The organism is Pseudomonas sp. NFACC04-2, assembly GCF_900119265.1.
GTDB classification, from domain to species: Bacteria; Pseudomonadota; Gammaproteobacteria; order Pseudomonadales; family Pseudomonadaceae; genus Aquipseudomonas; species Aquipseudomonas fluorescens_AA.
The window spans coordinates 1-57,093 of sequence record NZ_FPJC01000009.1; the positions used below are offsets into that span (position 1 = coordinate 1).

General features: G+C 60.6%; 52 protein-coding genes. 23 read left to right on the forward strand and 29 right to left on the reverse strand.

Annotated elements, in window-relative coordinates; all coding sequences use genetic code 11:
- Positions 1-201 (reverse strand): hypothetical protein (locus BT125_RS29560; RefSeq protein WP_371857807.1); only part of this gene is annotated, 201 nt, incomplete at its 3' end.
- 501 nt (positions 202-702) lie between these two features.
- On the opposite strand from BT125_RS29560, the gene BT125_RS13920 reads away from it, so the two are divergent.
- A complete protein-coding gene (locus BT125_RS13920) occupies positions 703-981 on the forward strand; it encodes a BrnT family toxin (RefSeq protein WP_072408027.1) in 279 nt (92 codons plus the stop codon).
- Between the two features lie 4 nt (positions 982-985).
- A complete protein-coding gene (locus BT125_RS13925) occupies positions 986-1,348 on the forward strand; it encodes a DUF6364 family protein (RefSeq protein WP_060743052.1) in 363 nt (120 codons plus the stop codon).
- Positions 1,349-1,363: 15 nt separating this feature from the next.
- Here BT125_RS13925 and BT125_RS13930 read toward each other — a convergent pair whose 3' ends face one another.
- A complete protein-coding gene (locus BT125_RS13930; protein ID WP_072407777.1) occupies positions 1,364-2,236 on the reverse strand; it encodes a TIGR03915 family putative DNA repair protein in 873 nt (290 codons plus the stop codon).
- Positions 2,227-3,447: a putative DNA modification/repair radical SAM protein gene (locus BT125_RS13935; RefSeq protein WP_072407779.1), complete on the reverse strand. Its 1,221-nt coding sequence runs from the start codon at positions 3,445-3,447 to the stop codon at positions 2,227-2,229. Before BT125_RS13935 ends, BT125_RS13930 begins: the two co-directional genes overlap by 10 nt.
- A 166-nt stretch (positions 3,448-3,613) precedes the next feature.
- On the opposite strand from BT125_RS13935, the gene BT125_RS28785 reads away from it, so the two are divergent.
- From BT125_RS28785 to BT125_RS13945, 3 genes are all read left to right on the forward strand, one after another.
- Positions 3,614-3,790: a YhfG family protein gene (locus BT125_RS28785; RefSeq protein WP_092166504.1), complete on the forward strand. Its 177-nt coding sequence runs from the start codon at positions 3,614-3,616 to the stop codon at positions 3,788-3,790.
- Positions 3,783-4,382 carry a Fic/DOC family protein gene (locus BT125_RS13940; RefSeq protein WP_072407781.1) on the forward strand — a complete coding sequence of 200 codons (600 nt, stop codon included), beginning with the start codon at positions 3,783-3,785 and terminating at the stop codon, positions 4,380-4,382. Before BT125_RS28785 ends, BT125_RS13940 begins: the two co-directional genes overlap by 8 nt.
- A 62-nt stretch (positions 4,383-4,444) precedes the next feature.
- Complete coding sequence (locus BT125_RS13945) at positions 4,445-5,134, forward strand: metallophosphoesterase (RefSeq protein ID WP_371857808.1); 690 nt, start codon at positions 4,445-4,447, stop codon at positions 5,132-5,134.
- Between the two features lie 76 nt (positions 5,135-5,210).
- On the opposite strand, the gene BT125_RS13950 is transcribed toward BT125_RS13945, so the two are convergent.
- A complete protein-coding gene (locus tag BT125_RS13950; RefSeq protein ID WP_170866834.1) occupies positions 5,211-5,582 on the reverse strand; it encodes a cytochrome c in 372 nt (123 codons plus the stop codon).
- A gap of 100 nt (positions 5,583-5,682) precedes the next feature.
- Positions 5,683-6,861 (reverse strand): hypothetical protein, encoded by a 1,179-nt coding sequence (locus tag BT125_RS13955; RefSeq protein ID WP_072407783.1) that lies wholly within the window; start codon positions 6,859-6,861, stop codon positions 5,683-5,685.
- 226 nt (positions 6,862-7,087) lie between these two features.
- Between BT125_RS13955 and dusA the strand changes: the two genes are divergently transcribed.
- Both dusA and tal read left to right on the forward strand, forming a co-directional pair.
- The gene (gene dusA, locus BT125_RS13960; protein WP_072407785.1) at positions 7,088-8,083 is read left to right on the forward strand and encodes a tRNA dihydrouridine(20/20a) synthase DusA; all 996 of its coding nucleotides are present in this window, start codon (positions 7,088-7,090) and stop codon (positions 8,081-8,083) included.
- 177 nt (positions 8,084-8,260) lie between these two features.
- Complete coding sequence (gene tal, locus BT125_RS13965) at positions 8,261-9,187, forward strand: transaldolase (protein WP_072407787.1); 927 nt, start codon at positions 8,261-8,263, stop codon at positions 9,185-9,187.
- A gap of 200 nt (positions 9,188-9,387) precedes the next feature.
- Here tal and rssC read toward each other — a convergent pair whose 3' ends face one another.
- The 3 genes from rssC to BT125_RS13980 form a co-directional block, all read right to left on the reverse strand.
- Positions 9,388-9,870 carry an anti-sigma factor antagonist RssC gene (gene rssC / locus BT125_RS13970; protein WP_025212773.1) on the reverse strand — a complete coding sequence of 161 codons (483 nt, stop codon included), beginning with the start codon at positions 9,868-9,870 and terminating at the stop codon, positions 9,388-9,390.
- Complete coding sequence (rssB, locus tag BT125_RS13975) at positions 9,870-11,051, reverse strand: two-component system response regulator RssB (RefSeq protein ID WP_072407789.1); 1,182 nt, start codon at positions 11,049-11,051, stop codon at positions 9,870-9,872. Before rssB ends, rssC begins: the two co-directional genes overlap by 1 nt.
- A gap of 345 nt (positions 11,052-11,396) precedes the next feature.
- Positions 11,397-12,086 carry an MlaA family lipoprotein gene (locus BT125_RS13980; protein ID WP_072407791.1) on the reverse strand — a complete coding sequence of 230 codons (690 nt, stop codon included), beginning with the start codon at positions 12,084-12,086 and terminating at the stop codon, positions 11,397-11,399.
- 201 nt (positions 12,087-12,287) lie between these two features.
- On the opposite strand from BT125_RS13980, the gene BT125_RS13985 reads away from it, so the two are divergent.
- Positions 12,288-12,908, forward strand: coding sequence for an HAD superfamily inactivated hydrolase PcrP (locus BT125_RS13985; protein WP_072407793.1), 621 nt, complete (start codon positions 12,288-12,290; stop codon positions 12,906-12,908).
- Between the two features lie 107 nt (positions 12,909-13,015).
- On the forward strand, positions 13,016-13,282 hold the full coding sequence (locus tag BT125_RS13990; RefSeq protein ID WP_072407795.1) for a DUF4404 family protein: 267 nt from the start codon (positions 13,016-13,018) through the stop codon (positions 13,280-13,282).
- Between the two features lie 184 nt (positions 13,283-13,466).
- On the opposite strand, the gene queF is transcribed toward BT125_RS13990, so the two are convergent.
- A complete protein-coding gene (gene queF / locus BT125_RS13995) occupies positions 13,467-14,297 on the reverse strand; it encodes an NADPH-dependent 7-cyano-7-deazaguanine reductase QueF (RefSeq protein ID WP_072407797.1) in 831 nt (276 codons plus the stop codon).
- Between the two features lie 61 nt (positions 14,298-14,358).
- On the reverse strand, positions 14,359-14,880 hold the full coding sequence (locus BT125_RS14000; RefSeq protein ID WP_072407799.1) for a copper-resistant cuproprotein CopI: 522 nt from the start codon (positions 14,878-14,880) through the stop codon (positions 14,359-14,361).
- A gap of 152 nt (positions 14,881-15,032) precedes the next feature.
- Between BT125_RS14000 and BT125_RS14005 the strand changes: the two genes are divergently transcribed.
- Positions 15,033-15,713 (forward strand): heavy metal response regulator transcription factor, encoded by a 681-nt coding sequence (locus tag BT125_RS14005; RefSeq protein ID WP_072407801.1) that lies wholly within the window; start codon positions 15,033-15,035, stop codon positions 15,711-15,713.
- The gene (locus BT125_RS14010) at positions 15,710-17,068 is read left to right on the forward strand and encodes a heavy metal sensor histidine kinase (RefSeq protein ID WP_072407803.1); all 1,359 of its coding nucleotides are present in this window, start codon (positions 15,710-15,712) and stop codon (positions 17,066-17,068) included. The genes BT125_RS14005 and BT125_RS14010 overlap by 4 nt, the downstream gene beginning before the upstream one ends.
- 63 nt (positions 17,069-17,131) lie before the next feature.
- On the opposite strand, the gene BT125_RS14015 is transcribed toward BT125_RS14010, so the two are convergent.
- From BT125_RS14015 to BT125_RS14025, 3 genes are all read right to left on the reverse strand, one after another.
- On the reverse strand, positions 17,132-18,376 hold the full coding sequence (locus tag BT125_RS14015; protein ID WP_072407805.1) for a lipoprotein-releasing ABC transporter permease subunit: 1,245 nt from the start codon (positions 18,374-18,376) through the stop codon (positions 17,132-17,134).
- A gap of 63 nt (positions 18,377-18,439) precedes the next feature.
- A complete protein-coding gene (gene lolD, locus BT125_RS14020; protein ID WP_162843734.1) occupies positions 18,440-19,123 on the reverse strand; it encodes a lipoprotein-releasing ABC transporter ATP-binding protein LolD in 684 nt (227 codons plus the stop codon).
- A 7-nt stretch (positions 19,124-19,130) separates the two neighbouring features.
- On the reverse strand, positions 19,131-20,381 hold the full coding sequence (locus BT125_RS14025; protein ID WP_072407807.1) for a lipoprotein-releasing ABC transporter permease subunit: 1,251 nt from the start codon (positions 20,379-20,381) through the stop codon (positions 19,131-19,133).
- Between the two features lie 94 nt (positions 20,382-20,475).
- Between BT125_RS14025 and BT125_RS14030 the strand changes: the two genes are divergently transcribed.
- Both BT125_RS14030 and BT125_RS14035 read left to right on the forward strand, forming a co-directional pair.
- Positions 20,476-21,072, forward strand: coding sequence for a PilZ domain-containing protein (locus tag BT125_RS14030; protein ID WP_060738399.1), 597 nt, complete (start codon positions 20,476-20,478; stop codon positions 21,070-21,072).
- Positions 21,069-21,791 (forward strand): glycerophosphodiester phosphodiesterase, encoded by a 723-nt coding sequence (locus tag BT125_RS14035; RefSeq protein WP_072407809.1) that lies wholly within the window; start codon positions 21,069-21,071, stop codon positions 21,789-21,791. The genes BT125_RS14030 and BT125_RS14035 overlap by 4 nt, the downstream gene beginning before the upstream one ends.
- Before the next feature lie 42 nt (positions 21,792-21,833).
- Here BT125_RS14035 and sthA read toward each other — a convergent pair whose 3' ends face one another.
- Complete coding sequence (gene sthA, locus BT125_RS14040; protein ID WP_003183399.1) at positions 21,834-23,228, reverse strand: Si-specific NAD(P)(+) transhydrogenase; 1,395 nt, start codon at positions 23,226-23,228, stop codon at positions 21,834-21,836.
- A 473-nt stretch (positions 23,229-23,701) separates the two neighbouring features.
- Complete coding sequence (locus tag BT125_RS14045) at positions 23,702-24,751, reverse strand: FAD:protein FMN transferase (protein ID WP_371857810.1); 1,050 nt, start codon at positions 24,749-24,751, stop codon at positions 23,702-23,704.
- Positions 24,752-24,918: 167 nt separating this feature from the next.
- Here BT125_RS14045 and BT125_RS14050 point away from each other — a divergent pair, with 167 nt between their 5' ends.
- On the forward strand, positions 24,919-26,217 hold the full coding sequence (locus tag BT125_RS14050; protein WP_072407812.1) for an MFS transporter: 1,299 nt from the start codon (positions 24,919-24,921) through the stop codon (positions 26,215-26,217).
- Between the two features lie 171 nt (positions 26,218-26,388).
- Here the strand turns inward: BT125_RS14050 and BT125_RS14055 are convergent, their stop codons facing one another.
- A complete protein-coding gene (locus tag BT125_RS14055; RefSeq protein ID WP_072347504.1) occupies positions 26,389-27,852 on the reverse strand; it encodes a glyceraldehyde-3-phosphate dehydrogenase in 1,464 nt (487 codons plus the stop codon).
- Between the two features lie 168 nt (positions 27,853-28,020).
- Here BT125_RS14055 and mfd point away from each other — a divergent pair, with 168 nt between their 5' ends.
- Genes mfd through BT125_RS14070 form a run of 3 tightly spaced genes read left to right on the forward strand, consistent with a single transcriptional unit; the run spans position 28,021 to position 34,752 of the window.
- Positions 28,021-31,470 (forward strand): transcription-repair coupling factor, encoded by a 3,450-nt coding sequence (mfd, locus tag BT125_RS14060; protein WP_072407814.1) that lies wholly within the window; start codon positions 28,021-28,023, stop codon positions 31,468-31,470.
- Between the two features lie 10 nt (positions 31,471-31,480).
- On the forward strand, positions 31,481-32,047 hold the full coding sequence (locus BT125_RS14065) for a CsiV family protein (protein ID WP_060738405.1): 567 nt from the start codon (positions 31,481-31,483) through the stop codon (positions 32,045-32,047).
- A gap of 11 nt (positions 32,048-32,058) precedes the next feature.
- Positions 32,059-34,752 (forward strand): DEAD/DEAH box helicase, encoded by a 2,694-nt coding sequence (locus tag BT125_RS14070; RefSeq protein WP_072407816.1) that lies wholly within the window; start codon positions 32,059-32,061, stop codon positions 34,750-34,752.
- A gap of 152 nt (positions 34,753-34,904) precedes the next feature.
- Here the strand turns inward: BT125_RS14070 and nagZ are convergent, their stop codons facing one another.
- Both nagZ and BT125_RS14080 read right to left on the reverse strand, forming a co-directional pair.
- Entirely contained in the window at positions 34,905-35,903 is a 999-nt protein-coding gene (gene nagZ, locus BT125_RS14075) for a beta-N-acetylhexosaminidase (protein WP_170866835.1), read from the reverse strand.
- A 181-nt stretch (positions 35,904-36,084) separates the two neighbouring features.
- Positions 36,085-36,792 carry a TetR/AcrR family transcriptional regulator gene (locus BT125_RS14080; RefSeq protein ID WP_072407820.1) on the reverse strand — a complete coding sequence of 236 codons (708 nt, stop codon included), beginning with the start codon at positions 36,790-36,792 and terminating at the stop codon, positions 36,085-36,087.
- Between the two features lie 241 nt (positions 36,793-37,033).
- On the opposite strand from BT125_RS14080, the gene lexA reads away from it, so the two are divergent.
- Positions 37,034-37,642, forward strand: a complete 609-nt coding sequence (gene lexA / locus BT125_RS14085; protein ID WP_003199651.1) for a transcriptional repressor LexA — start codon at positions 37,034-37,036, stop codon at positions 37,640-37,642.
- Positions 37,643-37,652: 10 nt separating this feature from the next.
- On the forward strand, positions 37,653-38,126 hold the full coding sequence (gene sulA, locus BT125_RS14090; protein ID WP_060738408.1) for an SOS-induced cell division inhibitor SulA: 474 nt from the start codon (positions 37,653-37,655) through the stop codon (positions 38,124-38,126).
- Between the two features lie 71 nt (positions 38,127-38,197).
- On the opposite strand, the gene BT125_RS14095 is transcribed toward sulA, so the two are convergent.
- From BT125_RS14095 to BT125_RS14125, 7 genes are all read right to left on the reverse strand, one after another.
- Positions 38,198-38,431, reverse strand: a complete 234-nt coding sequence (locus tag BT125_RS14095; protein ID WP_003183419.1) for a hypothetical protein — start codon at positions 38,429-38,431, stop codon at positions 38,198-38,200.
- A 106-nt stretch (positions 38,432-38,537) separates the two neighbouring features.
- Positions 38,538-39,062, reverse strand: a complete 525-nt coding sequence (locus BT125_RS14100) for a DUF6586 family protein (protein WP_072347518.1) — start codon at positions 39,060-39,062, stop codon at positions 38,538-38,540.
- Between the two features lie 229 nt (positions 39,063-39,291).
- Positions 39,292-41,904: a type I DNA topoisomerase gene (topA, locus tag BT125_RS14105; protein ID WP_072407822.1), complete on the reverse strand. Its 2,613-nt coding sequence runs from the start codon at positions 41,902-41,904 to the stop codon at positions 39,292-39,294.
- Between the two features lie 115 nt (positions 41,905-42,019).
- On the reverse strand, positions 42,020-42,256 hold the full coding sequence (locus BT125_RS14110; RefSeq protein ID WP_025212748.1) for a DUF1653 domain-containing protein: 237 nt from the start codon (positions 42,254-42,256) through the stop codon (positions 42,020-42,022).
- Positions 42,257-42,364: 108 nt separating this feature from the next.
- Positions 42,365-43,540, reverse strand: a complete 1,176-nt coding sequence (fadA, locus tag BT125_RS14115; protein ID WP_024618393.1) for an acetyl-CoA C-acyltransferase FadA — start codon at positions 43,538-43,540, stop codon at positions 42,365-42,367.
- Between the two features lie 30 nt (positions 43,541-43,570).
- Positions 43,571-45,718, reverse strand: a complete 2,148-nt coding sequence (gene fadB, locus BT125_RS14120; RefSeq protein ID WP_072407823.1) for a fatty acid oxidation complex subunit alpha FadB — start codon at positions 45,716-45,718, stop codon at positions 43,571-43,573.
- 586 nt (positions 45,719-46,304) lie between these two features.
- Entirely contained in the window at positions 46,305-46,742 is a 438-nt protein-coding gene (locus BT125_RS14125; RefSeq protein WP_072407825.1) for a hypothetical protein, read from the reverse strand.
- A gap of 101 nt (positions 46,743-46,843) precedes the next feature.
- Between BT125_RS14125 and BT125_RS14130 the strand changes: the two genes are divergently transcribed.
- Entirely contained in the window at positions 46,844-47,284 is a 441-nt protein-coding gene (locus BT125_RS14130) for a universal stress protein (protein ID WP_072407827.1), read from the forward strand.
- Positions 47,285-47,447: 163 nt separating this feature from the next.
- On the opposite strand, the gene BT125_RS14135 is transcribed toward BT125_RS14130, so the two are convergent.
- A complete protein-coding gene (locus tag BT125_RS14135; RefSeq protein WP_072407828.1) occupies positions 47,448-49,364 on the reverse strand; it encodes an ATP-binding cassette domain-containing protein in 1,917 nt (638 codons plus the stop codon).
- 214 nt (positions 49,365-49,578) lie between these two features.
- On the opposite strand from BT125_RS14135, the gene BT125_RS14140 reads away from it, so the two are divergent.
- Entirely contained in the window at positions 49,579-51,507 is a 1,929-nt protein-coding gene (locus BT125_RS14140) for a transglycosylase SLT domain-containing protein (protein WP_072407830.1), read from the forward strand.
- Between the two features lie 154 nt (positions 51,508-51,661).
- Here the strand turns inward: BT125_RS14140 and BT125_RS14145 are convergent, their stop codons facing one another.
- Positions 51,662-53,434, reverse strand: a complete 1,773-nt coding sequence (locus tag BT125_RS14145; protein WP_072407832.1) for an ABC transporter transmembrane domain-containing protein — start codon at positions 53,432-53,434, stop codon at positions 51,662-51,664.
- A 258-nt stretch (positions 53,435-53,692) separates the two neighbouring features.
- Between BT125_RS14145 and BT125_RS14150 the strand changes: the two genes are divergently transcribed.
- Positions 53,693-53,872 carry a PA1571 family protein gene (locus BT125_RS14150; protein WP_003199629.1) on the forward strand — a complete coding sequence of 60 codons (180 nt, stop codon included), beginning with the start codon at positions 53,693-53,695 and terminating at the stop codon, positions 53,870-53,872.
- A gap of 78 nt (positions 53,873-53,950) precedes the next feature.
- Here BT125_RS14150 and pdxB read toward each other — a convergent pair whose 3' ends face one another.
- A complete protein-coding gene (gene pdxB, locus BT125_RS14155) occupies positions 53,951-55,093 on the reverse strand; it encodes a 4-phosphoerythronate dehydrogenase PdxB (RefSeq protein WP_072407834.1) in 1,143 nt (380 codons plus the stop codon).
- A 286-nt stretch (positions 55,094-55,379) separates the two neighbouring features.
- Between pdxB and BT125_RS14160 the strand changes: the two genes are divergently transcribed.
- Positions 55,380-56,783, forward strand: coding sequence for an MATE family efflux transporter (locus BT125_RS14160; protein WP_072407836.1), 1,404 nt, complete (start codon positions 55,380-55,382; stop codon positions 56,781-56,783).
- Here BT125_RS14160 and tusA read toward each other — a convergent pair.
- Entirely contained in the window at positions 56,780-57,031 is a 252-nt protein-coding gene (tusA, locus tag BT125_RS14165) for a sulfurtransferase TusA (RefSeq protein ID WP_003183455.1), read from the reverse strand. The genes BT125_RS14160 and tusA overlap by 4 nt on opposite strands.
- Between the last annotated feature and the right edge of the window lie 62 nt (positions 57,032-57,093).

A 57,093-nucleotide genomic window follows, 5' to 3' on the forward strand; every position in this document is an offset into this window, starting at 1 on the left:
TGAACAACTCGGAAAAAACTGTGGGAGCGAGCTTGCTCGCGATGACGGCATCACATCCAGCATCGGCATCAACTGCCCCACTGCTATCGCGAGCAAGCTCGAGATTCGGATATTTGGCAGGAGATATTCTTGGGTGACGCTAGACGAAAGCCACCTTGGATTGGCTGTGGTTTTCGGAGGGTTGGGGGTGAGTTTTTTCATTGGCTTGTACCTAGGTTATGTAAAGGAACTGCCTTCACCACTTCCACCTGGTGGGTGGCAGCTGTACGCGGGTGTGGAAGACCGAGAACCTAGGACCCGGCGCACCCGAAGGCGCCCCGCGTACAGCCGCCGTAATTTAACAGCAGACCTAGGAAAAGCGTCTGCTTTTTAATTTAGCGGTGCAACGCGCTAGGTTTTCACAAGGGCTTCCACACCCTCTCGCTGAATTTGCAGCGACGGAGAAAACTTAGCGCACGGGATGATTGGGTGGATAGTCAGCGGGGAGCGACGCAGCTTGAGGGAAATTTCCGATGGAGGTGTCCGGAGCTGGACTCAGCAGTTCAGGCGGTGGGATGCAAAGAATGATTTCGATACGAATGAGCGCTCAACGCCATAAGCAAGGGCTGAGGTTTCATCGTATGGTTGAGCGCACCCGTCCTGGCTGCAAGTCAAACGAAAGGGCTGACACAGGGTCTTTTTTATACATATAAAATATGCATAATTACAACATTCAGAACTCAGTATGATCCAGCAAAAAACGTCGCTAACAAGAAGAAACACAAGGTGAGCCTGGCCGATGCCGAAGCTGTGTTTTATGACGAAATGGCTCTTGAGCGTGAGGATAATGATCATGATGAAAAGCGGTGGATTATCATGGGGCAAGACGCCTGCGGTCGTGTACTCGTCGTTGCATACACCTACCGTGAGCCAGATTTCGTTCGTCTTATCAGCGCACGACTAGCCTCCAAAAAAGAACTACGTCAGTACCTGGGAGGTTGAACCCATGAAAGAAGAATACGATTTCAGCACAGCCAAGCGTGGGGCGGTTGCAAGCAGCAAAGGCAAAACCCGCATAACCATCATGCTTGATGAGGACGTGATCGAGGCCGCTCGCGAACGCGCCGAAAGTGCTGGTACTGGATATCAGACACTCATCAACAATCTACTGCGTCAGGCTTTGATATCTGAAACTGCCCACAATCTGTCACCGGCAGCCCAAAAGCGAACCCGAACAGTTAAACCCTATGCAAACGGTATTACCCGGTCCGACGTGAAGGATCTGGAAAAGCGCCTAGCCGCCATGACTGAGGAGCTGCACAAGATGGTGGACGCATCCAGGCCCGGTAAAGCCAAAGCATCGGTATGAACCGAGAAGATCGATTTACTCAGGAGCAAGGCACTGTCTTACCTCAGTGCCTTCACCCACAATGATCCGCTTGCCCATTTTCTCCCCCACCTCCAACGCCTGCCCATCCCGCTGCTTCCCCCGTCGCGCCAAACCCACCAAGCGCGGAATCAACTCTCCTTCCGGCAAGTGCTGCCAGAATCGCCCCGGCATGTGCTGACGCAACGCCTGGGGATTGAGCCGCGCCGGGTTGAAGATGTGCCTGTAATAAGTTCGCCACAGCTCAGCGCCGGGATCTTCAGCGTGACGCGCCCAATGCTGCCACTGCTCGGGGCAACGTCGCTGGTAATCCAACGACTGCCCATCGAAACGGATACCGTCGCGAGGCGTCGCGATCAGCCAGCGTTGTTGCCCCAACCGCTCGGCAAAATGGCCACTGGCACTTTCGAGGATGTCATGGGCCGGCTGGTGAAAGGCGACCAGATCCAGCTGCAGTTGCTCGGCCAACGGCTGCGGTAGAGGGATAAAGCGTACGAAGGCATGCAGGTGATGAGCCTCACGCTGGACCTGCTTGATCCGCCGCTGCAGCTCACTGCCCAGGCGGTCGCCCGCGAGCATGGCCGTGCGATCGCCGTGGGCAACCCGCCAAAGCACCTCATACAGCAGATTCCAGCGCTGTTCGCCCTGGTAGCGACCAGCCTGTTCGAGTTGGGTCAGCAAGGCTGCGGGAACCCGCGTACGGAACGGGCCCGGCCCTTGGGGCAGCGGCGCCGGCACGGCCAACAAGTCGGCCATTGGGCCCTGGGCCCACGTGACATCGCTCGGGTCGATGCCGTGGCCGAGAAGCGTTCGAGCCTGGTCCCGCCACGTAGCGAAATCATCCTCGCAATCCAGGGCAATCACGACCAAAGCCCCATCTGCACAGGCCGCTGGGGGTCACGCAACCGCGCCCGCAGCAGACCGCTGCGCACCTGGGCGTCGGCAGGCCGGTAATCGCTGGTGACAATGAACGGTCGCGCCTTCTCCAGCACGCACCGCAACTGCACCAGGTCGTCATAACGCACCCGCCGCTCCCGGCGCAGTGCAACCAGGCGTTGCACACTACGCAGGCCAATCCCCGGAATACGCGCCAACAATGCGGGTTCGGCGCGATTGATATCCAGCGGGAACACCTCGCGATTGGCCAGTGCCCATGCCAGCTTGGGGTCGATGTCCAAGTCCAAGTTGTGGGTTTCGCTCAAAAGCTCGCCTGCCTTGTAGCCATAACCGCGCATGAGAAAGTCGGCCTGATAAAGCCGGTGCTCGCGCAGCAACGGCGGTGCCGCCAGGGGCACGCTGGCGGGGCTGTCGGGAATCGGGCTGAACGCTGAATAGTAAACCCGTCGCAAACCGTACCCCTGGTAGAGCGACTCGGCGTTGCTCAGGATGGCGTGATCATCGGTGGCATCCGCCCCCACAATCACCTGCGTGCTCTGCCCCGCCGGGGCGAAGCGAGGCGCCCGCGGCTCGCCGGCCACCGCCTGCTGCCCCTGATGGATGGTACCCATGGCTTGGCGGATGGTCGTCAATTGCTTTTCCGGTGCCAGGCGCTTGAGGCTGATATCCGAGGAAAGTTCTATATTCACGCTCAAGCGATCAGCCAACCGCCCCGCTTCCTCGATCAACAGCGGATCGGCATTGGGAATGGTCTTGAGGTGGATATAGCCACGAAACTGGTGCTCCTCCCGCAACAACCGCGCCACTCGTATCAACTGCTCCATGGTGTAATCGGCCGAGCGAATGATGCCCGAACTCAAAAACAACCCACTGATGCAGTTGCGGCGATAAAAATCCAAGGTCAACCGCACCACCTCCTCCGGCGTAAAACGCGCCCTCGGCACGTTGCTGGAACGACGGTTGACGCAATACTGGCAGTCGTACAGGCAAAAATTGGTCAGCAACACCTTCAGCAACGAAACGCAGCGCCCATCCGGCGTATAGCTATGGCAAATGCCCATGCCATCGGTGGCCCCCAACCCCTCACGACCACGGGAGCTACGCTTGGGGGCACCGCTGCTGGCGCAGGAAGCGTCGTACTTGGCAGCATCGGCGAGAATGCCGAGCTTGGCGATAAGCTGCATGAAGTGAACTCACATACTGGATATAAACACAGTATTTTGAGAAGCGTTGCGATGCAAGCGCCATTGGTCAATTCGACACCTGCCATGAGTCGCCCAGGCCGTGACGTAGGCCATGCCAGTGGGATGGGCTATAATTGGCCAACCAACGCGATTGAGGTCCAGCCCCATGGGCAATGTCAGCCTTGAAACCAAAAAGGCCTATGCCGCCAGGACGCGCAGATCCAACTACGCGGCCAGCCTGCGTCTGGAGGGCTTCAAAACGACCTTCGCGGACGGCGAACGCAAAATGCCAACGCGTGAAGAGGTCTTGAAGGCCTTCACCCGACCTGAACCTGATGCCTGACAAATATGGAGTCGGTGAAGACGCTTACTGCTACCCTGGCTCCGCGGTCCTTCGCAACAAACTCGATATCCGTAACGAACCGACCCTAAGCGAAGCCGAACAGCAACTCTCCGCCATCGCAGCGGACAACGTCGAATTCAGCCCTCCTCCTTACGGCCTGGTCTATCTTCAAGGCATTCATCAGGTGCTCTTTTGCGACTTGTATGAATGGGCCGGACAATTGCGAACCGTTGGAATGGCCAAGCAGGACATCCGTTTCTGCCAACCGCAATTCATGGAAGCGCAAGCCGGGAAGATCTTCAAAGGCATGGCGGCGCAGAACTGGTTCGAGGGCCTGTGCCGGACAGACTTGATCAGTGCCGTTGCGGAAACTTACTCAGATATCAACGTGATCCATCCCTTTCGCGAAGGAAATGGCCGCGCCCAACGGATTCTCTTCGAGCATCTCATCATGAATGCCGGTTTTGAGATCAGTTGGTGGGGTATTGAGAAAGAAGAGTGGATCGACGCCAACATCGCGGCCTACCACTGCACCCTCGGCCCCATGCAGCAGGTGTTTGAAAAATGTATTGGCAACCCGCTTAGTCCGTAAGATAGCGGCAGCTGATACTCGCCATCCGTGTCTTCACCACTTTCGATCCCTAGAACACCTGCATGAATACACTGAACACATTCCCCTCCAACCCAGAAGGCCGTGACTTTGTCGTGGGTGACGTTCATGGCCATTTCAAACTTCTGAGCGCACTTTTGCAGCGTTCGAAGTTCGAGGGTGAACGGGATCGCCTTTTCTCCGTCGGCGACCTGATTGATCGCGGCCCTGACTCCGTGGAAGTGCTCGATTGGCTCTCGCAACCCTGGTTTCATGCCGTGCGAGGCAATCACGAACAGATGCTCATCGATGGCGTCTCCGGGGACGGCGACATACCCCGGCACATCCGAAACGGCGGGGCCTGGCTCTATGAACTGGCACCAAAGCTTCAACAAGAACTCGCCAAGGCCCTCCAGGCGCTGCCGTGGATCATTGAAGTCGACTTACCGGGCGGCGAAACCGTCGGCATCGTGCACGCCGAAGCTCCATTGACCCAAAAAGGTGACGACTGGCAGCAAGCCAAACAAGCCTTGTCAGGGCAACTGGGAGAAATTTGCCGCCTGCGCGCGCTGAGCATGGCCCTGTATGCCAGGGGAAAAATCGAGGAGCAAAACCACGAGCCAATCAGGGGCATCCACCGGCTCTATGTCGGTCATTCGACGGTGCCTAGCGTCACGCGCCTGGGCAAACGTTGTCTATATCGACACCGGCTGTTCCTTTGGGGATGGCGCCTTGAGCCTGGTGGAGCTCAATAGCGAAACCATCACCCACCTGACCATGAGCCAATGACTACAGGTTTATCCGATCAGGTCGATGGACTCGCCCCCTCTCCTACCTTGAAATCGCACCCACCATGTATTGGTTCAGATCGCGCAGATCCTGAACTTTCCAGGCAAACGGTGGCAGCTTCACTCCGTTCTCTTTTAACGTTCTTGGAATCAAGTCGCCATTTGGACGAAGTATGATCGACGAGACGATAACGCCTGGATAATCCTTCAGTCTTTTCTGAAAAGAAGACGTCGTCAGGTCAGGCGAGGGCGGATTGCTTTTCCTGGCCAAGGGGCCTGTGCCCTTGAGATCCGCTCCGTGGCACATGGCACATCGTTGTGAATAGAGCGTCTTCCCGTTGGCCATGTCCGCGAAGGAAAGTAATGGGTGAATGAGCGATAAAATCCCCAGGGATGCGATGAAGCCTACTTTCATTCTCAACTGTCCTTGTCGTTTCAAATCAGAACTGAATCCCTTACTCTTTACCTGCACCGATGGAGTCCACCCCCGCCAAGGGGACAGGGGACCTGATCATTCATGACCGAGTAAATTCAATATAACCAATAATCGTGTCTTCAATAATACTGAGATTTATCTTGGGGGCCTGCGGATTGCTTCCACTCTTAGATGCCACAAACAAACATTTGAGAAATTTCAGTTTCTCACCGGCCGGCAAAATAGCGAATATCCTCTCCACATCCGCTCCCCACATCTTTGTTCTATTTGATTTGAAATAGACAACATAGGGCGAGAAGGTATACCAGTTCAACGTCGTATTGAACACCGCCCCAGCCGTTTTATCCATAGCTCCAAAAACTATGTACTGGATCGCGCAGAAGGTACAACAAAACTTATCAACGTAGACATTCATGAACGTCCGCTTTCCTGCTTGAAGCTGAGTCTCAAGATGTCGAATTTCAGCGTGCACAAGTGAATTTCTTCCTGAATACTGCTTTTTATCAAGCTTAAACTTTTCAGCCAAGGCTCCGAAGCCATCGAGAAAGTTAACCGCAAAACTGCCCTCTTCAGTCTTGGCCAGACAATTGGTATACAGTAATGTCCGGTCACCGCTCTTTGTCGAATAGCCCGTTTCTGAAGAAACTTTCCTGACTTCAAGGTCACCGGCGCGCAACTTTGCATTAGAAACAGCGGGCGCTATCGCATTGAAAATAAATCGATAGGCGTGCAATGCCAGCTGATTGACCACATCATCCATCGCAATTGTCGATTCAATTTTCCTATGTCCCCCTTCAAAAGGATCGTAGCCAAATCCGTCACGAAACCCCTTGCAAGTCATGGCAAGCTTGGCTTGGGCTTGCAGCGGCAATGCCGGGCCTTTTAGCAACACTACCCCAAGGGCGGGATGAACATGATCGGTGCCGATCAAGTCTAAAACCACGTGGGGCTCGAAGATCCCATCTTTATGCAGTTTGTAGAGGTCGACCGCGTACTGTGCCAGCTCCGATCCCGCTTCAAAGTCCCCCAATATGTCTCCATCAGCACGCTCAGGGTACGTCCAATAGGTCTGCATCGCCCACTGTTCAAGGAAGCTAAAACTTTCAATGGGTTGATTTGACCGCATATTGAAAACTGACTGGATAATCGCATCCTGCAGGTCTCTAAAGTTGTCAGAACCTTCAAAGATTTCAGGATTGGGACAAGCATGGAAGGCACAAACAATCCATTTCCTTTTGGCTTCAGTAAGCATAGCCATCACCCCTCCCTTGGGTCTTGCCGAGTACAGCCTGCTAGTGAGCGTAGTCCACAGCAGCTAACGTAACCAGACGTACCTAAGCCCTCAAAATTCTGGACTACAGAACCGCGAGCTAGCCCAAGGGTTTAGCCAAACGCTCCTGGGGTAAACACTTATGCTGCCCCCAAACCTCCCCCAGCCCATTCCTGATAAACTGCGTCCCTCAGCCTCCCCATCCAGATCTCCCATGTCTCTCTACCCAGCTCCCCCGCAATCCTTGTCCCGCCGCTTCAGTGTGGCCCCGATGATGGATTGGACCGACGCCCACTGTCGCTTCTTCCTACGCATCCTCTCCAAACACGCCCTGCTCTACACCGAAATGGTCACCACCGGCGCGCTGCTCAACGGTGACCACGAACGCTTCCTGCGCCATCACCCATCCGAACACCCCCTGGCCCTGCAATTGGGTGGCAGCGTCCCTGGCGACCTGGCCGCCTGCGCCCGTATGGCCCAGGAGCACGGCTACGACGAGGTGAACCTCAACGTCGGCTGCCCCAGCGACCGGGTGCAGAACAATATGATCGGCGCGTGCCTGATGGGGCATCCGGGGTTGGTGGCCGATTGTGTGAAAGCCATGCGTGATGCAGTGTCGATTCCGGTGACGGTCAAGCATCGCATCGGGATCAATGGGCGGGACAGTTATGAGCAGTTGTGTGAGTTTGTCGGCACGGTGCGCGAGGCCGGTTGCACGAGTTTTACCGTGCATGCGCGGATTGCGATTCTGGAGGGGCTGTCGCCGAAGGAGAACCGCGACATCCCGCCGCTGCGTTATGACGTGGCCGCGCGGTTGAAGGCGGATTTTCCGGAGTTGGAGATTGTGCTCAACGGTGGGATCAAGACGCTGGACGCCTGCCACGAGCATCTGCAGACGTTCGACGGAGTGATGCTGGGGCGCGAGGCCTATCACAACCCGTATCTGCTGGCCGAAGTGGATCAGCAGTTGTTTGGCAGCACCGCGCCGATCATCACCCGGGCCGAGGCGCTGGCGCAGTTGCGGCCTTACATCGCCGATCACCTGGCCGCTGGCGGGGCGATGCATCACATCACCCGGCACGTGTTGGGGCTGGGCACCGGGTTCCCGGGGGCGCGGCGGTTTCGGCAGTTGTTGTCGGTGGACATCCACAAAACCAAGGATCCGCTGGCGTTGCTGGATCAGGCGGGGCAACTGCTGGAAGGGCGTTAACCGTCACTTGCTTTGAACCTGCACGCTGTTTTGGCATCGTATCTACCGATACCGCCCCGGCCTTTCAAACAGCCGTTTTCAGGTTGTTGCTGCTGGGGCCGTCGATACCTCTTCACGCCCTTGAGTGGCTGCCGGCCCTCGGGTAATGTCAACGGACCCATAGGACAGAGCACGCTCATGACTTCCAAGCTGGAACAACTCAAACAATTCACCACCGTCGTGGCCGATACCGGCGACTTCGAGGCCATCGCCCGCGTCAAACCCGTGGACGCCACCACCAACCCTTCCCTGCTGCTCAAGGCGTCGGCCATTCAGGGCTACGCCGAGCAACTGAACGCCTGCGTGGCGGACTGCAAGGGCGATGTGGGCCTGGCCAGCGACCGTTTCGCCGTAGCGGTCGGGCAAGAAATCCTCAAAGTGATCCCGGGGCGTATTTCCACTGAAGTGGACGCGCGCCTGTCGTTCGACACCGAAGCCATGTTGAAACGTGCGCATCGTCTGATCGACCTGTACGAAAAGGCCGGCATTGGCCGGGATCGGGTGTTGATCAAGATTGCCTCCACCTGGGAAGGCATTCGTGCCGCCGAACAGCTGGAGCGTGAAGGTATCCAGTGCAACCTGACGCTGCTGTTCTCCTTCGCCCAGGCCGCGGCCTGTGCCGATGCCGGGGTGTTCCTGATTTCGCCGTTCGTGGGCCGTATCTACGACTGGTACAAGAAAGCCAATGGCAACGACTACACCGGCGCGGATGATCCGGGCGTGCAGTCGGTGACGCGCATCTACAACTACTACAAGGCCAATGACTACAAGACCGTGGTCATGGGGGCGAGCTTCCGCAACCTCAACCAGATCGAGCAACTGGCCGGGTGCGACCGCTTGACCGTGAGCCCGGACCTGCTGGAAAAACTCGCCGCCGACGAAGGCAAGCTGGAGCGCAAGCTGGCGCCGGGGCAAGCCGGGGAGGCACGCTTGATCCTCAACGAAGCGCAGTTCCGCTGGTTGTCCAACGAGGACGCCATGGCGACCGAGAAACTGGCCGAAGGTATCCGTCAGTTCGCCCGGGACCAGGAGAAGCTGGAGGCGTTGCTGCAAGCCAAGCTTTGAGCTGATTCAGCCGGCATGCAAAAAGGGCGAACCTGGTTGGGTTCACCCTTTTTTATGCGGCTTGGCTTGAGGGATGTGGCGGGGCGACAAACGCCATCGCGAGCAAGCTCGCTCCTACGGGGAATCTCAGAACGCCACAAAACCTGCGGGAGCGAGCTTGCTCGCGATGAGGCCGGTGCAGCCTACGCAAAGCCCAAGGCTCAAGGCCGCTCCAACGCATTCACCAGATCATGGAAGGCTTCACGATTGGAATCGTTGAGCCCCATGAGGATCTTGTGGGCTTCAAGCACCTTGATCCGCACTTCCTCTTCGGACTGATCCTGGTCAGGCAGGTCGTCCAGGCATTCCGGACACGGCACAGGGTCGCCCACGATGTTGAACACCTGGTCGAAGCCCATCGATTGCAGCAGACGGGTGATGTCGTTGTGGGTGGTGACGACGGTCGGCAGCAGGCCGACCTTTTGCCGCGACAGGATCGACAGCTTGGCCAACAGGCCCAATGTGGTGCTGTCGATGCTGCGGGTTTCGGTCAGGTCGATCACGATGGCGCTGAAGTTCAGCGCGGTGAAGATCCGCTCAATAGTCGCATCCAGCGCCGAACACAGGGTCAGGCGCACTTCACCGACAAACTTCAGGACGAAGGTGCCGTCCTGCTCGGCGAACTGGATTCTACCGGTACTCATCAAAGGTTCCTGCTCAACACTAACAGGGCGATATCATCCGGCATCTCCCCGAGCGTGGCTAATCCAAACACTTGACGCAAGCCTTCCAGGCTACCGCCCGCTGCGCTTACCCGTTCAGGCAAGGCCGCTTCTTTCTCTTTGAGTGTAGGTTCTGTCAAAAGGTCCAAAATGCCATCAGACATCAGCGTCAGGCTGAATGTCGGTGGCAATTCCAGTACGTGGTCTTCGTAGGTGGCCTCGTTGAACAGACCCACCGGCAAACCACGCCCTTCCAGGTAACGAACACTGTCTGGCGTATACAACACAGGCAACGGCAGGTGACCGCCGATGCTATAGGTCAACAAACCCGTCTCCTCGTCGATGACTCCACCGACCATTGTGACGTGTTTGCCCAGCTTACAACTGATCAGGCCTCGGTTGATATGCCCAAGGACCTCCGACGGCTTGAACTCTGGCAGCGTGCCGTTGCGCTTGGATTCGAACAGCAGCCGCGTGGTCATGAACTTCAACAGCACCGTCACGAACGCCGAGGACGCACCATGGCCGGAAACGTCCGCCAGGTAGAACGCCACTCGCCGCTCATCGACGCGGAAATAGTCCACGAAATCGCCCGACAGGTACAACGACGGGATGATCTGGTGGGCAAAACGGAAATCGTCGACGGTCCAGGGGCTGACCGGCAGCATGTTCATCTGCACCTGGCGCCCGGCGTTCTGGTCTTCCTGCAACAGGTTCAGGCTGGCTTCCAGCTCGCGATTGGCGGTTTCCAGCTTCTCGCGGTAGCGCTGGTTTTCCACCAACAGGCGCGAACGGTCCAAGGCCCGGCGTACCGAGTGCTCGAGCACAGCAAGGTCTTCAAGGGGCTTGATCAGGTAATCCGCCGCGCCCAGGCGCAATGCCTCGACCGCATCGTTCATCACGCCCGCGCCCGACACCACGATCACCGGGGTCTGCGAGGAAACCTCGGTCACCTGGCGAATGAGTTCGAGTCCGCCCATCTGCGGCATGCGCAGGTCGCAGATGACCAGGTCGGGCTTGTCTTGCTCGAATACCTGAAGACCCTGTTGGCCATTGCTGGCCTGCAGGACGCTGAAACCACTGTCTTCCAAGTAGGCAGCGAGACTGGCTCGCACCACTTCGTCATCATCGATTATCAGCAGCGTGGCACTGGTTTTTGGCATGTGGGCAAACGGCGCCAGAATTAGGTTGGCGTAGCGGGCTGGGCGGTCTGGCCTGGCACGCACTACTGGATTCGCTTTCTAGCCTCTCTGTCGTACCGGTTTCAGGCCTTCGCCCTACACGCCCTTACATCAGAGGTGCCCTTCTAAGGCGCAGACGGTACTCCCATCCGCGGGGCGTTTCAAGCTCATGCAGATAGCCGCTTGCCGTCTTTATTTGTCAAAGCACAGAGAGTTATAAGAACCGAGCGAAGCGTAACTCAATGGAAGGATCAAACCCGTTCAAACACGACGCCAAAGCACAGAAGGCGGCCTTTCGGGCCGCCTTCTCGGTTTTACGGGTCGAAATCAAAAATCGTCTTCGACCTGGCCATCCTTGACTTTGAATTCGCGGTTCTGCAGGTAGGCATTGCGAATGAAGACGTATTTGTCGCCACTCACCATCTTCTCGGCCGACAACAGGCTGGCGCGGGTATCGACGATGTTCAGGCCGTGAATGGAGTTACGCACCGAGACGTTATCGATATAACGATAAGGCGCGGTGTAGTCATCGACCAGCTTGGCCGGCGCGTCACGCAGGGTGCTTGGCCCCAGCAGCGGCAGCATCACATACGGACCACTGCCCAGGCCCCAGTAGCCAAGGGTCTGGCCGAAATCTTCATCGCTGCGCTGCAGGCCCATCTGAGTGCCCACGTCAAAGAAGCCCAGCAGGCCGAAGGTGGTGTTGAAGATCAACCGGGCGGTGTCGACCCCAGCGGCGGCCGGCTTGGCCTGCAGCACGTTGTTGGCCAGGTTGCCGACGTCACCGACGTTACGGAACATGTTGTGGATGCCGTCTTCGAGGAACTGCGGCGTCACATATTGATAACCCTGGGCCAGTGGCTTGAGCGCATAGGTATCGAGGGTGTCGTTGAAGGTGAAGATTGGACGGTTGACGCTTTCCCAAGGATCTTCTTCCGTGGCGGCCTGAGTGGCGAACGGAACCAGCAGGACACAAGCGGAAAGACACAGCTGAGCTAGACGATGGCTCCAGCGCATAGGGAAAAACTCCTTGGATTATTCAGGCAAGGGCGCCGAGCCCAGGCGGTAAGCTGGCTAGTATAAGACGGAACGCGTGGATAGGCAGCACCGAAAAACACCCAGGCAGTAGGACTTTTCCGCGATTGGCAGCCTTCATCTCACTGTCACCGGACTGTCATCGGAGCCCATTAGGCTGCTGGTTATTTCAAGGACGTTCCCATGCCCCGCGCCGAAGCCCTGCCCCTCCCCGCCCCCAGCCTGACCGCCGTACTGTTTGGCCTCAGCGGATGCCTGGTGGATTTCGGGGCGCGCATTCGTCAGCCAGGGGCAGCGCCGGCGGATCACGCTCACCCGACACCCGGTGCCCTGGAAAGCCTGCAACGCTTGCAACATCTGAATATCCCCTGCGCCTGGCTCGACGAATTGCCTCCCGCCATCAGCCATAGCCTGGCGGCTTCATTGCCCACGTCCATCAAAGCGCCGCAACTTCCTGCAACAAATTATCCATGGCCAGCGCCACATGCCTGCTGGCAAGCGCTAATGGCGCTGAACGTCCAGCGATTGGACGGCTGCGTGTTGGTCAGCGGCGAACCACGGTTGTTGCAGTCAGGACTCAACGCGGGATTGTGGACTATCGGACTGGCATCCTGTGGCTCTTTGTGTGGCCTGGCGCCCGCCGAGTGGCAGGCATTGAGTCAACAGGCGCGGGAAACCAAACGCGCCAAGGCCACCGTGCAATTGTTCGGCCTTGGGGTGCATTCAGTGATCGATCACTTGGGCGAACTCGATACTTGCCTGGCCGATATCTGCCTGCGCCGCATTAAAGGCGAGAAGCCCTGACCGGGATCATGCAGGGCGCGTGAGTGTGGATTACTCTTAAGGCAGGCCATGGACTTTTGACGCAGCGTCGCGGTCCATGGCTGTGCCGATCAATAAGGAGTACGCCAATGCCTGGCCGCGACGACTTGCAAGAACAGCTCAATCAACTGCGCGATCAATTGGATCAGAACCCACCGCTGTCTGAGCCGGAGCGCGAACATCTGCATCAATTGATGGCGCAGATCGAAGCTGAACACCAACTGGATAACCAGCTTCAGGACAACAATCTGGTTGACGGCGTAAACCTGGCTGTGGAACGTTTTGAAGTGGAACATCCAACTATCGCAGGAACACTGCGCAATATCGTGAATGCCTTGGGTAGCATGGGGATCTGACCCCTTCGCATGCAAAAAGCCCTGCTAACTAGCAGGGCTTTTTAGTTTCACATGTCTGCGATGCCCCCCCTGTGGGAGCGAACTTGCTCGCGATAGCGGTGTATCAGCCAACCTCAATGTTGGATGTGCTGCCCTCATCGCGAGCAAGCTCGCTCCCACAAGAGCTCACTTCCACAAGGAAAGTTTATTGCCGGACCAGACGATGGTTTGACAATTGAACGTCTTCAGTACTGCGATACGGGTTGATATCCAGCCCACCACGCCGGACATACCGCGCATACACCGTCAATTTCTCCGGTTTGAGCAAGCGCTGCAGGTCGAGAAAGATCCGTTCCACGCATTGCTCATGGAAATCGGAATGCTGGCGGAAGCTGACGATGTAGGCCAGCAGGCTGGCCGGGTCCAGGGCAGCGCCGCGATATTCCACCGCCACGCTGCCCCAGTCTGGCTGGCTGGTCACCGGGCAGTTGGACTTGAGCAGATGGCTGTGCAGGCTTTCCTCGACGATGCGCGAAGCGTCGCAACGCAGCAGTTCCGGGCGCGGGTGCGCGTAGGAGTCGACGCTGATGTCCAAATCGTCGATGCAGGTACCGGGCAACGCTACGATGCCTTCACGCTCCACGTCCTTTAGGTTGCGGACTCGCACACCCACCGCCCTGCCGGCCGCGGCCGACAGGTCCTGGCGCAGGGTGGCTTCCAGGCTCGCGGTGTCGGCGAACGGGGTCTGGTTCAAGGAGTTGAGGTACAGCTTGAAGGATTTGGACTCGATGATATTCGGCGAATCCGCCGGAATCGCGAATTCACCGATGGCCACCACCGGCTTGCCGGACGGCAACAGCCACGACAGCTCGAAACAGTTCCAGAAATCCACGCCCTTGTACGGCAGGGTCTCGGCCGTCAGGCCCAGTTCCGCCCATTTCGCGGTGCGCGGGATCGGGAACAGCAGTGACGGCGTGTACGTGGCGATGTATTCGCTGGATTTGCCCAGCGGCGAATGTTCGGCTGCGGGATGCATGACGGAAACCTGACTGAAGAATCAGCGGATTCTATCAGCCTTTGCCACAGCCTTTGAGTGCTTACTGACTGACTGTCAGGTCGCCCTTCATTCCGGCCTGGTAGTGGCCGGGAATATTGCAGGCAAACTCCAGGCGCGTGGCCTTGCTGAAGGTCCAGGTCAGCTCGGCGGTCTTGCCCGGCTCCACCAACACGCTGTTGGGGTCATCGTGGCGCATGCTCGCCTGGTCGTGGCCCATGGCGGCATGATCCATCCCCGGCTTCATCGCGGTTGGCATCAACTGGCCGCTCTGCTGCATCTTGAGCATTTCCTGTTGATGGTCGGCGTGCATGGCCGCGTTGCCCAGGTTGAATTCGTGGAGCAACAGGCCTTTATTGATCAGCACGAACCGAACCGTCTCGCCGGCCTTGATATCAAGGGCTCCGGGATCGAACGTCATGTCGCCCATCACCACGTCAATGCTGCGACTGGCCTTGGCCGCCGGCGCGGGCTGGCCAAAATCGAAATGACCGGGCGATGCCCACAGCGGCGCACTGAGGGCCAGTGCACAAGCAGCCAGGATCAAGCGGGTTCCCATCAACATGTCCATACTCCAATCGGATTCAGCGTGTGGGAAACTCTATCGCTGCCGGCCTGCCAGTCGGCTGACCGCTCGATTACAACTTTGTCAGGTTGCGCCACGAGCCCGCCTGCCACGGTATAACGCCCTCGTCCCAACCCTGCCTTGAGCCGCCCATGAAACTGCTGATCGTCGAAGACCAAACCAAAACCGGCCAATACCTGCGCCAAGGCCTGGGCGAAGCCGGGTTCAACGCCGACCTGGTGGCCGACGGCATCACCGGCCAGCAACTGGCCTTGAGCGGTGAATACGCCTTGCTGATCCTCGACGTGATGTTGCCCGGCCGCGATGGCTGGCAAATCCTGCAAGCCGTCCGCGGGGCCGGCCTGGATACCCCGGTGCTGTTCCTCACCGCGCGGGACGCGGTACAGGATCGGGTGCACGGGCTGGAGCTGGGCGCCGATGATTACCTGGTCAAGCCCTTTGCTTTTTCCGAGTTGCTGGCTCGAGTGCGCAGCCTGTTGCGCCGAGGCGGTTCGACGCAACAGGAGACCAGCCTGCAACTGGCCGACTTGCGCCTGGACCTGATCCGCCGTCGCGTCGAACGCAGCGGTCGGCGCATCGACCTCACCGCCAAGGAGTTCGCCTTGCTGGAAATGCTCCTGCGCCGCCAGGGTGAAGTGCTGCCCAAATCGCTGATCGCGTCCCAGGTCTGGGACATGAACTTCGACAGCGACACCAACGTCATCGAAGTCGCCATCCGGCGCCTGCGCATCAAGATCGACGATGAGTTCCCCAATAAGCTCATCCACACCGTGCGAGGCATGGGGTATGTGCTTGAAGAGCGCAGCCTGTGAGGGGCCAGTGGTCGCTGAGCAGCCGCCTGGCGCTGCTGTTCGCCGCCTGCACGGCAGTGGTGTCGTTGTTTGCCGGCGTGCTGTTCAGCCGTGGCAGCGAGGCACACTTCATCGAGCTGGACCAGCAACTGCTCGAAGGCAAGCTGATCGGCCTGCGCCGCGCCCTGCAAGACCTTAACGCCGAGCAGACCCAGCGCCGGTTGGAGGACGAGCTGAGCCGTCAGGCCGACCTGGCGCTGCGCATCAAAGGCAGCGATGGCGTGCGTTGGTACGACAGTTCGATCCGGATTCCGGCTCAGTTGCCGGAGCGGCCCGGCCTGTCGACCCTCAGCGATGCCGACAACGATTACCGGGTGTTGAACGCGCCGCTGTATCCCGACCGAGCCGATTCACCGCAACTGACCCTGTTGCTGGACATCACACATCACCAGCACTTCCTGCAACGCATGCAAAGGCTGATCTGGCTGACCGTCGGCCTTTCGGCCCTGGCCACCGCCCTGCTCGGTGCCTGGGCCGCCCGGCGGGCCTTGCGGCCGTTGCGACGCATGGGCGCCATCGCCGGCAACGTCTCGGCCCGTTCCCTGAACGCCCGCCTGCCCGAAGAGCAAATGCCCGCCGAACTGGCGGAATTGGCCCACAGCATCAACGCCATGCTCGGACGCCTCGACGATGCGTTTCAGCGGCTCTCGGCGTTCTCTGCCGACATCGCCCATGAGTTGCGCACGCCGCTGTCGAACCTGCTGACCCACACCCAGGTCACCCTCACCCGCGAACGCTCCCTGGAGGATTACCGCGAGGCGTTGCACAGCAATCTCGAAGAACTGCAATGGATGGCGCAACTGGTCAACGACATGCTGTACCTGGCCAAGGCCGACCATGGCCTGCTGGCGCTCAATCGCGAGCCGCTGCAGTTGGGCAAGGAAGTGGACGTGCTGCTGGAGTTTTTCGCCCCCCTGGCCGAAGACGCCAATGTGAGCCTGAGCCGCGAGGGCGACGGCCGCATCGAAGGTGACCGCAACATGTTGCGCCGGGCGCTCTCCAACCTGCTGGACAACGCCCTGCGCTTCACCCCCGTCGAGGGCGAAGTGCGGGTGCGGATGGTCGAGGGAACTCAAGGAGTGAGGGTCAGCGTGGAGAACAGTGGCGAGGAGATTCCAGCGGACTTGCTGCCGCGCCTGTTCGACCGTTTCTACCGCGCCGACCCCGCCCGCCAGGAAGGCAGCAGCGAACACGCGGGGCTTGGACTGGCCATTACCCGCTCGATCATCCGTGCCCATGGGGGGCAGATCCGCTGTGAGTCGGTCGATGGCTGGACGCGGTTCCTGATCGAGTTGCCGAAGAAACAGCAAGCCTGATACTCAACCTGTGGCCAGGGGATAAATCCCCTGCCACAAGGATCCTGCAACCGTTTCTGGTTATCAGGAATACCGCAACGCCTGGGCCGGTTCGATCTTCGCCGCGCGCCACGCCGGGTAGACGGTGGCGAGGAAGCTCAGGATGAACCCGGCCGAGCAGATCAGCACCACGTCACCACGCTGCAGCTCCGACGGCAGGTTGCTGACGAAATACACATCGGAACTGAAGATGTGCTGGCCGCTGACCCGTTCCAGCCAGCCCACCAGGGCGCTGACGTTCAACGCCGCAATCACCCCGAGCACACCACCGATCAGCGTGCCGACCACACCAATCACCGTGCCCTGGACCATGAAGATCGCCATGATCTGCCGCGGCGTTGCGCCGATGGTACGCAGGATCGCGATGTCCGCGCCCTTGTCGTTCACCACCATGATCAGCGTGGCGATGATGTTGAACGCCGCCACCGCAACGATCATCAGCAACAGCAAGCCAATCATGGTTTTTTCCATTTTCATGGCGCTGAACAGGCTGCCCTGGGTATGAGTCCAGTCGTCAGCCTTGTAATCCGCGCCAAGGCCAGTGGCGATGTCACCGGAGACCTTCGGCGCTGCGTACAAGTCTTTCACCGCCAGGCGCACGCTTTGCACCTGGTTCGGCTGCCAATGCTGCATCTGCGCGGCGTCGGCCAGGTGGATCAGGGCCATGGAGCCGTCCAGCTCGGCGCCGACCTTGAACACACCCACGACATTCAAGCGCTGCATCCGCGGCGTGATACCCCCCGGCGCGGTGCTGACTTCCGGCACGATCAACGTCAGTTTGTCACCGACATTCAAACGGAAACGCCGGGCCGTGATCTCACCGATGACCACACCGTATTCGCCCGGCTTCAAGGCATCGAGACGCCCCTGGACGATATGCTGGGCAACGATGGACACCTTGCCTTCCTGGGCCGGATCGATGCCGCTGATCTGGATCGGCTGCATCGAACCTTTATGGCTCAGCATGCCTTCCATCTCGGTGAACGGCACAGCGGCGGTGACTTCGGGATTCTTCAGCGCCGCGGCGGCCACCGGTTGCCAGTCGTCGATCGGATTGACGCCGACGATGGTGGCGTGGGGCACCATGCCGAGGATGCGCGAGCTCATTTCGCGCTGGAAGCCGTTCATCACCGACAGCACCACGATCATCGCCAACACACCCAGGGCGAGGCCGATCATCGAGGTCATGGAGATGAACGAAACAAAGCGATTGCGGCGCTTGGCGCGGGTATAGCGCGTGCCGATAAAGATCGATAACGGTCTGAACATTCGCGGAGCACCGTATGAAAATAAAAGACCCGGCACTGTTTTCAAGTGTCGGGTTTCGGTCGGTCAGATGGGCGTCAGGCAACCTTCCTGCAAGTGCAGGACGCGGTCCATCTGCCGGGCCAGGTTCATGTCGTGGGTCACCACCAGGAACGCCGTGCGCATCGAGGTGCTGAGCTCCAGCATCAAGTCCTGGATGCCTTGGGCGGTGTGGGAGTCGAGGTTGCCGGTCGGCTCATCGAGCATCACCAGGCCAGGCTTGTTGACCAGGGCCCGGGCAATCGCCACGCGCTGGCGCTCGCCACCGGACAGTTCGGCCGGCTTGTGTTCCAGGCGATGCCCCAGCCCTACCCGCTCCAGCAACGCCGTGGCGCGCTGACGGGCCTCAGGAATCGCCGTGCGGCCGATCAACAGCGGCATGCAGACGTTTTCCAGCGCGGTGAACTCGGGCAGCAGATGGTGGAACTGGTAGACGAAACCCAGGGACCGGTTGCGCAGCAGGCCACGGGCCTTCTCGTTCAGCGCCGACAGTTCTTCGCCGGCCAGCCAGACACTGCCGGCGGTTGGCGTATCCAGGCCGCCCAGCAGGTTGAGCAAAGTACTTTTGCCGGACCCGGAGGTGCCGACAATCGCCACGCGCTCGCCCGGGTGCAGTTCCAGTTGCAGGCCCGACAACACCACCACCGACTCCGGGCCTTCCTCGTAGGATTTGCCCAGGTTGCGGCAGCTCAAGATCGCTTTTTCACTCATGCCCGACTCACTCATAACGTAACGCCTCCGCAGGCTGGGTGCGCGCGGCACGCCAGGCAGGATACAGGGTGGCGAGGAAACTCAGGACCAACGCGGCGCCGCAGACCATCAACACGTCATCGGACTGCAACTGCGATGGCAGGTAGTCGATGAAGTACACGTCGGCGTTGAGAAACTTGTGCCCGATCAGGCCTTCGAGGGCGGCGATCGCGGCGCTGACATTCAGTGCGGCGAACATCCCGACCAGGGCCCCCACGAACGTACCGATCACGCCGATGACCGTGCCCTGGACCATGAAGATCCGCATGATCTGCCCTGGTGTGGCACCGAGGGTGCGCAAGATCGCGATATCGCCCTTCTTGTCGTTCACCACCATCACCAGCGTGGAAATGATGTTGAACGCCGCCACGGCGACAATCAGCAACAGCAGCAAGCCGATCATGGCTTTTTCCATGCGGATCGCCTGGTACAGGTTGCCGTGGGTCCGGGTCCAGTCCCGTGCGTAGTAGCGGTCTTCGCCAAGCTGCTGGGCGATGGTCCAGGCCACACGCGGGGCCTGGAACAAGTCATCGAACTTCAACCGCAGGCCCTGGACCTGATCCGGTTTCCAGCGATGCAGGCGGGCCAGGTCCTGGAGGTTGGTGACCCCCAGGTAACCGTCCAGCTCGCCAGCGCCCACATGGAAGATGCCGACCACGGTAAAGCGTTTCATGCGCGGAAACATGCCGCCCGGGGTCACGGTGACCTCAGGGGCGACGAAGGTCAGCTTGTCGCCGATGGCCACGCCAAGCTTGGCCGCGGCCTTGTCGCCGATGACGATGCCGAAGCTGCCGGGCGCCAGGTCGTCGAGTTTGCCCTGCTGCATGAAGTTATCGATGATCGACACCTGCCGCTCGAGCCCGGGGTCGACGCCATTGAGCAACACCTTGGACACCTTGCCGTCGTTGGTCAGCAACCCCTGCATCTGGATGAATGGCGCCACGGCCAGCACCTGCGGGTTCTGCTTGACCTTGGCGGCCAGGCTCGGCCAGTCGCTGATGGCTTCGCCGGTTTCGAGGGTCGCGTGGGGCACCATGCCCAGCACGCGGGTGCGCATCTCATGGTCGAAGCCATTCATCACCGAGAGCACGACGATCATCACGACCACGCCAAGGGCCAGTCCGATGATGGACGTCAGGGAAATGAACGATACGAAATGATTGCGACGTTTTGCACGGGTATAACGCGTGCCGATAAATACGAAGAGAGGTCTGAACATGTCGGGGCTTGTTCGGAGGGAAAAGGAACGTCCTTGTGGCGGGGGTCACAAACCAGCTTTACACTCAGACCACCGCCGCTACCATGGGTTCGCCATGTCGACATTAGATGAAGAAGATCGCCGCGAATACTACCGTATCGAGGACACGATCGCACTGGAAATTCGGCCCCTCTCCATTCCTGAAGCTGCTGGCCAGGAAGTGTTGCAGGATGCTTCTCCACTGTTCAACCTGCTCAGTGAACTGCACCTGAGCGAATTCGAGTCACAGCACCTGCTGCGCCAGATCAGCGAGCGCGAACGCAGCGTCGCGGCGTACCTCAAGGCGATGAACAAACGCATCGACCTGCTCAGCCAGGTCATTGCCCTGACGGTGCTCGGCGAAATCGGCGAACCACAGCCGGTGATCATTTCCGAAGGCGGCGTCGACTTCCAATACCCCACGCCAATCGCCGTCGGCGCTCACTTGTCGATCAAGCTGGTGCTGATGCCCCAGGCCCTCGGCTTGCTGCTGCGGGCGCGGGTCACCCACTGTGACCCCAAGGGCGACGGCTACGACGTGGGCACCGAGTTCGAACGCCCCACCGACGCCCAGCGCCAGTTGCTGGCCCGCTACATCCTGCAGAAACAGGCGCAAGAACGGCGCCTGGCCCGGGAACTGAACGAATCAGGTATCAATAAGGAAGAACCGTGACCCTCATCTATGGCCACCGCGGCGCCAAGGGCGAAGCGCCGGAAAACACTCTGACCGGTTTTCAGGAGTGCCTCAAGCACGGCGTACGCCGTTGCGAGCTGGACCTGCATCTTTCGATGGACGGCGAGTTGATGGTCATCCACGACCCGACCCTCAAGCGCACCACGGACCGCCGCGGCAAGGTGGTGGAACACTCCGCCGCCGAGCTGGTGACCTACGATGCGCGCAAAGGCGGCCCGGGATGGATCAAACCGTGCCCGATCCCACGCCTGGAGGAGCTGTTCGAGACGTGTGATTTCGAGCACTGGCAGCTGGAGGTCAAGAGTGCCTCGCGCACCCGCGCCGCGGCCACGGTGCTGGGCATCCGCGAAATGGCCCAGCGGTTCGGGCTGCTGGACAAGATCACCATCACGTCCAGTTCCCGGGAAGTGCTCAAGGCAGCCCTGGACTTGACCCCGGACATCTCCCGCGGACTGGTGGCCGAATACGCCTGGCTCGACCCGTTGAAGGTCGCCCAGAGCTACGGCTGTGAGATTCTGGCGCTGAACTGGACCCTGTGCACGCCGGAACGCCTGATCAAGGCGCAGCGCCAGGGGCTGCATGTGTCGGTGTGGACCGTCAACGAGCCCGCGCTGATGCGCAGGCTCGCCGACTTTGGCGCTGACAGCCTGATTACAGACTTTCCCGGTTTGGCCACTGCCACCCTTGGGAAAGGCTGAAATCGGTCTCCCCGGCCGGCTCAGGCCACCGGCCGGAGCCGCTCAAAAAAGCCGGTTGAGCCCGTCGTACGCCGCTACCCGATAGGCTTCGGCCATGGTCGGGTAGTTGAACGTGGTGTTGACGAAGTACTTCAGCGTATTCAGTTCACCCGGCTGGTTCATGATCGCCTGGCCAATGTGCACGATCTCCGACGCCTGGTAGCCGAAGCAGTGCACGCCCAGCACTTCAAGGGTCTCGCGATGGAACAGGATCTTCAGCATGCCTTGCGGCTCGCCGGCGATCTGCGCGCGCGCCATGCTCTTGAAGAACGCCTTGCCCACTTCGTACGGCACCTTGGCCTGGGTCAGCTCCTGCTCGTTCTTGCCGATCGAGCTGATCTCCGGAATGGTGTAGATGCCCGTCGGCACGTCGTTGACGAAGCGCCAGCTGCCGTTGTCGACAATGCTGCCGGCGGCCGAGCGGCCCTGGTCGTGGGCGGCACTGGCCAGGCTCGGCCAGCCGATCACGTCACCGGCACCGTAGATGTTCGGCACGCAGGTGCGGTAGTTCTCGTCGACTTCGATCTGGCCGCGGCTGTTGACCTTCACGCCGATGTTTTCCAGGCCCAGGGTGTCGGTGTTGCCGGTACGGCCGTTGCACCAGAGCAAGGCGTCGGCCTTGATCTTCTTGCCGGATTTGAGGTGCAGGATCACGCCATTGTCGACGCCTTCGACCCGGTCGTAGTCTTCGTTGTGGCGCACGGTGATGTTGTTGTTGCTGAAGTGATAACTCAGGGCCTGGGAGATTTCCGAGTCCAGGAAGCTCAGCAACTGGCCGCGGTTATCCACCAGTTCCACCAGCACACCCAGGCCGCTGAAGATCGAGGCGTATTCGCAACCGATCACGCCGGCACCGTAGACGATGAGCTTACGCGGGGTGTGACCCAGGCTCAGGATGGTGTCGCTATCGTAGATCCGTGCATGGTTGAAATCGATGTCGGCCGGGCGATACGGGCGCGAACCGGTGGCGATGATGATGTGCTTGGCCACCAGCTTCTCGACCACGCCATTGCCGCAGACCACTTCGACCGTCTGCTCGTCGGCAAAGCTGCCCGTGCCGAAGAACACGTCCACGCGGTTGCGGGCGTAGTAGCCGGTGCGCGAGGCCACTTGCTTGGAGATCACCTTCTCGGCGCTCTTGAGCACGTCCGGGAAGGAGAACCAGCGCGGCTCGCCGATGGCCCGGAACATCGGGTTGGTGTTGAACTGCATGATCTGCCGGACCGAGTGACGCAAGGCCTTGGACGGGATGGTACCCAAGTGGGTGCAGTTGCCGCCGACCTGCCGACGGCTGTCGACCATCGCCACCTTGCGCCCTGCCTTGGCCGCGTTCATTGCCGCGCCTTCCCCCGCCGGGCCGGAGCCCAGTACCACCACGTCGTAGTTGTAGACAGCCATGCGTACTCCTCAGAACAGGCCGCGACGCCTCACTAGGCATCGACGGCTAAATCATGCCGGCCTGCGGCATGAAGGAACAATTTGGGGCCGGTTCACGAGCCCGGCCACAGTCTATAGAAGCGTCAACGCCGCGCACATTACCCCTTGGTCGCGTCGTAGGCTAGGGGGCGTTCTCAATTAGTTTCCCCACCGCGTTGTGCCTTAAAGCGGGCCAGGCAAGGCGCAGGCTGCTGGGAATGGTGTTCCCTTTCCAAGGCCTGCAACGCAGCATGGCCCGCTTTAAGGCGCAACCCGGAGGGCCGGGCCTGCTGTTGTGCAGGGCTGCGTTGCTCGAAGCTTATTTGGAATGACCAAACCACGCTTCTCGCGCCTTGCCCTGCACAACAGCAGACCCGGCGCGGCGGGGAAACTAATTGAGAACGCCCCCTTTGCCTGCGCTATTTCGCCACAGGCAAGCTTTCATTGCGCTGTCATCATTGGGTTTTCCCGCCGCTGATCCGTTCAAACGCATCGTTGGTCCGCGTGACAAACCGCTCGCCGTCCCGGAGCACGAAAAATACCCCGACACCATGTTTTTCGGCATAGTCCCAACCCCGTTCGGGGCCGAGAATCAGCAACAGCGTCGATAGTCCATCGGCCATCAGCGCCGAAGGATGAATCACCGTGACTGACGCCAGGTTATGTAGGACCGGCGCACCAGTACGTGCATCAAAGGTGTGGGAATAACGCCGACCGTCCTGTTCGAAATAATGACGGTAGTCACCCGAGGTGGAAACGCCGTAGCCGTTGACCTCAATGACACGCTCCGCCACTTGCCGGTCATCCCGGGGCTCTTCCAGGGCGATGCGCCAGGCCGAACCATCGGGTTTGCGCCCGACGGCCTTGAGTTCCCCGGTGGCTTCGGTCAGGTAACTGTCGATGCCCAGGGCCTGGAGCCTGGCGGCGATACGGTCGACGGCATAACCGGCGGCGATACTGTTGAAGTCGACTTCCACCGCGGCGTCCTTGCACAACCGGTCGCCCTCAATACGCAAATGACCATGACCGACGCGCTGGCGCACCAAGGCCAAGGCTTCTGCAGTCGGCACTTTCTCTTCCCGGGACTGGGGCCCGAAGCCCCACAGGTTCAACAGCGGCTCCACGGTCAGATCAAAGGCCCCATCGCTTTGAACCGACAACTGCTCGCCCACGCGGATCAACGCCAGGACCGGCCCAGGCATGACCTGGCAACTGTTGGCCGGCAATGCGTTGAAGCGCTCAACGTCTGAATCGCTGCGATAAGTCGAGAGTTGCCGATCTACTTCGGCAAGGATGTTTTCCACCTCGACCTGCACCGTTTTCGGCGCGGGCCCGGCGGAATGTCTGACGTACTGTATGGAATAATGACTGCCCATGGTCGGGCCGTCGAAACGTTCCACGGTGTCGCCGCTGCCACAACCGGACAACACGCCGGCCAGCACCACAAGCTTTCCCCACCGTCCAGTTAACAAATCTTCATCTCCCCTCAAAACCGCGCCGGCCATTATGAGCTTCAGCGCGTGCATGCGCGAACCTGTGGGAGCGAGCTTGCTCGCGATGGCGGCGTGTCAGCTACATCGATGCTGGTTGATCCACCACTATCGCGAGCAAGCTCGCTCCCACACGGGATACAGCGCCCTCATACAAGATTTGCCAGAGTGAGTACCTACCCATGTCTTCCACCACGAGCAACGGCAAAGCGATTTTTCGCGTTGTCAGCGGCAACTTCCTGGAGATGTTCGACTTCATGGTCTACGGCTTCTACGCCACAGCCATCGCCAAGACGTTCTTCCCCGCCGACAGTGCGTTCGCCTCGCTGATGCTGTCCCTGGCCACGTTCGGTGCCGGGTTCCTGATGCGTCCCCTGGGGGCGATTTTTCTCGGTGCCTATATCGACCGCCATGGCCGTCGCAAAGGCTTGATCATCACCCTCGCGCTGATGGCCATGGGCACCCTACTGATCGCCTGCGTGCCAGGCTATGCGACCCTCGGCGTGACGGCCCCCTTGCTGGTGCTGCTGGGCCGATTGCTGCAAGGCTTCTCCGCGGGCGTGGAGCTGGGTGGTGTGTCGGTCTACCTGGCGGAAATCTCCACGCCGGGGCGCAAGGGTTTCTTTGTCAGTTGGCAATCCGCCAGCCAACAGGCGGCCGTGGTGTTTGCCGGCCTGCTGGGGGTTGGCCTCCATCACTGGCTGAGCCCCCAAGAGATGGGCGACTGGGGCTGGCGCGTACCGTTCCTGGTGGGTTGCATGATTGTTCCGGCCATCTTCATGATTCGTCGTTCGCTGGAAGAAACACCTGAATTCCAAGCAAGAAAACACCGCCCCAGCCTGTCGGAAATTGTCCGCTCCATCGGTCAGAACTTCGGAGTTGTCTTGGCCGGCATGGCGCTGGTGGTGATGACCACCGTGTCGTTCTACCTGATCACCGCCTACACACCGACCTTCGGCAAGGCCGAGTTGAACCTGTCGGACCTGGATGCGCTGCTGGTCACGGTGTGCATCGGCTTGTCGAATTTCTTCTGGCTGCCTGTGATGGGGGCGTTTTCCGACAAGATCGGACGCAAACCCCTGCTGCTCGGTGCGACGATCCTGGCGATCCTGACCGCCTATCCGGCGCTGGCCTGGCTGGTGGCGAATCCCAGCTTCAGCCACTTACTGATCGTCGAACTATGGCTGTCGTTCCTGTACGGATCCTACAACGGTGCCATGGTGGTGGCCTTGACGGAAATCATGCCGGTCGAGGTACGCACCACCGGCTTCTCCCTGGCCTACAGCCTGGCGACAGCGACGTTCGGCGGCTTTACCCCGGCGGCCTGTACCTACCTGATCCACGTGCTCGACAACAAGGCTGCACCGGGGATATGGCTCAGTGGGGCGGCGGTGCTGGGGTTGATTGCGACCCTGGTGTTGTTCAAGGGCAACCGTCATGAACTGCGGACTGCGCAGGCTTCGATGGTGAGCGGCGCCTGATAGATTGCCTTCGCGAGCAAGCCCGCTCCCACATTGGACCGCATACATCAGCAACAACTCGGTCAACTGTGGGAGCGGGCTTGCTCGCGAAGAGGCCGGCGCACTCAACACAAAACCTCCAGACAAAAAAACGCCCCGACAAGTCGGGGCGTTTTCACGAACGGCTAAGGCTTAGCGCGGGAACGCTGGCGGGTTTACCCCGGCCATGTCTTCCATCACGCGAACCACCTGGCAGCTGTAACCGAACTCGTTGTCGTACCAGACGTACAGGACAACGCGGTTATCTTGGCTGATGGTGGCTTCGGCATCCACGACACCGGCGTGGCGCGAGCCCACGAAGTCGGTGGAGACCACTTCCTGGGAATTGACGAAGTCGATCTGCTTATGCAGATCGGAGTGCAGCGCCATGTAGCGCAGGTACTCGTTCATCTCTTCACGGGTGGCGGCTTTCTCGAGGTTCAGGTTGAGAATGGCCATCGACACGTTCGGCGTCGGCACGCGGATCGCATTGCCGGTCAGCTTGCCGGCCAGTTCAGGCAGGGCCTTGGCGGCGGCGGTGGCGGCACCGGTCTCGGTGATGACCATGTTCAGCGCGGCGCTGCGGCCACGGCGATCACCCTTGTGGAAGTTGTCGATCAGGTTCTGGTCGTTGGTGTACGAGTGAACCGTTTCGACGTGACCGTTGACGATGCCGAACTTGTCGTTCACTGCCTTGAGCACCGGCACAATGGCGTTGGTGGTGCAAGAGGCGGCGGAGACGATCTTGTCGTCAGCGGTGATGTCACCGTGGTTGATGCCGTGAACGATGTTCTTCAGCTTGCCCTTGCCTGGCGCGGTCAGGACAACGCGATCGACACCCGGGCAGGCCAGGTGCTGGCCCAGGCCGTCGGCGTCACGCCATACACCGGTGTTGTCCACCAGCAGCGCATCCTTGATACCGTACTGGGTGTAGTCCACCTCGGTCGGGTTCTTCGCGTAGATCACCTGGATCAGGTTGCCGTTGGCGGTGATGGTGTTGTTTTCTTCGTCGATGGTGATGGTGCCGTTGAACGAACCATGGACCGAGTCGCGGCGCAGCAGGCTGGCACGCTTGGTCAGGTCGTTCTCGGCGCCCTTGCGCACCACGATGGCCCGCAGGCGCAGGCCGTCGCCACCACCGGTTTTTTCGATCAGGATGCGCGCCAGCAGACGGCCGATACGGCCGAAACCGTACAGGACCACGTCAGTGCCTTTGCGAGGCGAAGCGTTCTGCTGGCCAACCACATCAGCCATCTCTTCACGCACGAACTGCTCGGCGCTACGGCCATTGCCTTCGTTGCGGAACTTGAACGCCAGCTTGCCCAGGTCCACCGACGCCGCGCCGAGCTTGAGCTCGCTCATGGCCTTGAGCAGGGGGAATGTTTCGTGGACGGAGAGTTCGCTGTCGTCGGAAGAACGGTGGCGAGCAAAGCGGTGGGCTTTGAGGATCGCGATGACAGACTGGTTGATCAGGCTGCGGCCATAGATCGAGCTCACCACGTTGTTATTGCGGTAGAGCTGACCGATGAGAGGGATCATCGCTTCGGCGAGCGCTTCACGATCAATCCATTCACCAAGACACTGGTCGGGCTTCTGAGTCACGGTAACCTTCCACATGTAGGGGCTGAAAAAAGGGGCTACATTATGCCGCCGAGTCCTCGGCGGAGCAATGCGCGCCCGTCGCGCCGTGGTTTTCCTGCCGGCCTGGGTAGTCTGCGACTGACAGCAGCCCCCTTCCCCCGCTACAATTGTCGACTTTGTCGCAATGCTGGAGCTCAATCTTCCGTGCCCGTTCTGCGTCTTCCGCTTCTCCCTGCCGCGGCAGGTAAACAGCACTGGGGCAACCTGCCCGGTGCCGCCCTGAGCCTGGCCATCGCCGAGGCTGCCAGCGCTGCAAAGCGTTTCACTCTGCTGCTGACCGCCGACAGCCAAAGCGCCGAACGGTTGGAACAGGAGCTGAGTTTTTTCGCTCCGGATTTGCCGGTCTTGCATTTCCCGGACTGGGAAACCCTGCCCTACGATCTGTTCTCACCGCACCAGGACATCATTTCCCAGCGAATCGCCAGCCTTTATCGGCTGCCGGAGCTCAGTCATGGCGTTTTGGTAGTGCCGATCACCACGGCCCTACATCGCCTGGCTCCGACCCAATTCCTGCTCGGCAGCAGCCTGGTGCTGGACATCGGCCAGAAGCTCGACGTCGAACAAATGCGCACCCGCCTCGAGGCCAGTGGCTATCGTTGTGTCGACACGGTGTACGAGCACGGCGAGTTCGCGGTGCGTGGTGCCTTGATCGACCTGTTCCCGATGGGCAGCAAACTGCCGTATCGCATCGACCTGTTCGATGACGAAATCGAGACCCTGCGTACCTTCGACCCGGAAAACCAGCGCTCCATCGACAAAGTGCAGTCGATCCGCCTGTTGCCGGCCAAGGAATTCCCGCTGCAGAAAGACGCCGTGACCCGTTTCAAGGCACGCTTTCGCGAGCGCTTCGATGTGGATTTCCGCCGCTGCCCGATCTTCCAGGACCTGAGCAGCGGGATCACACCCGCCGGTATCGAGTATTACCTGCCGCTGTTTTTCGAAGAAACCTCCACCCTGTTCGATTACCTGCCCCAGGACACCCAGGTGTTTTCCCTGCCAGGCATCGAGCAAGCGGCGGAAAACTTCTGGAACGACGTGCGCAACCGCTACGAAGAGCGTCGCGTCGACCCTTCCCGGCCTTTATTACCGCCAGCCGAACTGTTCCTGCCGGTGGAAGACTGCTTTGCCCGCCTCAAGAGCTGGCCGCGGGTGGTGGCAAGCCAGCAGGACGTGGAAACCGGCGTCGGCCGTGAACGCTTCCCGGCCAAGGCGTTGCCGGACCTGGCCATCGAAGCCAAGGCCACGCAGCCATTGGCGGCACTGGCGGGCTTTCTCGACGCATTCCCCGGTCGCGTCCTGTTCACCGCTGAATCCGCGGGGCGTCGCGAAGTGCTGCTGGAACTGCTCGAACGCCTGAAGCTGCGGCCGAAGACGGTGGACAGCTGGCCGGACTTCGTCGCCGGCAAGGATCGCCTGGCGATCACCATCGCGCCGTTGAACGACGGCCTGGTCCTGGATGACCCGGCCCTGGCGCTGGTGGCGGAAAGTCCTTTGTTCGGCCAGCGCGTCATGCAGCGCCGCCGTCGCGAGAAACGCGCCGACGCCGCCAACGACGCCGTCATCAAGAACCTCACCGAGCTGCGCGAAGGCGCGCCGGTGGTGCACATCGACCACGGCGTTGGCCGCTATCTGGGCCTGGCGACCCTGGAAATCGACAACCAGGCCGCCGAGTTCCTGACCCTGGAATACGCCGAGGGCGCCAAGCTCTACGTGCCAGTGGCGAACCTGCACCTGATCGCCCGCTACACCGGCAGCGACGACGCTCTCGCCCCGCTGCACCGCCTGGGCTCGGAAACCTGGCAGAAAGCCAAGCGCAAGGCGGCCGAACAGGTGCGCGACGTGGCCGCCGAACTGCTGGACATTTATGCCCGTCGCGCCGCCCGCGAGGGCTACGCCTTCGCCGATCCGAAAGCCGACTACGAAACCTTCAGCGCCGGTTTCCCCTTCGAAGAAACCGTCGACCAGCAGACCACCATCGAAGCCGTGCGCGCCGACATGCTCGCGCCCAAGCCCATGGACCGACTGGTGTGCGGCGACGTGGGCTTCGGCAAGACCGAAGTGGCGATGCGCGCCGCATTCATTGCCGTGCACGGCGGCAAGCAGGTGGCGATCCTGGTCCCCACCACCTTGCTCGCCCAGCAGCACTACAACAGTTTCCGCGACCGCTTCGCCGACTGGCCGGTGACCGTGGAAGTGATGAGCCGTTTCAAATCCACCAAGGAAGTGAACGCCGCCGTGGCCGACCTGGCCGAGGGCAAGATCGACATCGTCATCGGCACGCACAAGCTGCTGCAGGACGACGTGAAGATCAAGAACCTGGGGCTGGTGATCATCGACGAAGAACACCGTTTTGGCGTACGCCAGAAAGAACAGCTCAAGGCCCTGCGCAGCGAAGTCGACATCCTGACCCTGACCGCCACGCCGATCCCCCGCACGCTGAACATGGCGGTGTCGGGCATGCGCGACCTGTCGATCATCGCCACGCCACCGGCCCGGCGCCTGTCGGTGCGCACCTTTGTCATGGAGCAGAACAAAAGCACGGTCAAGGAAGCCCTGCTGCGTGAGCTGCTGCGGGGTGGCCAGGTCTATTACCTGCACAACGACGTGAAGACCATCGAGAAATGCGCCGCCGACCTGGCCGAACTGGTGCCGGAAGCACGCATCGGCATCGGCCACGGGCAAATGCGCGAACGTGAACTCGAACAGGTGATGAGCGACTTCTACCACAAGCGCTTCAACGTGCTGATCGCCTCGACCATCATCGAGACCGGCATCGACGTGCCGAGCGCCAACACCATCATCATCGAGCGCGCCGACAAATTCGGCCTGGCCCAGTTGCACCAGTTGCGCGGCCGGGTCGGTCGTAGCCACCACCAAGCCTATGCCTACCTGCTGACGCCACCGCGCCAGCAGATTACCCCGGATGCGGAAAAGCGCCTGGAAGCCATCGCTAACACCCAGGACCTCGGCGCCGGCTTCGTGCTGGCCACCAACGACCTGGAAATCCGTGGCGCCGGCGAATTGCTCGGCGACGGCCAGAGTGGCCAGATCCAGGCCGTCGGCTTCACCCTGTACATGGAAATGCTCGAACGGGCGGTCAAGTCGATCCGCAAGGGCGAGCAGCCGAACCTCGATCAACCCCTGGGCGGCGGGCCGGAAATCAATCTGCGCGTGCCGGCATTGATCCCGGAAGACTACCTGCCGGACGTCCACGCACGGCTGATCCTCTACAAACGCATCGCCTCGGCCAGCGACGAAGAAGGCCTCAAGGACCTGCAGGTGGAGATGATCGACCGCTTCGGCCTGCTGCCGGAACCGACCAAGAACCTGGTGCGCACCACGCTGCTCAAGCTCAAGGCCGAGCAACTGGGCATCAAGAAAGTCGATGGCGGCCCCAACGGCGGCCGGATCGAGTTCGAAGCCCAGACGCCGGTCGACCCGCTGGTGCTGATCAAGTTGATCCAAGGCCAGCCCAAACGCTACAAATTCGAAGGGGCCACGATGTTCAAATTCATGGTGCCCATGGAACGCGCGGAAGAGCGTTTCAATACCGTAGAGGCGCTGTTCGAGCGCCTCACTCCGACCACTGCTTGAAGGACGCCCCATGCGCCTGTTTCGCTCACTGACCTTGTTGTTGACCCTGGTCGCTCCCCTGGCGTTTGCCGACGACCTGTATCAGGTTGAAATGATTCTGGTCCGCCAGAACGCCGAGCCGGCGATTGTCAGCCGCGCCGCACCGGAAGACTGGGACGCCGGCGCGCAACGCCTGGGCGCGGACAGCCAGCGCACGCCAGCCCTGGGCAACATCGTCGAAAAACTCACCGCCAGTGGCCAGTACACGGTATTGATGCACAAGGCCTGGCAGCAGACGCTCGGTGAACAGGGCCGTAAAGTCGCCATCAGCGACGGTGCCGAACAGTTCGGACAATTCCCCATCGAGGGCACCCTGGAACTGAAACTGGGCCGCTTCACCGACGTGGATGCCGATTTCTGGATCAACCAGATCGACGCCAATGGCCTGGTCACCGCCAGCGAGCGCCTCAAACAGCAGAGCCATACCAAGAATGGCCAACTGAATTTCCTCGATAACGGTCACCTCGGCCTGCTGATCAAGATCACCTCGCTGACCGCGCCCGCGCCACGGCAGGCACCTGAAGTCATTCCGGACTGATTGGCGCGCCTATGCCCTCGCCCCTGAGCAAACCCCTGGCACCTTCCTGGGTCAATCGATTCAAGGAACAAAGCCTGGAGCGCGGGCGCCGTTATGCGCTGGAAAACCGCGTCAGGATCGTCGAGGCCGGCGACAGCACCATCACCGCCAGTTGCGAAGGCTCTGGCGGCAACGTCTACCGTCAGACCATTCGCCTTAAAGAGTCTGCCAAGGGCGCGTTGATTCTGCTCGAAGCCGCGTGCTCCTGCCCGGTGCGCATCAACTGCAAGCACTGCGCGGCGGTGTTGTTGCAAGTCCAGGAAACCCTGGCCTACCCGGCCGCCGAAAAAGACGCGCAATTGCTGGAAAAACTCCAAGCCGTGCTGGACAACCGCAGCCCCAAGGCCCCACCGCAAGTGCTGGTGGACAACGTACAACCGGTGCCACGCCTGTGGCTGGCCAGTATCGAGTTCAGCGCCTTCGAGCCACGCAACGGCAAGATGCAACGCTACATCCAGCACCGCGCCGCCTTATCCTTCAGCTATCTGGACGAGTACGTCAGCGGCCAGCGCAACACCGACGTGCTGATTCGCCAGGAAACCCAGACGTTGCGGATAAAACGCCACACCGATGTGGAACAATCCTACCGCGAACAGCTGCGAATCCTCGGCTTCAAGGTCGCGACCCGACAAAGCAAGGCCCTGCCGGAAAGCGCTGGCGAACTGTATGAAATGGTCAACGACAGTGCCTGGCTGACGTTCACCCTCAACGACCTGCCGAAACTGCGCACCCAGGGCTGGGAATTGCAGATCGACGAGGACTTCGGCTTCGACCTGACGGCCGTGGACGAGTGGTACGCCACGGTCGAGGAAACACCGGAACGGGATTGGTTCGACCTGGAACTGGGGATCATCGTCAACGGCGAGCGCCTGAGCCTGCTGCCGATCCTGTTGAACCTGATGCGCTCGCACATCGAGTTGTTCAACCCGGAACGCCTGGCCAGGCGCCGGGACGATGAACTGATTCTGGTCAATCTGCCCAACCGTCCGAACTCCGAATTCGGCCCGCAGCAAGTGGCCCTGCCCTATGGCCGGCTGAAACCGGTGCTGGCGACCCTGGGCGAGTTCTACCTGCAAGAACCCGGCACCACCAAACTGCGCCTCAACAGCGCGGACGCCTTGCGCCTGAACCCGCTGCAGGACATGCCACTGACCTGGGAAGGTGGCGAACATATTCGCGGCCTGGCCCAGCGCCTGCGGGACATCAAGGATTACACCACCACCGCGCCGGAAGGGCTGAACGCGACGCTACGGCCTTATCAACTCGAAGGCTTGAGCTGGATGCAATCACTGCGACAGCTGGAAGTCGGCGGCATCCTCGCGGACGACATGGGCCTGGGTAAAACCCTACAGACCCTGGCGCACATTCTCAGCGAAAAAAATGCCGGGCGCCTCGATCGCCCGTGCATGGTGGTGATGCCCACCAGCCTGATTCCCAACTGGCTCGACGAGGCCGCTCACTTCACGCCGCAACTCAAGGTACTGGCCCTGTATGGCGCCGGGCGCAAAAAGCATTTCGAACGACTGGCCGATTACGACCTGGTCCTCACCACCTATGCCCTGCTACCCAAGGATGTCGAGCGCCTGGCTGCGCAGCCATTGCACGTGCTGATTCTCGATGAAGCCCAGTACATCAAGAACCCCACCAGCAAAGCCGCCCAGGCCGCCCGCGAGCTGAACGCCCGCCAGCGGCTGTGCCTGTCCGGTACGCCCCTGGAAAACCACCTGGGCGAACTGTGGTCGTTGTTTCACTTCCTGCTGCCGGGCTGGCTCGGGGACGTCAAGAGTTTCAACCGCGATTACCGCGTACCGATCGAAAAGCGCGGCAGCGATGTACGACTGCAGCACCTCAACGGTCGGATAAAACCCTTCCTGCTGCGCCGGACCAAGGAACAAGTGGCGACAGAGCTGCCGCCCAAGACCGAGATCATCCATTGGGTCGAACTCAGCGATGCCCAGCGGGACGTCTACGAAACCATGCGCCTGGCGATGGACAAGAAGGTCCGCGACGAGATCACTCGCAAAGGCGTGGCCCGCAGCCAGATCATCATCCTTGAGGCGCTGCTCAAGCTGCGCCAAGTGTGCTGCGACCTGCGCCTGATCAACGACGCCACCCTGCCCGCCCGAGGCAGCACCTCGGGCAAGCTCGACAGCCTGATGGAAATGCTCGACGAGCTGTTTGAAGAAGGCCGTCGGGTGCTGCTGTTTTCCCAGTTCACGTCCATGTTGGCGCTGATTGAAGATGAGCTGAAGAAACGCGGCGTCGATTACGCCATCCTGACCGGCCAGACCCGGGACCGTCGCACGCCCGTCAAGGAATTCCAGAGTGGCAAGCGTCAGATCTTTCTTATCAGCCTGAAGGCCGGTGGTGTAGGCCTGAACCTGACCGAGGCCGACACGGTGATTCACTACGACCCATGGTGGAACCCGGCCACCGAAAACCAGGCTACCGACCGTGCCTATCGCATCGGCCAGGAGAAGCCGGTGTTCGTCTACAAACTGATTGCCCGAGGCACGGTGGAAGAGAAGATCCAGCTACTGCAAAAGGAAAAGTCCGACCTCGCGGCCGGCGTGCTGGACGGACGCGTGGCCGGAGATTGGAAATTGCAGAGCGACGATATCGAAGCGTTGTTCGCGCCATTGCCGGACAAACTGGAAAAGCGCTGACCCCCTCAGTTCCTGTGGGAGTCGCGTTTGCTCGCGATGGCGGTGGTTCAGCTGGCGCAGATGTTGATCGGACTGCCGTCATCGCGAGCAAGCTCGCTCCCACAGGGGAGCTGCAGTGTTCACATAACCTGGGCCCATCACATTGCTCAGCGCTAATCAATCAGCTGGGCAGCCCTCAGCGCGCCGAGCGCCGCCAACCAGCGAGGGTTCTGGCGGTATTCCGTGGAAGCATAGGCCTGGCCGCGCATACGGGCGATCCGCGCCGAAGGCTTGACCTTCAGGCGCTGGGCAGCGCTCAAGGCCAGCTCCGCAGCAGCGCGGTCATTGCATACCAGCCCCATATCACAGCCCGCCGTCAACGCCGCCTCGATACGACTGGCGGCATCACCGACCACATGCGCCCCGGCCATCGACAGGTCATCACTGAAGATCACGCCCTCGAATTGCAACTCACCGCGCAGGATGTCCTGCAACCAGCGGCGGGAAAACCCGGCTGGATTGGCGTCAACCTGCGGATAGATGACATGGGCCGGCATCACGGCGGCCAGTTGCTTGCTCAGCCTGGCAAACGGTACCAGGTCGTTGGCCCGAATCTGTTCGAGGCTGCGTTCATCGGTCGGAATCGCCACATGGGAATCGGCCTCGGCCCAGCCATGCCCCGGGAAGTGCTTGCCGGTGGCTGCCATGCCGGCGGCGCTCATACCACGGATGAAGGCACCGGCGAGTAACGCCGCGCGCGCGGGGTCGCCTTCAAAGGAACGACTGCCGACGACAGCGCTGCGCTGATAGTCGAGATCCAGCACCGGGGCAAAACTCAAGTCGAGACCGACCGCCAGCACTTCGGTGGCCATGATCCAGCCGCACTGCTCGGCCAGGTATTCGGCGTTCGGGTTGTCGGCTATCGCACGCATCGCCGGCAACCGCACAAAGCCCTGGCGCAGCCGCTGAACGCGACCACCTTCCTGGTCCACCGCCAGTAAAAGGTCGGGACGGATGGCGCGGATCGACGCGCTCAGCTCGCGCACTTGCCGCGGATGCTCGATATTGCGGGCAAAAATGATCAGGCCGCCCACTTCTGGCTGGCGCAACAGGTGGCGATCTTCGGCCGTCAGCCAGGTACCGGCGACGTCCACCATCAACGAGCCTTGCAGGCCAGCAGTCATAGCATTTCCTTAATAACGATGAACCCGCGCGATGACAGGCATGAGCAAACTGCCAGGCCCAAAGCCCGGCAGGTCGCGGTCATGCACTAAAGAATGGAACGGGTTCGAAACGAGTGTCGGCATGGGCGGCTAGCTTAGCGGATGTGGGCAGCCGCGCCCACCCATGCACTCAAGCCTTGGCCAGCGTCGGCGTCGACTTGCTGCGTGGACGCAGTTGCGCGGCCGCCATGGCCTCATCGGTGACCCCGCTTTCGGCACGCATGCCGGCCGCCAGGAACGGCACCATCAGGCGCATCACCTGCTCGATCGAGGTGTTCACGCCAAAATCGGTTTCAGCGATGGCCCGCAGCGCCTTGATCCCGGACATACTGAACGCGGCGGCACCGAGCATGAAGTGCACTCGCCAGAACAACTCGATGGGCGGGATGCGCGGTGCGGCTTCGTTGACCAACAGCATGTAGCGACGGAACACCTTGCCGTACATGTCTTCCAGGTAACGCCGCAGGTGGCCCTGGCTCTGGCTGAAGGCCAGGCCCAGCAGGCGCATGAAAATGGACAGGTCGTTACCGCTGCGCGGCTGCACGACAAGGGCTTGCTCGACCAGGATTTCCAGCAGCTCTTCCAGGGTAGGCTTGACGTCAGGCTTGGCCTGGCGCCGCTCCAGTTCACGATCGAGGCTGAGGCAGAAAGGCCCGAGGAAGCGCGAGAAGACCGCTTGGATCAAGGCCTTTTTCGAGCCGAAGTGATAGTTCACCGCCGCCAGGTTGACTCCGGCCTTGCTGGTGATCAGACGCAATGAGGTTTCGGCGAAACCTTTTTCCGCGAACAACTGCTCGGCAGCATCGAGAATGCGTTCAACGGTTTCCGACTGGGCCATGGTTACTCCGCCTGACAAACACTTGTTTGAAACATACGTTTCAGCCTAAGGGTTGTCAAGCCTGCCGGGGCGTTTTGCGAACGCCCGGTCACGTATTTAACCACACCTTTTCACAGGGGGTAGCCCTGCCCCATCCAACAACCTGACCGACCGTCCAGCGGCCAGTGGAAAAAGGAGGATTGCCAAGTGGCGTCCACTGTATATAATCCCAGTCACTGTATAAAAAGACAGAGCGATCAATATGCTAAAGCTGACGCCACGCCAAGCAGAGATTCTGGCCTTCATCAAACGCTGCCTCGAAGACAACGGCTACCCACCGACCCGTGCGGAAATCGCCCAGGAACTGGGTTTCAAGTCGCCCAACGCGGCTGAAGAACACCTCAAGGCGCTGGCGCGCAAGGGCGCTATCGAAATGACCCCGGGCGCATCCCGTGGCATTCGTATCCCCGGCTTCGAAGCCAAGGCCGACGAAACCACCCTGCCAATCATCGGCCGGGTCGCGGCGGGCGCACCGATCCTTGCCCAGCAGCACGTCGAGGAGTCCTGCAACATCAACCCTTCGTTCTTTCATCCCCGGGCCGATTACCTGCTTCGTGTACACGGCATGAGCATGAAGGACATCGGCATCTTCGACGGTGACCTCCTGGCCGTCCACACCACCCGCGAAGCCCGCAATGGCCAGATCGTGGTGGCGCGAATCGGCGACGAGGTAACCGTCAAGCGCTTCAAGCGCGACGGCAGCAAGGTCTGGCTCATTGCCGAGAACCCGGAGTTCGCCCCCATCGAAGTGAACCTGAAAGATCAGGACCTGGTCATCGAAGGCTTGAGCGTCGGCGTCATTCGCCGCTAAAGGAGGCTTTATGCAGTTCCCTCACACACCACAACACACACAACTTCCGCTGTTCGAGGCATTCATGGCCCAACCGCTGGTTCCAGTCCTGAAAGAGGTCATCGAGTCGCCTTGGGGCGTCGAACCCGAGGCCTTCAGCGAACTGTCGTTACGTGGTGCGGCCGGAAACTGCCTGAACCTGCTGGCGCCGATTCTGCGAGAACTCAGCCAGGACCAGGATGCTCGCTGGTTGACGCTGATCGCCCCACCGGCCAGCGTTACCCAGGCCTGGCTGCGGGACGCCGGCCTGAACCGTGAGCGCATCCTGTTGCTGCAGCCGCGTGGCACCCAAAGCGCCCAACAGTTGACTTGCGAGGCCTTGCGCCTGGGCCGTAGCCACACCGTGGTCAGCTGGCTCAACCCATTGACCACGGCCGCACGGCAACAGTTGATCAGCGCCGCCCGCACCGGGGACGCACAAAGCCTGAATATTCGATTGGGCTAAGACAAACGCGGGGCTTCTCCAAAGTAGAGAAGCCGACCAGCCACACGATTCAAAAAAGCCGACAGACGGGATCAGTGAAGAACCCGCGGCCCCTCTTCCTTGTTGAATTCGCCTTCAACCAGGCGACCTGCCATCTGGACGCCCACGCTCAGCATCGCCTTGGCGACTTCGACGTGTTGGCCTTGAAGGAATACCTTGGCATCTTCGGAGAAGTTCAAGGTAACCAGAGAACCCTCGTCCTCGGCCCTGCGCAGCTCGATGCGGCCATCAGGAAGTTCGACAATTTCTAGAAAGGACGTAGGCATAAAAGTCTGTTCTCCACGAAAGGCGAGGATTATATAGTCATCGGCCAGGCTCCGCTCGGGATCTTGACCAAGCGTTATCAACGAACGTAACGGGCCGAGGGGAAAATCAGCACTCGTTCAACCCGTCACGAAAACGTATCGCCAGGCTCTTGAGGTTCTGGCGCCAGCTCTCCAACTCCTCCCGGCTCAACTCCTGCTCTGGGTCTTGCTCATCCAGATTGACCGCCACGATCAACGGTTGGGTTACGTCCCCCTTGGGCTTGCGCGGGGCCCGGGGCGGCTCGAACAGCGCCGCATGGGCCGCCAATAACTTCGCAAGCCAGGTTTCCGGGTTATGCGCCAGCTCGACCATTTCGGCCAGCTCCGGAATCGCGATGGTTTCCAGCACTTCGCGGGTCAACAGCAGCTCGGCCCGAGGGGCATTCGCTTGTGGCAGGCGATAGAAACCGGCGATTTCATGGCACAACCCCAACAACGCACCGTACAGGTGAAACAGCGCGGACTCACGTCCTGCCTGGAGCAGCGCCGGGGAGTTCATCGCACGCCCATCCTCGGCCCTGGTGAGTGCTTCGAGCGACAGGCCGGCGAAATAGATTTTCTGATTGGTGCGGGTATAGAGTTCGTGGGCCATGGCGGCATCTCCCCAACGAATGAAAGCTTCACGCAAGTGCGACAGTGTCGTGGATCAACCGCGGCCACTGCAAGCCAAAAACAAAAAGGCCGCATGAAAACCCATGGGTTGTCATGCGGCCTTTTGCTCAGTCGGGTCCTGCCTGGGACGGCTGCGCCATCCAGCGCGAGCAAGCTCCCTTGCCACAGGGACCCTCGCTTAGCCCCGCATCTTCAAGCAGGCGCCACCATCAGCGCTTGTCTTCGACCGTCCACTTACCGCCGTCGTAATAGGCCTTCCAGCCGGTCGGCTTGCCATCGACTTCGGTCTGCACGTACTGCTCCTTGGTCTTGCGGCTGTAGCGAATGACCGCAGGACGCCCGTCCGGATCCTTCTGCGGTGCCTCGCAGAGGAAATGGTACTTCGGATCGATTTCGTCCTTGTGCGGCACGATCTCCATCACCAATGGCGCACGGGTCTCACGGTTTTTCGGAAACTGGCTGGCTGCCAGGAACAGGCCGGAAGCGCCGTCACGCAAGATATAGGTGTCGTTGACTTTCTCGCACTTGAGCTCCGGCATTTTCACCGGATCCATCTTCGGCGGCGCCGCGTCACCGCTCTTGAGCAGTTTGCGGGTGTTCTTGCAGGTCGGGTTGGTGCAGCCGAAGAACTTGCCGAAACGGCCGGTCTTGAGTTGCATCTCGCTGCCACACTTGTCGCATTCCAGGCTCGGGCCTTCATAGCCCTTGATGCGATAAGTGCCCTCTTCGATCTCGTAGCCGGCACAGTCCGGATTGTTACCGCAGATGTGCAGCTTGCGTTTCTCATCCAGCAGGTAGGCGTCCATCGCCGTGCTGCAGATCGGGCAGCGATGCTTGCCACGCAGCACCAGGGATTCCGACTCGCCCTCGTCGTCGGCTGCGATTTCATCGCCCGGGACCAGGTTGACCGTCGCCTTGCAACGCTCCTTGGGTGGCAGGCTGTAGCCCGAGCAACCGAGGAAGACACCGGTCGAGGCGGTCCGGATTTGCATCGGACGGCCGCAGGTCAGGCACGGGATGTCGGTCATGACCGGCTGGTTGGCCCGCATGCCGTTGTCCGGGCTCTCCGCCACTTCAAGTTTTTTCTTGAAGTCGCCGTAGAACTCGTCGAGAACGTTTTTCCAGTCCCGCTCGCCCTGGGCCACATCGTCGAGGTTCTCTTCCATGCCGGCGGTGAAGCCGTAGTCCATCAGGTTCGAGAAGCTCTCGGACAAACGCTCGGTGACGATGTCACCCATCTTTTCCGAATAGAAACGACGGTTGTGCAGCGCCACATAACCGCGGTCCTGGATGGTGGAAATGATGGCGGCGTAGGTCGAAGGACGACCGATGCCGCGCTTTTCCATTTCCTTGACCAGGCTGGCTTCGGAGTAACGGGCCGGCGGCTTGGTGAAATGCTGGGTCGGATCGAGCTTGATCAGCTTCATCACGTCGCCCTGGGCCATATCCGGCAGGACGTCGTCATCCCCAGGCTTGGTGATTTGCGGCATGACGCGGGTGTAGCCGTCGAACTTCAGGATGCGCCCCTTGGCACGCAACTCGAAGTCACCGGCACCGACGCTGACCGTGGTCGACAGGTATTGCGCCGGCAGCATCTGGCAAGCCAGGAACTGGCGCCAGATCAGCTCATATAGACGCTCGGCATCGCGTTCCATGCCCGACAGCTTGCTTGGCTCGGTGTTGGCGTCAGACGGACGAATCGCTTCGTGCGCCTCTTGCGCGCCTTCCTTGCTACTGTAGACGTTCGGCGTTTCCGGCAGGTATTTCTTGCCGAACTCGCTTTCTATATAAGTGCGCGCCATCGCCACGGCATCGACCGAAAGGTTGGTCGAGTCGGTACGCATATAGGTGATGTAGCCGGCTTCGTACAGACGTTGGGCCATCATCATGGTTTTCTTCACACCAAAGCCCAGGCGGTTGCTCGCGGCCTGTTGCAGCGTGGAGGTGATGAACGGCGCCGATGGCTTGCTGCTGGTCGGCTTGTCTTCGCGCTTGACAATGCTGTAGCTGGAAGCCTTGAGCTTCTCCAGCGCAGCCATGGCCTGGGCCTCGTTGAGCGGCTTGAAGGCCTCGCCCTTCTCGCGGGCCACGTCGAAGCGCACGGTCGCGCCCTTGGCGGTGCCGAGGTCGGCGTGGACCTCCCAGTACTCTTCAGGGATGAACGCCCGGATCTCGCGCTCGCGCTCCACCACCAGCTTCACGGCGACCGACTGCACTCGCCCGGCCGACAGGCCACGGGCGATCTTGGCCCACAGCAGCGGCGAGACCATGTAGCCCACCACGCGGTCGAGGAAGCGACGCGCCTGCTGGGCGTTGACCCGATCGATATCCAGCTCGCCCGGTTGGGAGAAGGCTTCCTGAATGGCCTTCTTGGTGATTTCGTTGAACACCACACGCTTGTAGCGGCTGTCATCCCCACCGATGGCTTCGCGCAGGTGCCAGGCAATGGCTTCCCCTTCGCGGTCCAAGTCCGTCGCGAGATAGATGGTGTCGGCATCCTTGGCGAGCCGGCGCAGCTCTTCGATGACCTTTTCCTTGCCCGGGAGGATTTCGTACTTGGCTTTCCAGCCGTGTTCCGGATCGACCCCCATGCGTGAGACCAGTTGCTTGCGCGCCTTTTCTTTCGGCGACAGCGCCGGCGCTTCACCAGCCGCAGCCTTACCGCGCTTGGCGGCAGGCTCCTTACTGGCGCTAGCCGAACCGCTGGTGGGCAGGTCTCGGATATGGCCGATACTCGACTTCACCACGTATTGGTTGCCCAGATACTTGTTGATGGTCTTGGCCTTAGCCGGGGATTCCACAATGACCAGCGATTTGCCCATGGATCAGAAAATTCCTGAATTCTAAAAAGTGAAAGGCGGTTGGCGCCTGACGCGGCACCGCTATATATAGTGGCTGAAAGGTGAGGTCAAGCGCAGGGTTGCCCACATATCGGCCTCAAGGCTTGGAAAAAATGCTCTCCTCGGCCTGCACCAAAGCAAAGCGTGGCACCTGTTCGCCGTCAACCTCGACGGACTCCTGGAACATGCTCAAGGGACGCACCCAAAAGCCGTAATCGCCATACAGGGCTTGATAGAACACCACTTCTTCTTCGGTCTCGGAATGCCGCGCGATGCTGAATACGCGGTACTGCGGACCTTTGTAATGCTGGTAGAGCCCAGGTTGTATCGGCATGTCTTGGCCCTCACTCAAATCTTTTCAAAATAAAAACAAAATTTTTCTAATAAACCCGGAAAAAACAAAAACCGGGGCACTTGGCCCCGGCTTCCATCGACGCAACGCTTAGACGCGTTCGAAGACAGTGGCGATGCCCTGGCCGAGGCCAATGCACATGGTGGACACACCGAAGGTGCCGCCATTCTGCTTCATGACGTTGAGCAACGTGCCGGAGATACGCGCACCGGAGCAACCGAACGGGTGACCCAGGGCGATCGCGCCGCCGTGCAGGTTAACCTTCTCGTTCATCTTGTCGAGCACTTTCAAATCTTTCAGCACGGGCAGGGCCTGTGCGGCGAAAGCTTCGTTGAGCTCGAAGAAGTCGATATCGGCAATACCCAGGCCTGCGCGCTTCAAGGCTTTCTGCGTGGCCGGTACTGGACCATAGCCCATGATCGCCGGGTCCACACCCGCCACAGCCATCGAACGAATCACCGCCATCGGCTGGATACCCAGGTCCTGGGCACGCTGGGCCGACATCACGATCATGCACGAGGCACCGTCGGTGATTTGCGACGAAGTACCCGCTGTCACGGTGCCACCCTTCGGATTGAAGGCCGGCTTGAGGGCCGCCAAGCTTTCCAGGGTGGTTTCCGGACGAATGGTTTCGTCGTAGTCGAACAGCTTCAGGAAACCGTTCTCGTCGTAGCCCTGCATCGGGATGATCTCATCCTTGAACTTGCCTTCCACGGTCGCCTTGTGGGCGAGCTGGTGGGAGCGCACGCCGAAGGCGTCCTGCTGTTCGCGGGTGATGCCGTGCATTTTGCCCAGCATTTCCGCGGTCAGGCCCATCATGCCCGAGGCTTTTGCCGCGTACAGCGACATGTGCGGGTTCGGATCGACGCCGTGCATCATGCTCACGTGGCCCATGTGCTCGACACCACCGACGACGAACACATCGCCGTTGCCGGTCATGATCGCCTGGGCGGCGGTGTGCAGCGCGCTCATGGACGAACCGCACAGGCGGCTGACGGTCTGGCCCGCCGCGGTGTGAGGAATCTGGGTCATCAGCGAGGCCATGCGGGCGATGTTCCAGCCCTGCTCCAGGGTCTGGTTCACACAGCCCCAGATCACGTCTTCGACTTCGTTGGGGTCGACCTTGACGTTGCGCTCCAGCAGCTTGCTGATCAGGTGCGCCGACATGTCTTCGGCGCGGGTGTTGCGGTGCATGCCGCCCTTGGAGCGGCCCATCGGCGTACGACCGAAGTCGACAATCACGACGTCTCTAGGATTCAAGCTCATAAATGTTCTCTCGCTCTAGTCGTTGGGCGCTTAACCGAAGAAACGCTGGCCGTTCTTGGCCATCTCACGCAGCTTCGCGGTCGGGTGGTACAGCGCGCCCAGATCAGCGTACTGGTCAGCCAGGGCAACGAACTCGGCCACACCGATCGAATCGATGTAACGCAGCGCACCGCCACGGAATGGAGGGAAACCGATACCGTAGACCAGACCCATGTCGGCTTCAGCGGCGGTTTCGACAATGCCGTCTTCCAGGCAGCGCACGGTTTCGAGGCACAGCGGGATCATCATCCAGTTGATGATGTCCTCGTCGGTGACTTCGCGCTGCTCGTAGACGATCGGCTTGAGCACTTCCAGCACCGACGAGTCGGCGACTTTCTTCTGTTTGCCGCGCTTATCGGTCTCGTAGGCGTAGAAGCCCTTGCCGTTCTTCTGGCCCAGGCGCTTGGCTTCGTAGAGTACGTCGACGGCCGAACGACGGTCGTCCTTCATGCGGTCTGGGAAGCCTTCAGCCATGACGTCGCGACCGTGGTGGCCGGTGTCGATGCCGACCACATCCATCAGGTACGCCGGGCCCATCGGCCAGCCGAATTTTTCCATGATCTTGTCGATGCGCACGAAGTCCACACCGGCGCTGACCAGCTTGGCGAAACCGCCGAAGTACGGAAACAGCACGCGGTTGACCAAAAAGCCCGGGCAGTCGTTGACGACGATCGGGTTCTTGCCCATTTTCTTGGCGTAGGCCACGGTGGTGGCTACGGCCAGCTCGCTGGACTTCTCGCCACGGATCACTTCCACCAGCGGCATCATGTGCACCGGGTTGAAGAAGTGCATGCCGACGAAGTTTTCCGGACGCTTGAGGGCCTTGGCCAGCAGCGAAATGGAGATGGTCGAGGTGTTCGAGGCGAGGATGGTGTCCTCTTTGACTTTGTCTTCGACTTCAGCCAGTACCGCCTGCTTGACCTTCGGGTTCTCGACAACCGCTTCAACTACCAGGTCGACATGGCCGAAATCGCCATACGACAGGGTCGGACGAATGCCGTTGAGCACTTCGGCCATCTTCGCGGCGGTCATGCGACCTTTGTCGACGCGGCCGACCAGCAGCTTTGCGGCTTCGGCCAGGCCCTGCTCGATCCCGTGTTCGTTGATGTCCTTCATCAGGATCGGTGTGCCTTTGGACGCCGACTGGTAGGCGATACCGCCCCCCATGATACCGGCGCCGAGCACCGCGGCCTGCTTCACGTCACGGGCGATTTCGTCGTAGGCCTTGGCCTTTTTCTTCAGTTCCTGGTCGTTGAGGAACAGACCGATCAGGCTTTGTGCAGCCGAGGTCTTGGCCAGCTTGACGAAGCCGGCGGCCTCGACTTCCAGGGCTTTGTCGCGACCGAAGTTCGCGGCTTTCTGGATGGTCTTGATCGCTTCGACCGGCGCCGGGTAGTTCGGGCCTGCCTGACCGGCCACGAAACCCTTGGCGGTTTCGAAGGCCATCATTTGTTCGATGGCGTTGAGCTTGAGCTTTTCCAGCTTCGGCTGGCGCTTGGCCTTGTAGTCGAATTCGCCGCTGATGGCACGCTTGATGGTTTCAAGGGCCGCTTCCTGGAGCTTGCCAGGCTCGACCACGGCATCCACGGCACCGACTTTCAGCGCGTCTTCGGCACGGTTTTCCTTGCCGGCGGCAATCCACTCGATAGCGTTGTCGGTACCGATCAGGCGCGGCAGGCGCACGGTGCCGCCAAAGCCCGGGTAGATGCCCAGCTTAACTTCCGGCAGGCCGATCTTGGCCGTGGTGGCCATGACGCGGTAATCCGCCGCCAGGCACATTTCCAGGCCGCCACCCAGGGCGATGCCGTTGATGGCCGCAACGGTCGGTACGTTGAGGTCTTCGAAGTCGCTGAAAATACGGTTGGCTTCGAGGTTGCCAGCGATCAGTTCGGCATCGGGCAGCTTGAAGTTGTCGACGAATTCGGTGATGTCGGCACCAACGATGAACACGTCCTTGCCGCTGCTGACGATCACACCCTTGATCGAAGCATCTGCCTTGATAGTGTCTACGGCCTGACGCAATTCATTCAGGGTTAGACGGTTGAACTTGTTGACGGACTCACCCTTGAGGTCGAATTTCAGTTCGACGATGCCACTTTCAAGAGCCTTAACCGTGATGGCTTTACCTTCGTAAATCATCAACTGATCTCCACGATATGGAAGCTGAACAGTACACGTTGGACGCTGACCCACTGGTTCGACACTGACGTTACCGTCGATGCTACGCCAATCCGCCAGGCACACCCGTCAACGCGATAGTCGGGGTCTGTAGGAGCCGTCTGAAAATACAAACGCTCAATTCATACGCCCGTTTGATTTGGGTACGTCACCTTCACGGAATTTCCGACAATTGTCAATCGCCCTAAACACAGGCGTGAACGCGACTTTACGGTCATTTTCGTACCCTGCGGATCCGCAACACGGCGCCGCATGAGTAGCCATTCATAGAATCAATCATTAGAAAAATCGCCCTAATTCCAGACAGATCGGATCCAGCCGACTACGCTGTCGGGAATGCGATTGAATTTTGCAAAATGAAGGGCGCTGCGAACGCACGCCCTGACACAAGATGGATTACCGGCCTGCCTGGCCAACCCGCCCGATGAGACTGTCGGGCTTTTTTATGCCCGATGTAGAAGCTGCCGAAGGCTGCGATCTTTTGATCTTTCACTCAAGAGCCTGGAAAGATCGCAGCCTCGCTGTGCTCGACAGCGCCTAAAGCGCGTCAGGCCAGCGCCTTCAGCACCGAGGAAATCTCCTGTAAAACACTCACCTCGCCTTTCTCGCCCCAATACAAGGCGATCATTTGCCGGTCGGCTTCAACTTTGTAGACGTTGGCCGGCAATTTTTCGAAATGATTGAGCAGGGACTCATCCAGGCAGACTTCCCGCCACTGATTGACCCAGACGCCCGGCGCAGTTTGCCAGTAGCTCCAGCAGGCCGGCTGGCTGCCGCGCCGGGGCCGATAGTACTGGGCACAGGGGTTTGGCGGCTGTTGGTCGAGCCAGTGCGGCCACTCTTGTGGCGCCAGTTGCATGGCCAGGCCCAGGCGTCGCGCTTCCATGCGCAGGGCCATGCGACCGCTCTGTACACGGGACGGACGCAACCATGCCAGCGGACTTAACACCACCAACAGGATTGACAGCACTATCCAGACCGTCATATTCGTACTCCCCGATTCTGATGAGCCCATTGACCCAGATCGCGTCAATGCGCTTGAAACCAGCCATACTTACCGTATCGCAATTCTCTGGAGTGCCTTCCATGTACTACAACCACGTTCTGGTCGCCGTTGACCTCACTGAAGAATGCGATCCGGTCGTCAAGCGCGCCCTCGCCCTCTGCGAAGGCCGAGACACCCAGCTGTCATTGGTGCATATCGTCGAACCGATGGCCATGGCCTTCGGCGGCGACGTGCCGATGGACCTTTCCCAGTTGCAGCAGCAGCAATTCGACCAGGCCAAGGAACGCCTTGACCGACTGATCGTGAAATACCCGGCCCTGAAGAAGGAATTCAGCCACCTGACCTACGGCCAGCCGCGCCAGGAGATCCATCACCTGGCCAAGGAACAGGGTTGCGACCTGATTGTCGTCGGCAGCCATGGTCGCCACGGTCTGGCGCTGCTGCTGGGCTCGACCGCCAACGATGTGCTGCATGGCGCGCCTTGCGATGTACTGGCGGTGCATCTGGTCAAGCGCTCGTAACTCCATGTGGGAGCGGGCTTGCTCGCGAAAGCGTCATGACAGTCAATATCGAACTCGACTGATACACCGCTTTCGCGAGCAAGCCCGCTCCCACAGAGGACTGCAGGCCATATAAAAATCCCGGTGCTCATTGCTGAGCCCCGGGATTTTTTTCAACAGTCGATCACGCGTCCAGTTCAGCCCAGCGCTCGACCAGTGCATCCAGCTCGGCTTGCAACTGCTCCAACTGCGCGATGACCTTGGCTGTTTCAGCGGCAGGCCGCTGGTAGAACCCGACGTCGGCCATTTCGGCTTCCACCGCTGCGATCTGCTTTTCCTTGGCGTCGATATCACCCGGCAGCGCTTCCAGCTCGCGCTGCAGCTTGTAGCTGAGCTTTTTCTTCGCAGGGGCCGGGGCTGCTGCGGCGACCGGCGCGGGCTCGGCCTTGACCACGGCCGAGTTCAGGTCGGCCTTGCCGGACTTGCTCTCGGTGACCCCCAGCAGACGCGGCGAGCCGCCCTGGCGCAGCCAGTCCTGATAGCCACCGACGTATTCGCGAACCAGGCCTTCGCCTTCGAACACCAGGGTGCTGGTGACCACGTTGTCGAGGAACGCCCGGTCGTGACTGACCATCAGAACGGTGCCGTTGAAGGTCAGCAGCACCTCTTCCAGCAATTCGAGGGTTTCCACGTCCAGGTCGTTGGTGGGCTCGTCGAGTACCAGCAGGTTCGCCGGCTTGCTGAACAACTTGGCCAGCAACAGGCGGGCGCGCTCACCACCCGACAACGCCTTGACCGGCGTACGGGCACGCTGGGGGCTGAACAGGAAATCGCCGAGGTAGCTCAGCACATGGCGGCTCTGGCCATCGATGTCGATGAAATCGCGGCCTTCGGCGACGTTGTCGATCACGGTCTTTTCCAGGTCCAGCTGATGACGCAACTGGTCGAAGTAGGCCACGTCGATCTTCGTGCCCTCCTCCACCTTGCCATTGGTCGGCACCAGGCCGCCGAGCATCAGCTTGAGCAAAGTGGTCTTGCCGGTACCGTTGGCACCCAGCAGACCAATGCGATCCCCTCGCTGCAGCACCATGGAGAAGTCCTTGATCAGGAACGGGCCGCCAGGGTGAGCGAAACTCACGTTCTCCAGGACCATCACCTGCTTGCCGGACTTGTCAGCGGTATCCAACTGAATGTTGGCCTTGCCGGTGCGCTCGCGACGCTCGCTGCGCTCCATGCGCAAGGCCTTGAGCGCCCGCACACGGCCTTCGTTGCGGGTGCGACGGGCCTTGATGCCCTGGCGAATCCAGACTTCTTCCTGGGCCAGTTTCTTATCGAACAGCGCGTTAGCGGTTTCTTCCGCTGCCAACGCCGCTTCCTTGTGCACCAGGAAGCTGGCGTAGTCGCCGTTCCAGTCGATCAGGCCGCCGCGGTCCAATTCAAGGATGCGCGTCGCCAGGTTCTGCAGGAAGGAACGGTCATGGGTGATGAACAGCACCGCCCCCTGGAAGTCTTTCAGGGCTTCTTCAAGCCAGGCGATGGCGCCGATGTCCAGATGGTTGGTCGGTTCGTCGAGCAGCAGCAGGTCTGGCTCGGAGACCAGGGCCTGGGCCAGCAGGACGCGGCGACGCCAACCGCCGGACAACTCGGCGAGGGTCTTGTCGGCCGGCAGTTGCAGGCGGCTCAGGGTGCTATCGACCAGCTGCTGCAAGCGCCAGCCGTCTCGGGCCTCAAGGTCGTGCTGCACGTGCATCAACTTGTCCAGGTCGGCATCGGTGACGATGTTCTGGCTCAGGTGGTGATACTCGGCCAACAGCGCGCCGACACCGTCCAGGCCTTCGGCGACCACATCGAACACGGTCCGCTCGTCGGCCACCGGCAGTTCCTGGGGCAATTCGCCGATTTTCAGGCCTGGCGCACGCCAGACCGAGCCGTCGTCAGGCTTCTGATCGCCCTTGACCAGCTTCATCATGCTGGACTTGCCAGTGCCGTTTCGGCCGATGATGCACACCCGCTCACCACGGGCGATCTGCCAGGACACCTTGTCCAACAACGGCATAGCGCCGAACGCAAGGGACACATCGCTGAATTTGAGCAGGGTCATGAGCTTCTCCAAAAACCGGGCGCGCATTCTACCTGAGATGAGGCCTCAAGGGTCCGCCAATTTCGCCACTGAAGCACTCTGCATAACAAATGTTGCGAACTTGCACTGACGGCCCCGCAAAGCTTTCGCCGGCTGCTGGCAAAAGGCTAAGCTACAGACAGTTACCCTGGGTTAACCCTTGGGCTTGTCATGTTTTTTTCTGCCCGGACGTCTCATGCGCAGTCGCCTTTTCAGTGTTTTATCGTGTCTTTTTGTATGTGCCACTGCCGTTCAATCCGCTCAGGCGGTGGATATCTCCACTCAGCGCCAATACTACGACGAGGCCAAGCGTGCCTTGGCCAAGGGTGATTCCGGCCCTTACTTTCGCTACAGCCAGGCCCTGCGCGATTACCCGCTGGAGCCGTACCTGGCCTACGACGAATTGACCGCTCGCCTCAAGAGCGCCAGCAACGCCGAAATCGAGAAATTCCTCGCCGAGCACGGTGACCTGCCCCAGGCCAACTGGATGAAGCTGCGCTGGCTGCGTTGGCTGACCGAGCGCGGCGACTGGGAGACCTTCGTCAAGTATTACGACCCCAAGCTCAATTTCACCGAACTGGATTGTCTCAACGCTCAGTACCAACTCAGCCATGGCCTGAAGGCCGAGGGCTATGCCAACACCGAAAAGCTGTGGCTCACCGGCAAGTCCCAACCCCAGGCGTGCGATGCGTTGTTCGGCCTGTGGGCATCCCAGGGCCAGTTGACCGAGCAGAAGCGCTGGGAGCGCGCCAAGCTGGCCGCCCAGGCGCGCAATTACCCGCTGGCCAACAGCCTGGTCAGCGGCCTGACCACCCTCGCTCCCCGTGGCAACTTGCTGGTGGACGTAGCGCAAAAGCCCGAGTTGCTCAACCAGCCCTCGCGCTTCGTTCCAGCCGATGAACCGATGTCCGATATTGTCAGCCTCGGCCTGCGTCGCCTGGCCCGTCAGGACCCGGAAAAAGCCATGGCGCTGCTGGATGGCTACGCCAGCACCATGCATTTTTCCCGGGATGAAAAAGTCGCGATCGCCCGAGAGATCGGCCTGACCCTGGCCAAGCGCTTCGACAGCCGCGCCCTGGACGTGATGACGAAATACGACCCGGAGTTGCGCGACGACACGGTTTCGGAATGGCGCTTGCGCCTGCTGTTGCGCCTCGCTCGCTGGGACGATGCCTATCAGTTGACCCGCCGCCTGCCCGAGTCGCTGGCCAGCACCAACCGCTGGCGGTACTGGCAAGCCCGCACGCTGGAACTGGCGCAGCCGCAGAACCCGGAAGCCCTGACGCTCTACAAGCACCTGGCCCGTGAACGGGACTTCTATGGCTTCCTCGCCGCCGACCGATCCCAGTCTCCCTATTCGCTCGTCAACAAGCCACTGGTGATGAGCCAGGCGCTGATCAACAAGGTGCGCAATACGCCTGGCGTGCGTCGGGCGCTGGAGTTCCATGCCCGTGGGGACATTGTCGACGGACGCCGCGAGTGGTATCACGTCAGCCGTCATTTCAACCGGGACGAAATGGTCGCCCAGGCGAAGCTGGCTTACGACCTGAAATGGTATTTCCCGGCCATCCGCACCATCAGCCAGGCCAAGTACTGGGACGACCTGGACATCCGTTTCCCGATGGCCCACCGCGAGACCCTGGTGCGCGAAGCCAAGATCCGCGGCTTGCATCCAAGTTGGGCGTTCGCCATTACCCGCCAGGAAAGTGCGTTCATGGATGATGCCCGCTCCAGCGTCGGCGCCGCCGGCCTGATGCAATTGATGCCTGGTACCGCCAAGGAAACCGCGCGCAAGTTCAGCATTCCCCTGGCCTCGCCCCAACAAGTGTTGAACCCGGACAAGAACATCCAGTTGGGTGCGGCCTACCTGAGCCAGGTTCATAGCCAGTTCAACGGCAACCGCGTCCTGGCTTCGGCGGCCTACAACGCCGGCCCCGGTCGCGTACGCCAATGGCTGCGCGGGGCCGACCACTTGAGCTTCGACGTCTGGGTCGAGAGCATCCCGTTCGACGAAACCCGCCAATACGTGCAGAACGTGTTGTCTTATTCGGTGATCTACGGCCAGAAACTCAACTCACCGCAACCGCTGGTGGACTGGCATGAGCGGTATTTCGATGATCAGTGATTAACACCACAAAGTCCTCTTCTTTGTGAGAGCGAGCTTGCTCGCGATGGCGTCGGCACCTGCAACATGAATGCAAGCTGACTCACCGCTATCGCGAGCAAGCTCGCTCCCACAGGGCCTGCATCAAACACAACATCCCCCTGTGGACGCGATATCAGTCGGTTGCCGGCTCCAACCCCACATTGAACTGCAACGCCGCCAACCGCGCATACAGCGCATTGCTGGCGACCAGCTCCTGGTGAGTGCCCACGGCAACCACCTTGCCCTGGTCCATCACCGCAATCCGGTCGGCGTTTTTCACCGTGGCCAGGCGGTGGGCGATCACCAGCGTCGTGCGGTTTTTCATCAGGCTGGGCAAGGCTTGCTGGATCAGGTGTTCGCTTTGCGCATCGAGGGCGCTGGTGGCTTCGTCCAATAACAGGATCGGGGCATCAACAAGCAACGCCCGGGCGATGGCCAGGCGTTGACGCTGGCCACCGGATAACCCGAGGCCGCCGTCGCCCAGGTGAGTCTGGTAGCCGTCGGGCATTTTTTCGATGAAGTCGTGGGCGTGGGCGATCTGCGCGGCCTCGCGCACCTGCTCCGACGTCGCCTCCGGGTTGCCATAGCGGATGTTCTCTTCGACCGTGCCGAAAAACAGCGCCGGACTTTGTGAAACCAGGGCGAAATGCCGGCGCAGGTCCAGCGGATCGAGTCGAGTCAACGGCACATCGTCGATCAGGATCTGCCCTTGCACGGGATCATAGAAACGCAGCAGCAAATCGTAGACCGTCGACTTGCCCGCGCCGGAAGGCCCGACCAGGGCCAGGGTCTCACCGGCCTTGATACTCAGGTCGAGGCCGTCGACCGCATAGCTGTCCGGCCGGGACGGATAGGAAAAACGCACGCCTTCGAGACGCAGATCGCCGCGGACCCGCGCCGGCAAGGTCACGAGGCCTGAAGCCGGCGGCTGGATGATGTTTTCCGAACGCAGCAGCTCGGCAATGCGCTCTGCCGCACCGGCCGCCCGCTGCAACTCGCCAATCACTTCGCTCAGGGTCCCGAAGGCACTGCCGACGATCAGGCTGTAGAACACGAACGCCGCCAGCTCGCCACCGGAAATCCGCCCGGCGATCACATCCATGCCACCGACCCAGAGCATCACCCCCACCGCCCCCAGCACCAGCACGATCACCAGGGTGATCAACCACGCCCGCTGGACAATGCGCTTGCGAGCGGTGTCGAAGGCCTGCTCCACCGTCACGGAAAAACGTTGTTCGTCCTGGACCTGATGGTTGTAGGCCTGCACGGTCTTGATCTGGCCGAGGGTTTCGGAGACGTAGCTGCCGACGTCGGCAACGCGGTCCTGGCTCTGGCGCGACAAGCTGCGCACTCGACGCCCGAAGAGCAGGATCGGCACCAATACCAGCGGCAGGGCAATCACCACGATGCTGGTCAGCTTGGGATTGGTGATGAACAGCAGCACGATGCCGCCCACCACCATCAAGACATTGCGCAAAAACAACGACAGCGACGAACCGATCACCGATTGCAGCAAGGTCGTATCAGTGGTCAGCCGTGACTGGATTTCCGAACTGCGGTTGTTTTCGTAGAAACCCGGGTGCAAGTACACCAGATGGTTGAACACCTGCCGTCGGATATCCGCCACCACCCGCTCACCGATCCAGGACACCAGGTAAAAACGCGAAAACGTACCGATCGCCAACCCCACCACCAGCACCATGAACAAGCCGATGGATTGATTGAGCAGGTGCGGCGAGCGAGTCATGAAGCCCTGGTCCACCAGCAAGCGGATGCCTTGGCCCATGGACAAGGTAATGCCGGCGGTGACAATCAACGCCAGCAAAGCGCCGGCGACCTGTTTGCGATAAGGGGCGATGAAGCCGCTGGCCAGGCGTATGGCACGGCGATGTCGGGAAGAAAGCATCAAAGGCGTCCGATAATGCAGCAGGAAAAAGGCCAGCTCGCGACGCCGAAACGCAGCGGAACCAAGTTGAATCGCAATGAGTCAGGTTAAATATGACCACTATGACTAGCAGCTAGATGTTATCGGTCTAAAGTCTGGCTGGAAACGCAACTGTGTTTCTGATTGAGTGGAGGTGTCGCCATGAACCTACAAGGAGTGTCATGGCTCGGTCACCTGGCGACATTAAAGTAGACATACAACCTGATGAGGAGACAGGCCATGTCCTTGCAACACAGCAGCGACGACAAAATTCAAGTAATCCGCACGCAACCGGACCAGTCTCTGGGCTGCTCGTTCATCGATGCCCAAGGGCGCGAAGTACCGATCACCGAAGACATGATCCAGAAAGCCTGCAGCGAGCTGGAAAAACGACTGGTCAAGCCTGCCGAACAAAAGTGATACAGCCCGTCTTCAATTGGACCCGACGTTGATGTCGGGTTTTTTATGCCTGCCAGACAGAAACCACAACAGCCTTGGCTAAACCAGCGTGGCACCCAGTGCCGTCACGATCGGTTGCAAAGCCGCCGACTGCCCTTCGATACGAACCTCCAGGCTGTCGATCTCCCGGCGTGGCGGATAATGCTTGCGCAAGGCATCGAAGGCGCGGCGTTGCTCGTCGACGGTGCCCACCAGGCTGCGGCGAAAATCCGCGTCGTCGCGACGGGGGTCGTACACACTCCGGCACAGCACCGCCAAGGCCCAGGCCGGGTCGGTTTCGGCATCCAGGGTGATGCCACCCAGCCAGGGCCGGGGCAACAGGTCGCTGAGGCTGACTTCAACCGGTCGCTCCAGGAACGCGCACAAGGCCTGGTAGATCTGGGCTGTGCCACGCTGCCGGCCATCGAGGCTGTAACCGGCAATGTGCGGGGTGGCGATCACGCACAAATCGGCCAGGTCCACATCCACGGTGGGCTCATGCTCCCAGACATCCAGCACCGCTTGCAGGTCTTCACGCTCGAGCAACACCTCGCGCAACGCGGCGTTATCGATGACCGGCCCTCGAGCCGCATTGATCAGCCAGGTCCCGGCCTTGAGCTGGTTCAAGCGCGCTTCGTCGAACAGGTGCCAAGTCGGTTGCTCGCCGTCGCGGGTCAACGGGGTGTGCAGGCTGATCACATCGCATTGCTCGATGATCTGCTCCAGGCTCACATAGTCGCCGCCCTCGGCGGCCTGACGCGGCGGATCGCAGACCTTCACGGCCCAGCCCAGCCCCTTGAGCGCCTCGATCAACCGCCCGCCCACCTGGCCTGCGCCGACCACGCCGAAGGTCCGCTGCTCCAGCGCCGCACCTTCGATTTCTGCCAGGGTCATCAGGCTGCCCAGCACGTAGTCCACCACGCCCCGGGCATTGCAGCCGGGTGCGCTGGCCCAGCAGATCCCCGCCTCGGCAAGATAATCCAGGTCCAGGTGGTCGGTGCCGATGGTGCAGGTGCCGACGAAGCGGACCTTGCTGCCTTCCAGCAGGGCCCGATTGACCTGGCTGACCGAACGCACCAGCAGTACATCGGCGTGCTCAACCATCGTCCGGTCGATGCCCCGGCCCGGTACCCGGCAGATTTCGCCGAAGCCTTGGAAAAACGCATCAAGCAGGGGGATGTTTTCGTCGGCGACGATCAGCATGGCAGAGCTCCTTTGGCGGGGTAGGCAGTGTAGGCGTTCCAGTGGGTCTACGCATTACCAGGAGCGAATGATGTTGTGGCGAGGGGATTTATCCCCGTTGGGTGCGCCAGCCCCCCCATGATTATTGCGACTGCTGCGCAGTCGAACGGGGATAAATCCCCTCGCCACAACAGCATTCATGAGCTGAGTGAACGATTACAAATCCACAACACAGGTTTTTTCCTGACCACTGCGTCAAGGCGTAGAATTCGCCGCCTTGCGCTTAACCCTTTCGGACGTTTGCTCTGTGAATCCTGTAATCGACACCTCCACTCCCCTCTCCCGCCCGGCCCGGGTGCGCCTGGAATTCAAGACGTTGCTGGCCCTGGCCTTGCCGATCATGGTGGCGCAACTGGCGACCACCGCTATGGGCTTTGTCGATGCGGTGATGGCCGGTCGGGTCGGTCCACGGGACCTGGCGGCCGTGGCCCTGGGCAACTCGATCTGGGTGCCGGTGTTCCTGTTGATGACTGGCACCCTGCTGGCGACTACCCCGAAAGTTGCCCAGCGCTTCGGGGCCGGTACGTTCGACGAGATCGGGCCGCTGGTGCGCCAGGCATTATGGCTGGCGCTGGTGGTGGGGTTGATCGCGACACTGGCGCTGTTCAGCGCCGAGCCGATCCTGCACATCATGAAAGTCGATCCCGAATTGATCGGTCCGTGCATGGAATACCTACGGGGCATTGGCACGGGCCTACCGGCCGTGGCGCTGTATCACGTGCTGCGTTGCTTCAGCGATGGCCTGGGTCGTACGCGACCGGCCATGGTGCTGGGCTTGTGCGGATTGGCGCTGAACATTCCACTCAATTACATCTTCATCTATGGGCACCTGGGCGTGCCCGCCATGGGCGGCGTCGGTTGCGGCTGGGCCACGGCCATCGTGATGTGGGTCATGGCCTTGGGCATGGCCGGTTGGGCGCGGTGGGCACCGGCCTATCAGTCGAGTCGGTTGTTCAGCCGTTTCGACTGGCCGCAATGGGCGGTCATCAAGCGCCTGCTGGGCATCGGCTTGCCGATCGGCATTGCGGTGTTCGCCGAGTCGAGTATTTTCGCGGTGATCGCCCTGCTGATCGGCAGCCTCGGTGCCACCGTGGTGGCCGGGCACCAGATCGCGCTGAACTTCAGCTCCCTGGTGTTCATGATCCCCTACTCCCTGGGCATGGCCGTCACGGTGCGGGTCGGCCAAGCCCTGGGGCGTCAGCAGCCTCGCGAAGCGCGCTTCGCCGCCGGAGTGGGCATGGGCACCGCGTTGGCCTACGCTTGCCTCTCGGCGAGCCTGATGTTCGCGCTGCGCGGGCCAATCGCGGCGATCTATACCGCCGACCCGGTGGTGATCGAGGTGGCATCGATGCTGATCGTCTACGCGGCGCTGTTTCAGTTTTCCGATGCGATCCAGGTCACGGCGGCAGGCGCATTGCGCGGCTACCAGGACACCCGGGTGACGATGATCCTGACCCTGTTCGCCTATTGGGGCATCGGCCTGCCGGTGGGTTACGCCCTGGGCCTGACCGACTGGCTCGGCGCGGCCAGCGGCCCGAGCGGCTTGTGGCAAGGCCTGATCGTGGGCTTGAGCTGCGCGGCCCTGATGTTGTCCATCCGTCTGGCCCGCAGCGCGCGCAAGCAGATCCGCCTCAGCCGCTCGACGGGTTAAGCGAGTTTCTTGCGGATCCAGTAGAGGTAGGTGCCCGCCTCTTCCTGCTGGGCCACCAGTTCGTGATCCAGGAACACGCAAAACTTGGGGATGTCGCGGCGGGTCGAGGGGTCGGTGGCGATGACTTTCAGCAAGCCACCGGGGGCCAGGTCGCGAATGTGCTGGTGCAGCATCATCACCGGTTCCGGGCAATTGAGGCCGGTGGCATCCAGCGTGCCGTCGACCGGCGTGTCGTTCATTTCACTCATGTTCTACTCCTGAAACTGGCCGGCATTGTCGCGCAATGTCGGCGCTCGGTCACCCCTGGCTT

Excerpts from the sequence above, each read along its gene's own strand:
- BT125_RS13925 (WP_060743052.1), top strand. The coding sequence starts at position 986 with ATGAAAGAAGAATACGATTTCAGCACAGCCAAGCGTGGGGCGGTTGCA.
- BT125_RS13935 (WP_072407779.1), bottom strand. The coding sequence starts at position 3,447 with ATGCAGCTTATCGCCAAGCTCGGCATTCTCGCCGATGCTGCCAAGTAC.
- BT125_RS28785 (WP_092166504.1), top strand. The coding sequence starts at position 3,614 with ATGGGCAATGTCAGCCTTGAAACCAAAAAGGCCTATGCCGCCAGGACG.
- BT125_RS13940 (WP_072407781.1), top strand. The coding sequence starts at position 3,783 with ATGCCTGACAAATATGGAGTCGGTGAAGACGCTTACTGCTACCCTGGC.
- BT125_RS13945 (WP_371857808.1), top strand. The coding sequence starts at position 4,445 with ATGAATACACTGAACACATTCCCCTCCAACCCAGAAGGCCGTGACTTT.
- BT125_RS13950 (WP_170866834.1), bottom strand. The coding sequence starts at position 5,582 with ATGAAAGTAGGCTTCATCGCATCCCTGGGGATTTTATCGCTCATTCAC.
- BT125_RS13955 (WP_072407783.1), bottom strand. The coding sequence starts at position 6,861 with ATGGCTATGCTTACTGAAGCCAAAAGGAAATGGATTGTTTGTGCCTTC.
- dusA (WP_072407785.1), top strand. The coding sequence starts at position 7,088 with ATGTCTCTCTACCCAGCTCCCCCGCAATCCTTGTCCCGCCGCTTCAGT.
- tal (WP_072407787.1), top strand. The coding sequence starts at position 8,261 with ATGACTTCCAAGCTGGAACAACTCAAACAATTCACCACCGTCGTGGCC.
- rssC (WP_025212773.1), bottom strand. The coding sequence starts at position 9,870 with ATGAGTACCGGTAGAATCCAGTTCGCCGAGCAGGACGGCACCTTCGTC.
- rssB (WP_072407789.1), bottom strand. The coding sequence starts at position 11,051 with ATGCCAAAAACCAGTGCCACGCTGCTGATAATCGATGATGACGAAGTG.
- BT125_RS13980 (WP_072407791.1), bottom strand. The coding sequence starts at position 12,086 with ATGCGCTGGAGCCATCGTCTAGCTCAGCTGTGTCTTTCCGCTTGTGTC.
- BT125_RS13985 (WP_072407793.1), top strand. The coding sequence starts at position 12,288 with ATGCCCCGCGCCGAAGCCCTGCCCCTCCCCGCCCCCAGCCTGACCGCC.
- BT125_RS13990 (WP_072407795.1), top strand. The coding sequence starts at position 13,016 with ATGCCTGGCCGCGACGACTTGCAAGAACAGCTCAATCAACTGCGCGAT.
- queF (WP_072407797.1), bottom strand. The coding sequence starts at position 14,297 with ATGCATCCCGCAGCCGAACATTCGCCGCTGGGCAAATCCAGCGAATAC.
- BT125_RS14000 (WP_072407799.1), bottom strand. The coding sequence starts at position 14,880 with ATGTTGATGGGAACCCGCTTGATCCTGGCTGCTTGTGCACTGGCCCTC.
- BT125_RS14005 (WP_072407801.1), top strand. The coding sequence starts at position 15,033 with ATGAAACTGCTGATCGTCGAAGACCAAACCAAAACCGGCCAATACCTG.
- BT125_RS14015 (WP_072407805.1), bottom strand. The coding sequence starts at position 18,376 with ATGTTCAGACCGTTATCGATCTTTATCGGCACGCGCTATACCCGCGCC.
- lolD (WP_162843734.1), bottom strand. The coding sequence starts at position 19,123 with ATGAGTGAAAAAGCGATCTTGAGCTGCCGCAACCTGGGCAAATCCTAC.
- BT125_RS14025 (WP_072407807.1), bottom strand. The coding sequence starts at position 20,381 with ATGTTCAGACCTCTCTTCGTATTTATCGGCACGCGTTATACCCGTGCA.
- BT125_RS14030 (WP_060738399.1), top strand. The coding sequence starts at position 20,476 with ATGTCGACATTAGATGAAGAAGATCGCCGCGAATACTACCGTATCGAG.
- sthA (WP_003183399.1), bottom strand. The coding sequence starts at position 23,228 with ATGGCTGTCTACAACTACGACGTGGTGGTACTGGGCTCCGGCCCGGCG.
- BT125_RS14045 (WP_371857810.1), bottom strand. The coding sequence starts at position 24,751 with ATGGCCGGCGCGGTTTTGAGGGGAGATGAAGATTTGTTAACTGGACGG.
- BT125_RS14050 (WP_072407812.1), top strand. The coding sequence starts at position 24,919 with ATGTCTTCCACCACGAGCAACGGCAAAGCGATTTTTCGCGTTGTCAGC.
- BT125_RS14055 (WP_072347504.1), bottom strand. The coding sequence starts at position 27,852 with ATGTGGAAGGTTACCGTGACTCAGAAGCCCGACCAGTGTCTTGGTGAA.
- BT125_RS14065 (WP_060738405.1), top strand. The coding sequence starts at position 31,481 with ATGCGCCTGTTTCGCTCACTGACCTTGTTGTTGACCCTGGTCGCTCCC.
- BT125_RS14070 (WP_072407816.1), top strand. The coding sequence starts at position 32,059 with ATGCCCTCGCCCCTGAGCAAACCCCTGGCACCTTCCTGGGTCAATCGA.
- BT125_RS14080 (WP_072407820.1), bottom strand. The coding sequence starts at position 36,792 with ATGGCCCAGTCGGAAACCGTTGAACGCATTCTCGATGCTGCCGAGCAG.
- lexA (WP_003199651.1), top strand. The coding sequence starts at position 37,034 with ATGCTAAAGCTGACGCCACGCCAAGCAGAGATTCTGGCCTTCATCAAA.
- sulA (WP_060738408.1), top strand. The coding sequence starts at position 37,653 with ATGCAGTTCCCTCACACACCACAACACACACAACTTCCGCTGTTCGAG.
- BT125_RS14095 (WP_003183419.1), bottom strand. The coding sequence starts at position 38,431 with ATGCCTACGTCCTTTCTAGAAATTGTCGAACTTCCTGATGGCCGCATC.
- BT125_RS14100 (WP_072347518.1), bottom strand. The coding sequence starts at position 39,062 with ATGGCCCACGAACTCTATACCCGCACCAATCAGAAAATCTATTTCGCC.
- topA (WP_072407822.1), bottom strand. The coding sequence starts at position 41,904 with ATGGGCAAATCGCTGGTCATTGTGGAATCCCCGGCTAAGGCCAAGACC.
- BT125_RS14110 (WP_025212748.1), bottom strand. The coding sequence starts at position 42,256 with ATGCCGATACAACCTGGGCTCTACCAGCATTACAAAGGTCCGCAGTAC.
- fadA (WP_024618393.1), bottom strand. The coding sequence starts at position 43,540 with ATGAGCTTGAATCCTAGAGACGTCGTGATTGTCGACTTCGGTCGTACG.
- fadB (WP_072407823.1), bottom strand. The coding sequence starts at position 45,718 with ATGATTTACGAAGGTAAAGCCATCACGGTTAAGGCTCTTGAAAGTGGC.
- BT125_RS14125 (WP_072407825.1), bottom strand. The coding sequence starts at position 46,742 with ATGACGGTCTGGATAGTGCTGTCAATCCTGTTGGTGGTGTTAAGTCCG.
- BT125_RS14130 (WP_072407827.1), top strand. The coding sequence starts at position 46,844 with ATGTACTACAACCACGTTCTGGTCGCCGTTGACCTCACTGAAGAATGC.
- BT125_RS14135 (WP_072407828.1), bottom strand. The coding sequence starts at position 49,364 with ATGACCCTGCTCAAATTCAGCGATGTGTCCCTTGCGTTCGGCGCTATG.
- BT125_RS14140 (WP_072407830.1), top strand. The coding sequence starts at position 49,579 with ATGCGCAGTCGCCTTTTCAGTGTTTTATCGTGTCTTTTTGTATGTGCC.
- BT125_RS14145 (WP_072407832.1), bottom strand. The coding sequence starts at position 53,434 with ATGCTTTCTTCCCGACATCGCCGTGCCATACGCCTGGCCAGCGGCTTC.
- BT125_RS14150 (WP_003199629.1), top strand. The coding sequence starts at position 53,693 with ATGTCCTTGCAACACAGCAGCGACGACAAAATTCAAGTAATCCGCACG.
- pdxB (WP_072407834.1), bottom strand. The coding sequence starts at position 55,093 with ATGCTGATCGTCGCCGACGAAAACATCCCCCTGCTTGATGCGTTTTTC.
- tusA (WP_003183455.1), bottom strand. The coding sequence starts at position 57,031 with ATGAGTGAAATGAACGACACGCCGGTCGACGGCACGCTGGATGCCACC.